General features: G+C 67.5%; 43 protein-coding genes and 6 tRNA genes (1 of these 49 running past the window's edge). 11 read left to right on the forward strand and 38 right to left on the reverse strand.

The window, feature by feature from the left end; genetic code table 11:
- Positions 1 to 824: 824 nt before the first annotated feature.
- From ACG04R_RS22235 to ACG04R_RS22350, 24 genes are all read right to left on the reverse strand, one after another.
- Positions 825 to 901: transfer RNA gene (locus tag ACG04R_RS22235), tRNA-Asp, on the reverse strand.
- A gap of 52 nt (positions 902 to 953) precedes the next feature.
- A tRNA-Glu gene (locus tag ACG04R_RS22240) sits at positions 954 to 1029 on the reverse strand.
- 46 nt (positions 1030 to 1075) lie between these two features.
- A tRNA-Ala gene (locus ACG04R_RS22245) sits at positions 1076 to 1151 on the reverse strand.
- Positions 1152 to 1223: 72 nt separating this feature from the next.
- Positions 1224 to 1300: transfer RNA gene (locus ACG04R_RS22250), tRNA-Asp, on the reverse strand.
- 100 nt (positions 1301 to 1400) lie between these two features.
- Positions 1401 to 1476: transfer RNA gene (locus tag ACG04R_RS22255), tRNA-Glu, on the reverse strand.
- 44 nt (positions 1477 to 1520) lie between these two features.
- Positions 1521 to 1596, reverse strand: a tRNA-Ala gene (locus ACG04R_RS22260).
- A gap of 85 nt (positions 1597 to 1681) precedes the next feature.
- Positions 1682 to 3085 (reverse strand): glutamate--tRNA ligase, encoded by a 1404-nt coding sequence (gltX, locus tag ACG04R_RS22265; RefSeq protein ID WP_394415819.1) that lies wholly within the window; start codon positions 3083 to 3085, stop codon positions 1682 to 1684.
- A complete protein-coding gene (locus tag ACG04R_RS22270; protein WP_394415820.1) occupies positions 3082 to 4320 on the reverse strand; it encodes an O-succinylhomoserine sulfhydrylase in 1239 nt (412 codons plus the stop codon). The genes gltX and ACG04R_RS22270 overlap by 4 nt, the downstream gene beginning before the upstream one ends.
- Before the next feature lie 5 nt (positions 4321 to 4325).
- Positions 4326 to 5837, reverse strand: coding sequence for an amidophosphoribosyltransferase (gene purF, locus ACG04R_RS22275; protein WP_394415821.1), 1512 nt, complete (start codon positions 5835 to 5837; stop codon positions 4326 to 4328).
- 11 nt (positions 5838 to 5848) lie between these two features.
- The gene (locus tag ACG04R_RS22280; RefSeq protein WP_394415822.1) at positions 5849 to 6382 is read right to left on the reverse strand and encodes a CvpA family protein; all 534 of its coding nucleotides are present in this window, start codon (positions 6380 to 6382) and stop codon (positions 5849 to 5851) included.
- 10 nt (positions 6383 to 6392) lie between these two features.
- Entirely contained in the window at positions 6393 to 7217 is an 825-nt protein-coding gene (locus tag ACG04R_RS22285) for an SPOR domain-containing protein (protein WP_394415823.1), read from the reverse strand.
- A 14-nt stretch (positions 7218 to 7231) separates the two neighbouring features.
- Positions 7232 to 8542: a bifunctional tetrahydrofolate synthase/dihydrofolate synthase gene (gene folC / locus ACG04R_RS22290; protein ID WP_394415824.1), complete on the reverse strand. Its 1311-nt coding sequence runs from the start codon at positions 8540 to 8542 to the stop codon at positions 7232 to 7234.
- A 92-nt stretch (positions 8543 to 8634) separates the two neighbouring features.
- Positions 8635 to 9507: an acetyl-CoA carboxylase, carboxyltransferase subunit beta gene (gene accD, locus ACG04R_RS22295; protein WP_394415825.1), complete on the reverse strand. Its 873-nt coding sequence runs from the start codon at positions 9505 to 9507 to the stop codon at positions 8635 to 8637.
- Between the two features lie 3 nt (positions 9508 to 9510).
- Positions 9511 to 10314: a tryptophan synthase subunit alpha gene (gene trpA / locus ACG04R_RS22300; protein ID WP_394415826.1), complete on the reverse strand. Its 804-nt coding sequence runs from the start codon at positions 10312 to 10314 to the stop codon at positions 9511 to 9513.
- Complete coding sequence (gene trpB, locus ACG04R_RS22305) at positions 10311 to 11564, reverse strand: tryptophan synthase subunit beta (RefSeq protein ID WP_394415827.1); 1254 nt, start codon at positions 11562 to 11564, stop codon at positions 10311 to 10313. Before trpB ends, trpA begins: the two co-directional genes overlap by 4 nt.
- Before the next feature lie 12 nt (positions 11565 to 11576).
- Complete coding sequence (locus ACG04R_RS22310) at positions 11577 to 12203, reverse strand: phosphoribosylanthranilate isomerase (RefSeq protein ID WP_394415828.1); 627 nt, start codon at positions 12201 to 12203, stop codon at positions 11577 to 11579.
- A complete protein-coding gene (gene truA, locus ACG04R_RS22315; RefSeq protein WP_394415829.1) occupies positions 12200 to 12982 on the reverse strand; it encodes a tRNA pseudouridine(38-40) synthase TruA in 783 nt (260 codons plus the stop codon). Before truA ends, ACG04R_RS22310 begins: the two co-directional genes overlap by 4 nt.
- A gap of 57 nt (positions 12983 to 13039) precedes the next feature.
- Positions 13040 to 15565 (reverse strand): motility hub landmark protein FimV, encoded by a 2526-nt coding sequence (locus tag ACG04R_RS22320; protein ID WP_394415830.1) that lies wholly within the window; start codon positions 15563 to 15565, stop codon positions 13040 to 13042.
- A gap of 276 nt (positions 15566 to 15841) precedes the next feature.
- Positions 15842 to 16954: an aspartate-semialdehyde dehydrogenase gene (asd, locus tag ACG04R_RS22325; protein ID WP_394415831.1), complete on the reverse strand. Its 1113-nt coding sequence runs from the start codon at positions 16952 to 16954 to the stop codon at positions 15842 to 15844.
- A 93-nt stretch (positions 16955 to 17047) separates the two neighbouring features.
- Positions 17048 to 18142 (reverse strand): 3-isopropylmalate dehydrogenase, encoded by a 1095-nt coding sequence (gene leuB, locus ACG04R_RS22330; RefSeq protein ID WP_394415832.1) that lies wholly within the window; start codon positions 18140 to 18142, stop codon positions 17048 to 17050.
- A 1-nt stretch (position 18143) separates the two neighbouring features.
- Positions 18144 to 18791 carry a 3-isopropylmalate dehydratase small subunit gene (gene leuD / locus ACG04R_RS22335; RefSeq protein WP_394415833.1) on the reverse strand — a complete coding sequence of 216 codons (648 nt, stop codon included), beginning with the start codon at positions 18789 to 18791 and terminating at the stop codon, positions 18144 to 18146.
- A 5-nt stretch (positions 18792 to 18796) separates the two neighbouring features.
- The gene (gene leuC, locus ACG04R_RS22340) at positions 18797 to 20209 is read right to left on the reverse strand and encodes a 3-isopropylmalate dehydratase large subunit (RefSeq protein ID WP_394415834.1); all 1413 of its coding nucleotides are present in this window, start codon (positions 20207 to 20209) and stop codon (positions 18797 to 18799) included.
- Complete coding sequence (locus tag ACG04R_RS22345; RefSeq protein WP_394415835.1) at positions 20206 to 21099, reverse strand: LysR family transcriptional regulator; 894 nt, start codon at positions 21097 to 21099, stop codon at positions 20206 to 20208. The genes leuC and ACG04R_RS22345 overlap by 4 nt, the downstream gene beginning before the upstream one ends.
- A gap of 81 nt (positions 21100 to 21180) precedes the next feature.
- Positions 21181 to 22518 carry a phospholipase C/P1 nuclease family protein gene (locus ACG04R_RS22350; RefSeq protein ID WP_394415836.1) on the reverse strand — a complete coding sequence of 446 codons (1338 nt, stop codon included), beginning with the start codon at positions 22516 to 22518 and terminating at the stop codon, positions 21181 to 21183.
- 287 nt (positions 22519 to 22805) lie between these two features.
- Here ACG04R_RS22350 and ACG04R_RS22355 point away from each other — a divergent pair, with 287 nt between their 5' ends.
- Complete coding sequence (locus ACG04R_RS22355; RefSeq protein WP_394415837.1) at positions 22806 to 23588, forward strand: substrate-binding periplasmic protein; 783 nt, start codon at positions 22806 to 22808, stop codon at positions 23586 to 23588.
- On the opposite strand, the gene ACG04R_RS22360 is transcribed toward ACG04R_RS22355, so the two are convergent.
- Genes ACG04R_RS22360 through scpA form a run of 9 tightly spaced genes read right to left on the reverse strand, consistent with a single transcriptional unit; the run spans position 23569 to position 33105 of the window.
- Positions 23569 to 24036 carry a VOC family protein gene (locus tag ACG04R_RS22360; RefSeq protein ID WP_394415838.1) on the reverse strand — a complete coding sequence of 156 codons (468 nt, stop codon included), beginning with the start codon at positions 24034 to 24036 and terminating at the stop codon, positions 23569 to 23571. The two genes, ACG04R_RS22355 and ACG04R_RS22360, sit on opposite strands and share 20 nt — an antisense overlap.
- A gap of 8 nt (positions 24037 to 24044) precedes the next feature.
- The gene (locus ACG04R_RS22365; RefSeq protein ID WP_394415839.1) at positions 24045 to 25283 is read right to left on the reverse strand and encodes an FAD-dependent oxidoreductase; all 1239 of its coding nucleotides are present in this window, start codon (positions 25281 to 25283) and stop codon (positions 24045 to 24047) included.
- A complete protein-coding gene (locus tag ACG04R_RS22370; RefSeq protein ID WP_394415840.1) occupies positions 25240 to 27285 on the reverse strand; it encodes an acetyl-CoA carboxylase biotin carboxylase subunit in 2046 nt (681 codons plus the stop codon). Before ACG04R_RS22370 ends, ACG04R_RS22365 begins: the two co-directional genes overlap by 44 nt.
- 11 nt (positions 27286 to 27296) lie before the next feature.
- On the reverse strand, positions 27297 to 27587 hold the full coding sequence (locus tag ACG04R_RS22375; protein ID WP_394415841.1) for a helix-hairpin-helix domain-containing protein: 291 nt from the start codon (positions 27585 to 27587) through the stop codon (positions 27297 to 27299).
- Between the two features lie 5 nt (positions 27588 to 27592).
- Positions 27593 to 29125: an acyl-CoA carboxylase subunit beta gene (locus tag ACG04R_RS22380; protein ID WP_394415842.1), complete on the reverse strand. Its 1533-nt coding sequence runs from the start codon at positions 29123 to 29125 to the stop codon at positions 27593 to 27595.
- An 11-nt stretch (positions 29126 to 29136) separates the two neighbouring features.
- Positions 29137 to 29526 (reverse strand): VOC family protein, encoded by a 390-nt coding sequence (locus ACG04R_RS22385; RefSeq protein ID WP_394415843.1) that lies wholly within the window; start codon positions 29524 to 29526, stop codon positions 29137 to 29139.
- A complete protein-coding gene (gene meaB, locus ACG04R_RS22390) occupies positions 29523 to 30497 on the reverse strand; it encodes a methylmalonyl Co-A mutase-associated GTPase MeaB (protein ID WP_394415844.1) in 975 nt (324 codons plus the stop codon). The genes ACG04R_RS22385 and meaB overlap by 4 nt, the downstream gene beginning before the upstream one ends.
- A complete protein-coding gene (locus tag ACG04R_RS22395; protein ID WP_394415845.1) occupies positions 30494 to 30925 on the reverse strand; it encodes a GNAT family N-acetyltransferase in 432 nt (143 codons plus the stop codon). Before ACG04R_RS22395 ends, meaB begins: the two co-directional genes overlap by 4 nt.
- Positions 30922 to 33105 carry a methylmalonyl-CoA mutase gene (gene scpA, locus ACG04R_RS22400; RefSeq protein WP_394415846.1) on the reverse strand — a complete coding sequence of 728 codons (2184 nt, stop codon included), beginning with the start codon at positions 33103 to 33105 and terminating at the stop codon, positions 30922 to 30924. Before scpA ends, ACG04R_RS22395 begins: the two co-directional genes overlap by 4 nt.
- An 84-nt stretch (positions 33106 to 33189) precedes the next feature.
- On the opposite strand from scpA, the gene ACG04R_RS22405 reads away from it, so the two are divergent.
- Both ACG04R_RS22405 and ACG04R_RS22410 read left to right on the forward strand, forming a co-directional pair.
- On the forward strand, positions 33190 to 33852 hold the full coding sequence (locus ACG04R_RS22405; RefSeq protein ID WP_394415847.1) for a GntR family transcriptional regulator: 663 nt from the start codon (positions 33190 to 33192) through the stop codon (positions 33850 to 33852).
- Positions 33853 to 34267: 415 nt separating this feature from the next.
- Positions 34268 to 45172, forward strand: a complete 10905-nt coding sequence (locus ACG04R_RS22410) for a hypothetical protein (protein WP_394415848.1) — start codon at positions 34268 to 34270, stop codon at positions 45170 to 45172.
- Positions 45173 to 45335: 163 nt separating this feature from the next.
- On the opposite strand, the gene ACG04R_RS22415 is transcribed toward ACG04R_RS22410, so the two are convergent.
- Both ACG04R_RS22415 and ACG04R_RS22420 read right to left on the reverse strand, forming a co-directional pair.
- Positions 45336 to 46382 carry a GSCFA domain-containing protein gene (locus ACG04R_RS22415; protein WP_394415849.1) on the reverse strand — a complete coding sequence of 349 codons (1047 nt, stop codon included), beginning with the start codon at positions 46380 to 46382 and terminating at the stop codon, positions 45336 to 45338.
- A complete protein-coding gene (locus ACG04R_RS22420; RefSeq protein ID WP_394415850.1) occupies positions 46366 to 47172 on the reverse strand; it encodes a hypothetical protein in 807 nt (268 codons plus the stop codon). The genes ACG04R_RS22415 and ACG04R_RS22420 overlap by 17 nt, the downstream gene beginning before the upstream one ends.
- A gap of 157 nt (positions 47173 to 47329) precedes the next feature.
- On the opposite strand from ACG04R_RS22420, the gene ACG04R_RS22425 reads away from it, so the two are divergent.
- Both ACG04R_RS22425 and ACG04R_RS22430 read left to right on the forward strand, forming a co-directional pair.
- A complete protein-coding gene (locus tag ACG04R_RS22425) occupies positions 47330 to 48229 on the forward strand; it encodes a glycosyltransferase family 2 protein (protein WP_394415851.1) in 900 nt (299 codons plus the stop codon).
- 10 nt (positions 48230 to 48239) lie between these two features.
- Positions 48240 to 49034: a glycosyltransferase family 2 protein gene (locus tag ACG04R_RS22430; protein ID WP_394415852.1), complete on the forward strand. Its 795-nt coding sequence runs from the start codon at positions 48240 to 48242 to the stop codon at positions 49032 to 49034.
- Positions 49035 to 49088: 54 nt separating this feature from the next.
- On the opposite strand, the gene ACG04R_RS22435 is transcribed toward ACG04R_RS22430, so the two are convergent.
- Complete coding sequence (locus ACG04R_RS22435; RefSeq protein ID WP_394415853.1) at positions 49089 to 50024, reverse strand: GNAT family N-acetyltransferase; 936 nt, start codon at positions 50022 to 50024, stop codon at positions 49089 to 49091.
- 107 nt (positions 50025 to 50131) lie between these two features.
- Here ACG04R_RS22435 and ACG04R_RS22440 point away from each other — a divergent pair, with 107 nt between their 5' ends.
- Both ACG04R_RS22440 and rffA read left to right on the forward strand, forming a co-directional pair.
- Positions 50132 to 51517 (forward strand): glycosyltransferase family protein, encoded by a 1386-nt coding sequence (locus ACG04R_RS22440; protein ID WP_394415854.1) that lies wholly within the window; start codon positions 50132 to 50134, stop codon positions 51515 to 51517.
- A gap of 50 nt (positions 51518 to 51567) precedes the next feature.
- Positions 51568 to 52719, forward strand: a complete 1152-nt coding sequence (gene rffA, locus ACG04R_RS22445; RefSeq protein ID WP_394415855.1) for a dTDP-4-amino-4,6-dideoxygalactose transaminase — start codon at positions 51568 to 51570, stop codon at positions 52717 to 52719.
- 90 nt (positions 52720 to 52809) lie between these two features.
- On the opposite strand, the gene ACG04R_RS22450 is transcribed toward rffA, so the two are convergent.
- A complete protein-coding gene (locus ACG04R_RS22450; protein WP_394415856.1) occupies positions 52810 to 53484 on the reverse strand; it encodes a glycosyltransferase in 675 nt (224 codons plus the stop codon).
- Complete coding sequence (locus ACG04R_RS22455; protein ID WP_394415857.1) at positions 53481 to 53630, reverse strand: hypothetical protein; 150 nt, start codon at positions 53628 to 53630, stop codon at positions 53481 to 53483. Before ACG04R_RS22455 ends, ACG04R_RS22450 begins: the two co-directional genes overlap by 4 nt.
- 187 nt (positions 53631 to 53817) lie before the next feature.
- Between ACG04R_RS22455 and ACG04R_RS22460 the strand changes: the two genes are divergently transcribed.
- From ACG04R_RS22460 to ACG04R_RS22475, 4 genes are all read left to right on the forward strand, one after another.
- The gene (locus tag ACG04R_RS22460; protein ID WP_394415858.1) at positions 53818 to 54051 is read left to right on the forward strand and encodes an acyl carrier protein; all 234 of its coding nucleotides are present in this window, start codon (positions 53818 to 53820) and stop codon (positions 54049 to 54051) included.
- A gap of 13 nt (positions 54052 to 54064) precedes the next feature.
- On the forward strand, positions 54065 to 55420 hold the full coding sequence (locus ACG04R_RS22465; RefSeq protein ID WP_394415859.1) for an AMP-binding protein: 1356 nt from the start codon (positions 54065 to 54067) through the stop codon (positions 55418 to 55420).
- Between the two features lie 12 nt (positions 55421 to 55432).
- Complete coding sequence (locus tag ACG04R_RS22470) at positions 55433 to 56518, forward strand: LuxE/PaaK family acyltransferase (protein ID WP_394415860.1); 1086 nt, start codon at positions 55433 to 55435, stop codon at positions 56516 to 56518.
- 70 nt (positions 56519 to 56588) lie between these two features.
- Positions 56589 to 57671, forward strand: the 5' portion of a protein-coding gene (locus tag ACG04R_RS22475; protein ID WP_394415861.1) for an acyl-CoA reductase. It continues 153 nt past the right edge of the window; only the first 1083 of its 1236 coding nucleotides appear in the window; its start codon is at positions 56589 to 56591; its stop codon lies beyond the right edge, outside the window.

Below are 57671 nucleotides of genomic sequence, written 5' to 3' on the forward strand. Positions count from 1 at the left end.
GCGACGAGGCGGGCTGACCGAGCTCAGCGCTACAGTTGTCCACAGCCGGCGTCAGCCGATGCCGGCCCCAAGCCCTGGGTCAAAGTTCAATCGGCAGGGTGGGTCAAATTTAGATCGGCGCCAACACCCGGCTGCTCAAGCGGTACTCAGACAAGCAGGCGTACGAGGCGCGGGCCGTACGCTGGCATCTGGCGCAGGCACTAGCGATGAGAAGTGTCTTGATTTTTTGTGGGTGGATTTGTGGGTAGAGGTGCCCTACCACCTTGGAAGGCACGAAATTCCTAGGCCTTCAGCGGACGCCCTCTCCGCCAAGCACATGTGATCGGGCCCCATCGGGGCCCGTTTTACTTTGAGCGTCAGTTTGAGGCCCGACTGCCGATGCCATCACCTGCAGTTCACGCCCCGGAAAGCGCAATTCGTCGCTCTGCGCTGGTTTGACAGGTGCGCTTGCGGAACACTGACGAACATGCCTTGCCAGTCGCAAGGCCGGAGCTGGAAATGCGATCAAGCAAGGGATGGATAAGTCTGAGCCTCGCCGTCGGCCTGCTGGCTGGTGGATTGCCTGCGCAAGCAAGCGAGGTGGTCAAGTTGGCGCGACTCGTCGTCAGCGGCAAGCGATCCACCAGCGAGGCACCGCGGACCACCACGCCGGCAGAACCGCGCACATCACCTGGCCCGCAAGCGCAGAGCAGTGGCGGCAGCAACGACGACGCAGGCAATGCCCCCGCCCCATCGCGCGGCGTCTCCTGACGCAATCCACGATATTCGATTCGCGCAAAACAAAATGCGCCCAATCCGCAAGGGACTGGGCGCATTATCAATTTTGGCGGAGTGGACGGGGCTCGAACCCGCGACCCCCGGCGTGACAGGCCGGTATTCTAACCAACTGAACTACCACTCCACGTGGGATGAGATTTCGAATATTTTTCAATACTCGCAAGCCGCATCAAACTTGGCGTCCCCTAGGGGATTCGAACCCCTGTAATCACCGTGAAAGGGTGGTGTCCTAGGCCTCTAGACGAAGGGGACTGTAATTTTCAATTCTAAATCACGCTGACAACAAACTAAAGCCTGTTGGTGGAGGTAAGCGGGATCGAACCGCTGACCTCTTGCATGCCATGCAAGCGCTCTCCCAGCTGAGCTATACCCCCAAGGAGCGTGACTCAAAAACAAACGGCCAATAAATTGGCCGTTCGCTAATCGGGCGGACCCGATGAAATCCTTGGCGGAGTGGACGGGGCTCGAACCCGCGACCCCCGGCGTGACAGGCCGGTATTCTAACCAACTGAACTACCACTCCGCGTGGGATAAATTCAATATCGTCTTTCCACGATATTCGAGCTTATCAAACTCGCCCCATCTTGCGACAGGATTTTCAAATCCAGTCTTTCGACTAAATTTGGCGTCCCCTAGGGGATTCGAACCCCTGTAATCACCGTGAAAGGGTGGTGTCCTAGGCCTCTAGACGAAGGGGACTAATCCTTCACACTTGAACCGCGCGCCACCGAATAGAAACTATCTGGTGGAGGTAAGCGGGATCGAACCGCTGACCTCTTGCATGCCATGCAAGCGCTCTCCCAGCTGAGCTATACCCCCGTTGTTTCCAACTCATCTCGACTTTCGTCTTTGACTTCGTCGTTAACAGCGCTGTTCAAGCGAGACCAAGAGTATATGACGAATTTCAGACCGACTGCAAGCGTTCGAGAACTTTTTTCTGATCGAAGTGTTCGAGGACCGCATCCAGCGACGGAGTTTGCGCACGACCGCACACGATGACGCGCACCGGCACGGCCAGTTGCGGCATCTTCAAGCCGACGGCGGCCAGTGTTTCCTTCAAGGCCTGCTGGATGGCGGCCTTGTTCCATTCGGTCAGCGCTGCCAGGCGATCGGCGAGCGCCGCCACGGCCGGGCGCACGGCGTCGGTGACGTGCGCGGCCAGATCCTCCGCCGATGGCGAGACCGGTGCGAAATACATCGCCAGCCAGTCGGCCAACGCAGCCACCGTCGCGCAGCGGTCCTTGAACAGGCCCACCTTGGGCAGGACTTGCTCGACGGTCACTGCGATGCCCTTGGCCGCAAGTTGCTCCACGACGAGGCCAGCCAGCCGCGCCTCGTCGATCTGCTTTACGTAGTGCCCGTTGACCCAGTCCAGCTTGGCCGGGTCCCACTGGGCCGGGCTCTTGGACAGGTGCGAGCCATCGAACCAGCCGACCATCTGCTCGGCCGAGAACAGTTCATCGTCGCCATGGCTCCAGCCAAGGCGGGCCAAGTAGTTCAGCATGCCTTCGGGCAGGTAACCGTTGGCGGCGTAGTCCATCACGCTGACGGCGCCACGGCGCTTGGACAGCTTCAGGCCATCGTCGCCCAGGATGATGGGCAGGTGGCCGAAAGACGGCAGCGGCGCACCGAGCGCGTTGAAGATGTTGATCTGCCAGGGCGTGTTGTTGACGTGCTCGTCGCCGCGGAAGACGTGGCTGATGCGCATGTCCCAGTCGTCGACGACGACGGCGAAGTTGTAGGTCGGCACGCCGTCCGTGCGGGCGATGATGAGGTCGTCAATCTCGCGGTTGTTGATCGTGATCGGGCCCTTGACGACGTCGTCCCAGGTCACATCGCCTTCGATCGGATTGGCGAACCGCACCACGGGCTTCACACCCTCCGGCGGCGTCGGCAGCGTCTTGCCGGGCTCGGGGCGCCAGCGGCGGTCGTACAGCGTCTTCTCGCCGCGGGCCTTCTGGGCCTCGCGCATCTCAGTCAGCTCTTCGGGCGTCGCGTAGCAGCGGTAGGCCTTGCCTTCGGCGATGAGCTGGTCGATGACCGCCTGGTAACGGTCCAGGCGCTGCATCTGGTAGATCGGGCCCTCGTCGTAGCTGAGGCCCAGCCAGTTCATCGCGGCGATGATCTGGTCGACCGAGTCCTGCGTGGAACGGGCCACGTCGGTGTCCTCGATGCGCAGCACGAACTCGCCGCCGTGGTGGCGGGCGTAGGCCCATGAGTACAGCGCAGTGCGGGCAGTGCCCAGATGCAGGAAGCCGGTCGGCGACGGCGCGATGCGCGTGCGGACCTTGTCGAAATTGGAAGTCATCGGGTTGTCAGAGTGGAAAGGCCACGGAGCAGGTCGTCGGTGATGTCGTCGACGTGCTCGAGGCCGACAGCCAGGCGGATCAGGCCCTGGCCGATGCCCGCGACCTGACGCTGCGCCTCGCTGAGGCGGCCGTGCGAGGTGGTCGCGGGATGGGTGATGATGGTCTTGGTGTCGCCCAGGTTGGTGGCGATGGAAATGACACGCGTGCTGTCGATGACGTGGAAGGCGGCGGCGCGCGCCTCCTCGGGTGTGTTTCCCTTGACGTCGAAAGACAGCACCGCCCCGCCCTGCCCACTTTGCTGGCGCATCGCGAGGTCATGCTGCGGGTGGGAAGCGAGACCGGGGTAGTAGACGTTGTCGATCTCCGGCTGGGCCTGCAGCCACAGCGCGACCGCCAGCGCCTGTTCGCTTTGCGCCTTCATGCGCAGCGACAGCGTCTCCAGGCCTTTGAGCACGACCCAGGCGTTGAACGGCGACAACGTCATGCCGACCGTACGCAGCACAGGGCCGAAGACGTCGTGGATGAGCGCGGCTCGGCCACACAGCGCGCCGGCCATGACGCGGCCTTGGCCGTCCATGTACTTGGTCGCCGAGTGCATGACGATGTCCGCACCCAGCGCCGCAGGGCGCTGCAGCGCGGGCGTCGAGTAGGTGTTGTCGACGGCCAGCAGCGCGCCCGCATCATGCGCAAGATCAGCCAGCGCACGGATGTCGCAGATATCCGTCAGCGGGTTTGTCGGCGTCTCGGCAAAGAAGAGCTTGGTCGTCGGCCGGATCGCGGCGCGCCACTCGGCCACATCGGTCTGCGAGACGAACGTCGTCTCGACGCCGAACTTGCCGAACTCCTTGGCGAACAGGTTGATCGTCGAGCCGAACACCGAGCGCGAGCAGACGACGTGGTCACCTGCCTTCAGCAGGCCCAGGCACAGCAGCAGGATGGCGCTCATGCCGGTGGACGTCGCGATGGCGGCCTCGGTGCCCTCCAGCGCCGCCAGACGGGCTTCCAGGCTGCGCACGGTGGGGTTGCTGGTGCGCGAGTAGGTGAAGTCCTCGGAAGCCGAGAACTTGCGCGCCGACGTCTCGGCGTCCGGCTGCACGTAGGCCGTCGTCAGGAACAGCGCCTCGGAGTTCTCGCCGTGCTGGCTGGGCGCCAGCGCCGTGCGCACGGCCAGCGTCTCGGGGCGCAGGCCCTCGGGAAGCGTGGCGCGCGCGAGGCGCCGGGCGTCGTCGCTCACGGAGGTCAGCCTTCGTTGCGGCCCTGCAGCGCCAGGCGGCTGCGCGCGCCTGCGTCTTCCTCGTCACCTTGCGACGTGCGCTGCTCGCGGATGGCGGCGAAATCGGCCAGGCTGACGTCTCCCGTCACGTAGTGACCGTCAAAGCAGCTGGCCTCGAAGCCGGCAAGGCCCGGGCGCAGCGCGGCGACGACGCGCTTCATCGCATCCACGTCCTGATAAATCAGCGCGTCGGCACCGATGTACTGGCGCACTTCCTCGATGCTGCGGCCGTGGGCGATCAACTCCTCCTGCGTCGGCATGTCGATGCCGTAGACGTTGGGGAAGCGCACCGGCGGTGCGGCGGAGGCCAGGTAGACCTTGCGGGCGCCGGCGTCGCGGGCCATCTGCACGATCTCCTTGGACGTCGTACCGCGCACGATGGAGTCGTCCACCAGCAGCACGTTGCGGTTCTTGAACTCCACGCCGATGGCGTTGAGCTTCTGGCGCACGCTCTTCTTGCGCGCGCCTTGCCCCGGCATGATGAAGGTGCGGCCAACGTAGCGGTTCTTCACGAAGCCCTCGCGATAGGGCTTGCCGATACGGTGCGCCAGCTGCATGGCCGACGGACGGCTGCTCTCGGGGATGGGGATGACGACGTCGATCTCATTGGGCGGCATCGTGGAGATGACGCGCTGCGCCAGCGTCTCGCCCATGTTGAGCCGCGCCTGGTAGACGGAGATGCCATCCATGACCGAGTCCGGCCGCGCGAGGTAGACGAACTCGAACATGCAGGGGTTCAGCGTCGGGTGGTCGTTGCACTGCTCGGTGTGCAGCTTGCCGGTCAGGTCGACGAACAGCGCTTCACCGGGCGCCAGGTCGCGCTCCAGCTGATGGGCCGTGCCCTCCAGAGCGACGCTTTCGCTGGCGACCATGAAGTCACCGTTGCCCGAGCGGCCGAAGCACAGCGGGCGGATGCCGAACGGGTCGCGGAAGGCCAGCAGGCCGTAGCCGGCGATCAGCGCGATGACGGCGTAGCTGCCCTTGATGCGCTTCTGCACGGCGCGCACGGCGGCGAACACTTCCTTGGGCGTCAGCGGCAGGTCACGCGCGGCCAGCTCCAGCTCGTGGGCCAGCACGTTGATCAGCACCTCGGTGTCGCTCTCGGTGTTAATGTGGCGGCGGTCGATGTCGAACAGCTCGTCCTTCAGCGCGTGGGCGTTGGTCAGGTTGCCGTTGTGCACGAGCACGATGCCGAATGGCGCGTTGACATAGAAGGGCTGGGCCTCTTCCTCGCTGTAGGCGTTGCCGGCGGTCGGGTAGCGCACCTGGCCCAGGCCGATGTTGCCGGGCAGCGCGCGCATGTTGCGGGTGCGGAACACGTCACGCACCATGCCGCGGGCCTTGTGCATGAAGCACTTGGGGCCCTGCATCGTGACGATGCCGGCAGCGTCCTGACCGCGGTGCTGCAGCAGCAGCAGCGCGTCATAGAGAAGCTGGTTGACGGGAGAGGCAGCGAGGGTGCCGACGATGCCGCACATGGCGAGGGTCCTTAATCAGTCGAATCCGCCACAGATGGGGTCATCGAGCGGGAAACAAAACGGGCAACGGGTTCGGGCAGCAGCGGCGCGGCGTCGCGCAGCACGCCGGCCAGCACGGGCGCGGCGCGCGAGGCCTGCCAAGTGGACGTTTCAGCCAGCGGCGAAGCGCCGATGACCAGCACCAGCAACAGCGCGATGAAGACGCCGCGCAGCGCACCGAAGCCGGCGCCGCCGAGGCGGTCCACGACCGACAGCGGCGTGGCGTGGATCAACGTCTTGACCAGGCGCGACGCCAGGCTCCAGACGATGAGGACGAAGAAGAAGGCGATGGCCAGCGAGACGACATGGACGACGGCTGGGCCGAACTTGCCTTCAGGCAGGAAACTCTCGACGACGGGCGCCAGCGGTGACGCGGCGAAATAGGCCACCACCCAGCCGGCCAGCGACATCACCTCGAAGACCAGGCCGCGCCACAGGCCGATGCCGACCGACAGCAGCAGCAGCGCCGCCAGTGCGAGATCAACCCAGCTCAGCTCGACGTCCATGGGCCTGCCGTCAGAGAGTCAGGATGGCGCCGGGCAGGCCGGCGCCTTTGAGCTTGGCGGAGGCCCGCTCGGCCTCGTCGCGGCTGGCGAACGGGCCCAGGCGCACGCGGATGCGCTTGCCATCGGCCGTGTCGACGGCCTGGGCATAGGTCTTGAGGCCCAGCTTCTCGACCTTGCCCCGCACTTCCTGCGCGGCCTTGTTCTCACCGTAGGCACCAACCTGCACGATGTAGCGGGTAGCGGCTGCGGGCGCCGGCTCCTTGCCGTCCAGCAGCGCCTGGGCACGGGCACCGTCGGCGGCGGTCTTGGGCTTGTCTACCGGTTTGTCTGCCGGCTTCTCGGCGAGCTTGACCGGCGGCTTCTCGACCGGCCTTTCAGCGGGTTTCGCGACCGGTTTCTCGACCGGCTTTTCCGCGATCTTCTCGACGGGCTTCTCGGCAGGCTGTTCGACCGGTTTTTCAGTCGGCTTCTCGGCCACCTTGGGGTCGACCGGCAGCTCTGCTGCCGGGGTGGTCGAAGCCGGCGCAGGCAGCGGCTCGGCCTGACTCAGCGGCTCACGCGTCGGCACGGTCAGCGGCGGCGCGGTCTCCTTGCGCGGAATCTCGATCGGCAGGTCCACCGGGATAGGTCGTGGCTGCGTCTCGAAAATCAGCGGGAAGCCGACGACACCGGCGGCCACCAGCACGGCAGCGCCGATGAGGCGGCGGCGGGCGCGCACGCGCAGCACCTGCACATCGTCGGCCGCACTGACCTTGGCGCCGGACTTTCCGGCCGACTTCTTGGGCGCCGCCGCAGTGGCGGCGTCATCGCGCTTGAGGAAGGAAAACAGGCCCATCGGCGGCGGCTAGCTCAGTGGAGGGTGGGAGGCTGCGGCACGGTCGCGCCGGCGGTCACGCGCGGGATGCCCTGCTGCAACACGCCCCCCACGGTGTAGAAGGAACCGAAGACCAGGATTCTATCGGCCGTGGTCGCCCCAGCCGCCGCCGCGTGCAGCGCGTCCAGCGGGTTGGCGTGCGTATGCGTCTCGACGCCCGGCGGCGTCTTCAGGCCGGCTGCCAGGAAGGCGGTCTGCAGCTGCTCGGCGCTTGCGGCACGCGGCAGCGGCAGATCGGTGAAATGCCACACGTCCACCAGCGGCGCGATGCGCGCCAGGATGCCGCCCAGATCCTTGTCCGCCATCGCGCCGAAGACGGCGTGCGTGCGCGGGAAGAAGCCCATCTGGTCGAGGTTCTGCGCCAGCGCAGCGACGGCATGCGGGTTGTGCGCCACGTCCAGCACGACGGCCGGCTGGCCGGCCAGCACCTGGAAGCGGCCGGGCAACTCGACCAGGGCCAGGCCGGTGCGCACAGCCTGGGCGCTGATCGGCAGACGGTCGGCCAGCGCCTCGAAGGCCGCCAGCACGCCAGAGGCGTTCAGCAACTGGTTCACGCCCCGCAGCGCCGGGTAGGACATGCCGGAGAAGCGCTTGCCGCGACCGGCCCATTGCCATTGCGTGCGGTCGCCGCTGAAGGTGAAGTCCTTGCCCAACTGGCGCAGGTCGGCACCAACCTCCAGCGCGCGCTCGGCCAGCGAGGCTGGCGGCACGGGGTCGCTGACGACGACGGGACGGCCTGTGCGCATGATGCCAGCCTTCTCGCGGCCGACGCTGTCGCGGTCGGTGCCGAGGAATTCGGTGTGATCCAGGTCGATGCTGGTGATGACGGCGCAGTCGGCGTCGATGACGTTGACCGCGTCCAGCCGGCCGCCCAGGCCGACTTCGAGGATGACGAGATCCAGCTGCTCGTGCTGCAGCCGCCGCATGATGGCCAGCGTCGTGAACTCGAAGTAGGTCAGCGTGATGTCGCCACGCGCGGCTTCGACGGCCTCGAAGTGCGGCTCCAGCGACTCGGCCGCGACCGGCGCGCCGCCGACGCGGCAGCGCTCCTGGAAATGCACGAGGTGGGGCTTGATGTAGAGGCCGACACGGTAGCCGGCATGCAACGCGATGGACTCCAGCATCGCGCAGGTCGAGCCCTTGCCGTTGGTGCCGGCGACGACGACGGTCGGACAGTCGAAGGCGATGCCGAGGCGCTCCTTCACGACCCTGACGCGATCCAGCGTCATGTCGATGGTCTTGGGGTGCAGGCGCTCGCAGTGGGCGAGCCAGTCATCAAGCGTCATGGCGGATCGGGCTGATTGCGCGGTTCACGCGTGAAAGCCATCAAAAAACAAAGCCAGGCACGCGGCCTGGCTTGGGGCTACAGGGACGACGTTCAGGCGACGGCGTCCGCGCTCTGGCGCTGGAGCATGGCGAGCTGGCGGGCGATGGTCTCGCGCAGCTGGCGGCGGTCCACGATCATGTCGACAGCGCCCTTCTCCATCAGGAACTCGGCGCGCTGGAAGCCCGGGGGCAGCTTCTCGCGTACGGTGTTCTCGATGACGCGCGGGCCGGCAAAGCCGATCAGCGCCTTGGGCTCGGCCAGCACGATGTCGCCCACGAAGGCGAACGAGGCCGACACGCCCCCCATCGTCGGGTCGGTCAGCACGCTGATGTAGGGCAGCTTGGCCTTGGCCAGACGGGTCAGCGACGCGTTGGTCTTGGCCATCTGCATCAGGCTCAGCAGGCCTTCCTGCATCCGCGCGCCGCCGGTGGCGGTGAAGCAGATGAAGGGCGTCTTCTGCTCGATAGCCGTCTCGACGCCGCGCACGAAACGCTCGCCGACAACGGAGCCCATGGAGCCGCCCATGAAGTCGAACTCGAAGCAGGCCGCGACGACGGGAACGCTCATCACGGCGCCGCCGATGACCACCAGCGCATCGGTCTCACCGGTGGATTCCAGCGCTTCCTTCAGGCGGTCGGGGTACTTCTTGCTGTCCTTGAACTTCAGCGCGTCGACTGGCAGGACTTCCTGGCCGATTTCGTAGCGGCCTTCAGCGTCCAGGAACGCATCCAGGCGCGGCCGCGCGCCGATGCGGTGGTGGTGCGAGCACTTGGGGCAGACGTTGATGTTCTGCTCCAGGTCGGTCTTGTAGAGCACCGTCTCGCAGCTCGGGCACTTGATCCACAGGCCCTCGGGGACCGTGCGGCGGTCGGCGGGATCGCCTTGCTGGATCTTGGGCGGGAGAAGTTTGTCGAGCCAACTCATGCGTCAGTCCTTCTTGTCGAGTGCGGCGCGGATTTCACGGATGAACGCGGCGCCGGTAGAGGCGACATTATCGGCCGGCTGGCGCTCCAGCAGTTCGACCAGCTTGGAGCCGATGACAACCGCGTCCGAAACGTCGGCCACGGCGCGCGCCGTCGCACCGTCACGGATACCGAAACCGACGCCCACCGGCGTGCTGACATGCTGGCGGATTCGGGGGACAGCTTCGGCGACAGCAGCGGTGTTGAGGTGGCCGGCGCCGGTCACACCCTTCAACGACACGTAGTAGACATAGCCGCTGGCCAACCTGCCGACCTGGGCCATGCGCGCCTCGGTGGACGTAGGCGCCAGCAGGAAGATCGCGTCCATGTTCGCGGCGCGCAGCTTGGCGGCGAAGTCTTCGCACTCCTCGGGCGGATAGTCGACGATCAGCACGCCATCGACACCTGCAGCGGCCGCGTCAGCCACGAAGGTGTCCAGGCCGTAGTGCTCGACCGGGTTGGCATAGCCCATCAGCACCAGCGGCGTCGTGTCGTTGCGGGCGCGGAACTCGCGCACATAGGCGAGCACCTTGCGCAGCCCGATGCCGTGCTTCAGCGCGCGCTCACCGGCCCGCTGGATGACGGGGCCGTCGGCCATCGGGTCGGAGAACGGCACGCCCAGCTCGATGACGTCGGCACCGGCCTCGGCCATGGCCAGCAGCAGATCGACGGTGACGCCCGGGTGCGGGTCACCGGCGGTGACGAAGGGGATCAGCGCCTTGCGGCCTTGCGCTTGAAGCGCGTCAAACGTGGTCTTGATGCGGCTCATTGCTTCACCTTCTCACCCGCCTGGGACGGACGATCGAAATACGCAGCGCCGGACAGGTCGGCCACGGTGCCGATGTCCTTGTCGCCACGGCCGGAGAGGTTCACGAGCAAGACCTTGTCCTGGGAAAGCGTCGGCGCGAGCTTGATGGCATGCGCGACGGCGTGGCTGGATTCGAGGGCGGGGATGATGCCCTCCGTGCGGCACAGGCGGTGGAACGCAGCGAGCGCCTCGGCATCAGTGACGCCGACGTACTCGGCACGGCCGATGTCCTTCAGATGCGCGTGCTCGGGGCCGACGCCGGGGTAGTCCAGGCCGGCGGAGATCGAGTGCGTCTCGATGATCTGGCCGTCCTCGTCCTGCAGCAGGTAGGTGCGGTTGCCATGCAGCACGCCGGGGCTGCCGGCGGTCAGCGTGGCCGCGTGCTTGCCGCTGGCAACGCCCTGCCCTTCGGCTTCGACACCGATCAGGCGCACGTTCTCGTGCGGGATGTAGGGGTGGAAGATGCCGATCGCGTTGGACCCACCGCCCACGCAGGCAATGACGGCGTCTGGCTGACGGCCGGTCATCTCGGGCATCTGCTCCAGGCACTCCAGGCCGATGATGCGCTGGAAGTCGCGCACCATCATCGGGTAGGGGTGCGGGCCGGCCACGGTGCCGATGATGTAGAAGGTGTTCTCGACGTTGGTGACCCAGTCACGCATCGCCTCGTTGAGCGCGTCCTTCAGCGTCTTGCTGCCGCTCTCCACGGGCACGACGGTCGCGCCGAGCAATTTCATGCGGTAGACGTTGGGCGACTGGCGCTTCACGTCCTCGCTGCCCATGTAGACCACGCATTCCAGGCCGTAGCGCGCGCAGATCGTCGCCGTGGCCACGCCGTGTTGGCCGGCCCCGGTCTCGGCGATGACCCGCGGCTTGCCCATGCGCTTGGCCAGCAGCGCCTGGCCGATGACGTTGTTGATCTTGTGCGCACCGGTGTGGTTCAGGTCTTCGCGCTTCAGGTAGACCTGCGCGCCGCCGAGCTCACGGCTCAGGCGGTCGGCGTGGTAGATCGGGCTGGGGCGGCCGACGAAGTGCTTCAGCTCCTTCTTGTACTCGGCCAGGAACTCCGGATCGTTCTGGTAGTGCGCGTAGGCGTCCTTCAACTGGTCCAGCGCGTGGACAAGGGTCTCGGAGACGAAGCTGCCGCCGTACGTCGGCGTGCCCGCATGGCGGAAATGCCCGGTGGCATCGGGCTGGTTGTACTCAAACATGGGTTTCCTCGGTCAGGTCAGTCCTGCATCGGCGCGCTTCACGGCACGGCAGAACTCATGGATCAGGTCGGCGCTCTTGATGCCCTTGGACACCTCGACGCCGGAACTCACATCAACGGCCCAGGGCCGCACCTGCGCGATGCCATCGACGACGTTTGCTGCATTCAACCCACCAGACAAAACGAGGCGAGAGCTGACGCTTGGAGGAATGAGTGACCAATCGAAGACCTTGCCGCCACCGCCATAGCCGTCGACATGGGCGTCGAGCAGCAAGGCCTGGGCGTTGGGAAATTGAGTGGCGAAGTCTAGCAAATCGACCCCCGGCGCCATGCGGGCGGCGCGCAGGTAGGGCCGGTTGACGCGGTCGCAGTCGGCCGGCGTTTCATCGCCGTGGAACTGCACGAGCATGTTGGGCAGCGCGTCGAAGCCGGCTTGCAGTTCGGCGTCCGTCGCATTGACGAACAAGCCGACCGGCGTGACGAACGGCGGCAGCAGCTTCGCTAGCGCCCTCGCCCGCTCAGGCGTCACGGCGCGCGGACTCTTGGCATAAAAGACGAAGCCGATGGCGTCGGCACCAGCCGAGACTGCGGCCTCGACGTCGGCCTCACGGGTCAGGCCACAGATCTTGATTCGTGTCATGGGAGCCAGGTCAGTGCCGCGACGTCGCGCGGGATGTCGAGTTCGGCATCGTAGATCGGGCCGAGGAAATAGAGCCCGTCGGGGGCAAAGGTCGGCGCAGCCACCTTGCGGTCGCGCGCGGCCAGCACGTCGCTGACCCAGTCCGCCGAACGCGTGCCGCTGCCCACAGCCAGGATGCAGCCCATCAGGTTGCGCACCATGTGGTGCAGGAAGGCGCTGGCCTCGAACTCGAAGCGCCAGTAGGCGCCGCGACGCTGCACGGTGATCTCGCGCAGCGTCTTCACCGGCGACGCGGCCTGGCATTCGGAGGAGCGGAAGGACGAGAAGTCGTGCTCGCCGATCAGCCGCTCAGCGGCGGCCTCCAGCGCGGCCTGATCCAGCGGGCGAAAGATCCAGCCGCACTGCCCCGACTCGATGGCCGGCCGCACGGCCGACTCCAGCAGCAAGTAGGCGTAGCGCCTGCCACGCGCCGAGTTGCGCGCATGGAAGGCATCGCCAGGAAATCGACACCACTGGATGGCGATATCTGGCGGCAGGTAACGGTTGCTGCCGCGTACCCACGAGAACGGCTCACGGTCGACATCGGTGTCGAAATGGATGACCTGGTTGATGCCGTGCACGCCGGTGTCGGTCCGGCCCGCGCAGATCGTGCGGATGGGCTGGGCGGCGAACGCGGACAGGCCTTTCTCCAACGCGTCCTGCACGGTGCGGCCGTTCGGCTGGCTCTGCCAGCCGTTGTAGCCGCCACCGCGGTAGCTCACGCCAAGTGCAACTCTCATCGGACCTCAAAAGAAAACGCCCGGCCAGGCCGGGCGTTGAAGTATCGCGGCAGTGCTTTACCGCAGTTCGTTCAGCATCGCCTGCGCGCGGTCACGCAGCGAGCCGCTGGCGCGCTGGATCAGTTCCTGCAGCACCTCGCGGGCACCTTCGGTGTCACCGATCTGGCGGAACTCGTCGGCCAGCTCCAACTGGCGAACCAGCGGATCGCCATCGTCGTCGCCCAGTGCATGCAAGGCGTCAGCCAGATGGTCGGGATTGGTCTCGCCGGGCTGCGTGGGCTCGCCGAGATCGAAGTCCAACTCGTTCGGTGCAGTCGCAGGCGTGGCCGTCGGGCTGGGCGTCAGGCCGCCCATGCCGCTGAGGTCGAAGCTCAGGTCCGGCGCGGGCGGCGCGGTGCGCGTACCGCGAGCGGAGATGTCGAAGTCCATCGTCATCGGCGCATGTTCGACCGAGGCAGGCATGGCCTGCGTCGCGGCCATGGCCGTCGGCGAGACAGGTTCGGGGGCATCGAGGTCCAGGTCCAGCGCCAGGTCGAAGCCGCTGACAGGTCCAGTGTCCGGGCCGCCACGGGTCATCGAATCGGTTCCCAGATGAGCCGCGGCAGCCTGCGCGCCGGTTGGCAGCGCCATCTGCGGCAGCGTGCTGGCGTTCATCGGCTCAGGGCGCAGCTCAGGGCCATCCTCACTCAGTGCAGGCGCACCGCCGGGCTGGTAGAGCGGATTGTCCGGATCGATGCCACGGCCCAGTTCCTGCGCCTTGGCCCAGTCCTCGCCGGAGCCCTTGGTCTCGGCGAACAGTTGCACGGCCAGTTGCTCGAAGCCCTTGGTGTCGCGGCGCTTGGCATAGACCTCCAGCAGCTTCAGGCGGATGGCCAGGCGTGTCGGGTTGGCCCGCAGAGCTTCCTTGAGGATTTCCTCGGCCTGCAGATCGCGGCCGTAGGCCAGGTAGACGTCGGCCTCGGCGACCGGGTCCACGTCGCCAATGGCATCGAGCTGGCTCAGCGAGTAGCTCATCGACGACTGGCCGCTGTTCTGCGCGTCGCGCGTATCGACGCGCTGGCCACCGGTGCCGCCGAAGAACGAGTCGGGCTGCAGGCGGCTTTCGTGGAAGCCGGTCTCCGCCGCGTTGGCCGGGCGGCGCGAACGCAGGCGATAGAGGCCGAGGCCACCCAGCACGGCGACGAGAACACCGGCCAGCGGCAGCACGATGGGGCTGTCGAGCAACTGCTCGATGAAGCCCGGCGGCTCGGCAGCCGGCGGCGGAGCCAGCGGTGCGCTGGCGCGCGGTTGCGGCTTGGATGCCGCGGCGCTGGCTGCAGCAACGGCCGAGGCCGGCTCGACGGCCGGGACGACCGGCGCAGTGGGCAGCGCCGCAGCGACTGGCGCCGGTGCGGGCTCAAGCGCTGCGGAGGCCACCGGCGCGGGAGGCTTGCCCGCGGCGTTGGAGAGCTTCTTCAGTTCCTCGACGTTGCGCGTGAGTTCGGCAACGCGGGCAGCCGCGTCCTTCTTCTCAGTCTCCTTGGACAGCTTGGCCTCGCTGGCGCTGGATGCGCTGCCAGCCTTGCTGAGCGTGAGCTTGTCAGGCGTCGGCGCGGCCGCAGGCTTGCGATCCTCGACGGCCGCCTGCACCTGCCCCTTGGACTGGCGCTCGCTCTCGGTGCTCTGCAGCGTCGGCGCAGCCGAAGCAAGACGCTGGCGATAGGCGGAGAAGTCTGCGCTCTGGGCCAGGATGATCTGGCGCGCCTCGCTCGTGGAGATAGCTGCCAGGGCTTCGCTGGCGGGCACCTGCAACGTCGAGCCGGCCTTGAGCCGGTTCATGTTGCCGTCGATGAAGGCGTCGGGGTTGTTGCGGAACAGGCCGACCAGCATCTGATCCAGCGAGATGCCACTGACTTGCGTACGGCCCGCAACCTTGGACAGCGAGTCACCAGGTTGTACTCGGTACTCGGACCCAGCCACCACGGGCGGGCGCACGGCCACCGGCGCCGGCGCAGCGGCAGGCGGGCGGGCCACCGCGATCGGTGCCGGCGCAATGCGCGGCAGGGCCGTCGTCGTGGACGGTGCCGGCGCGGGCACGGCCTCGCTGGAGGCCGCCGGTGCCGCGGCGATAGCTGGCGGCGCGGTGATGACGGGGGCGGGCTTGGGGAGGCTCGGCGGGTCGAACAGCAGCGTGTATTCGCGCACCAGGCGGCCGGTGGACCAGGTCAGCTCCAGGATGACATCGACGAAGGGCTCCTGCACCGCGCGATCGCTGCTGACTCGCAGCACCGTGCGGCTGCCCTGGCGCAGGACCTGGACCTGGGCCGAGCTCAGCACGGCGTTGTAGTCCACGCCGGTCGCACGGTAGGCATCGGGCGGCGCGACACGCACCTTGAGCGTCGCTGCTTCTTCCGGCGTCAGGCTGGTGACGTCGATCTCGGCCCTCATGGTCTCGCCGAGCGCCGACTGCACGTTCAGCTTGCCCAGCCCCAGCGCCTGCGCGCCACCGGCGGCCACGAGCAGCGCAGCGGCCAGCGCGAGGTGATGGCGGGCGAACCCTGCCGGGCGGACTCCCCCGAATGCGTCGCGGATGTGGTCTTTCAAGGCATTCCCCAAAGCAACAAGGCGGGGCAATGGGGCCCCGCCTGTCTCGATCTTCAGCACGCGCTGCACGAACCTGGTCTGAAAACTGGTTTGCACGTTATGGCCGGCGTCGAGTTTCGAATCAAAAACACAACAGCATCAAGCATATACGCGGAAATGCTCAAGGGGTACCTGATGTGTCGCTTGGTTTCAATATCGACGCCAGGGTGAACCCTAGGTCCAAGCGTAAAAGACCGTAAGCAAAACAGGCCCCGAAGGGCCTGTTCTCAGTTCAGATCAGCGGTCCAGCAGGATGCGCAGCATGCGGCGCAGCGGCTCGGCCGCGCCCCACAGCAGCTGGTCGCCGATGGTGAAGGCGCCAACGTACTCGGGGCCCATCGCCAGCTTGCGCACACGCCCCACGGGAATGGTCATCGTGCCGGTGACGGCCACGGGCGTCAGGTGCTTGAGCGTCTCTTCGCGCGTGTTGGGCACGTACTGCACCCACTCGTTGTCGGCGCGGATCATGGCTTCGATGTCGGCCAGCGGCACATCCTTCTTCAGCTTGAAGGTCAGGGCCTGGCTGTGGCAGCGCATCGCACCGACGCGCACGCAGAAGCCGTCAACGGGGATGCCGTCGGAGCCGAGGATCTTGTTGGTCTCGGCCATGCCCTTCCACTCTTCCTTGGATTGGCCGTTGCCGAGGTCCTTGTCGATCCACGGGATCAGCGAGCCGCCCAGCGGCACGCCGAAGTTGGCGGTCTCGTCGGCGGACAGCGAACGCTGCTTGGCGATGACCTGGCGGTCGATCTCGAGGATGGCACTCTTGGGGTCGTCCAGCAGCGGCTTGACGGCGGCGTTCAGCGTGCCGTACTGCGTCAGCAGTTCGCGCATGTGCTGGGCGCCACCGCCGGAAGCGGCCTGGTAGGTCTGCGTGGACATCCACTCGACGAGGCCGGCCTTGTACAGCGCGCCCACGCCCATCAGCATGCAGCTGACGGTGCAGTTGCCGCCGACCCAGTTCTTGCCACCGGCCGCCAGCGCGTTCTTGATGACGGGCATGTTGACCGGGTCGAGCACGATGACGGCGTCATCGTTCATGCGCAGCGAAGAAGCGGCATCGATCCAGTGCCCCGTCCAACCGACGGCACGCAGCTTGGGGAAGACTTCGTTGGTGTAGTCGCCGCCCTGGGCGGTGATGATGATGTCGCAGCGCTTGAGCTGGTCGATGTCGAACGCGTTCTGCAGCTTCGTCTCGTTCTTCGCCTGCGCAGGGGCATTGCCACCGGCGTTGGAGGTCGAGAAGAACAGCGGCTCGATCAGGTCGAAATCTGCTTCAGCGGTCATGCGGTCCATCAGGACCGAGCCCACCATGCCACGCCAGCCTACGAGGCCTACCAAGGTCGTCATCATCAAATCCTTTGTCTAACGGTCACCAAACCCCATCCACTTTGGGCCCCGGCTCGTTCGCCGGGTTTGGTTGGGGCGAGACGAGACGGAGCTTTAGCTCTTAATGGTTTTGGTGGTCGTAATGGCTTTGACGACAGCGTCGCCCATCTCACGGGTCGAAACCTTCGTGGTGCCATCACTCCAGATGTCGGCCGTGCGCAAGCCCTGGGCCAGCACCGACTCAACCGCGGCTTCGATACGAGCAGCGGCTTCGGGCTGGTTGAGGGAGAACTTGAGCATCATGGCGGCGGACAGGATTGTAGCCAGAGGATTCGCAATCCCCTTGCCCGCGATGTCCGGCGCACTGCCGTGACTGGGCTCGTAGAGGCCCTTGTTGTTGGCGTCCAACGAGGCGGACGGCAGCATGCCGATGGAGCCAGTCAACATCGCGGCTTCGTCGGACAGGATGTCGCCAAACATGTTGCCGGTCACGACGACGTCGAACTTCTTCGGCGCCTTGACGAGCTGCATCGCGGCGTTGTCAACGTACATGTGGTCCAGCTCCACGTCGGGGTACTGGGCGTGGACTTCGATGACGATGTCCTTCCAGAACTGCGACGTCTCCAGCACGTTGGCCTTCTCGACGCTGGTCAGGCGCTTGTTGCGCTTTTGCGCGGCCTGGAAGGCGACGTGCGCGATGCGCTCGATCTCGGGGCGCGAGTAGCGCATCGTGTCGAAGGCTTCTTCGGCGCCGGGGAAGTGGCCGTCCACGGCCGTGCGGCGGCCGCGCGGCTGGCCGAAGTAGATGTCGCCGGTCAGTTCGCGGATCAGCAGGATGTCGAGACCGGCGACCAGCTCGGGCTTCAGCGACGACGCGTGCGTCAGCTGCTCGTAGCAGATGGCCGGGCGGAAGTTGGCAAAGAGCCCAAGCGCCTTGCGCAGGCCGAGGATCGCCTGCTCAGGGCGCAGCGAACGCTCAAGCTTGTCGTACTTCCAGTCGCCCACAGCGCCGAACAGCACGGCGTCGGCCTCCTGCGCCAGCTTCAGCGTGGCGGGAGGCAGCGGGTGGCCGCTGGTCTCGTAGGCCTTGCCGCCGACGTCGGCCCAGTCGAGCTGCAACGGCAGGTCGAGTGCGTTGAGGACCTTGACGGCCTCGGCCACGATTTCGGGGCCGATGCCGTCACCCGGCAGTACTGCAATCTTCTTCATCTCAAATCACTCGGTTGTTGAGCCAGGGTTTGGCTGCAATGCGCTGCGCCTCGTAGGCGCGGATCTTGTCGGTGTGCTGCAGCGTCAGGCCGATCTCGTCGAGGCCGCCGATCAGGCATTCCTTGCGGAAGGGCTCGATGTCGAAGGCGATCTCGGCGCCGTCAGGCTTCACCACCACTTGGCGCGGCAGGTCGACGATGAGTTGGTAGCCCGGGAAGGCCTTCACCTCGTCGAACAACTGGCTGATGGCCGACTCCGGCACCACGATGGGCAGCAGGCCGTTCTTGAAGCAGTTGTTGAAGAAGATGTCGGCGAAGCTCGGCGCCAGGATGGCGCGGAAACCGTACTGCTGCAGCGCCCACGGCGCGTGTTCGCGGCTGGAGCCGCAACCGAAATTGCTGCGCGCGATCAGCACGCTGGCGCCCGCGTAGCGCGGCTGGTTCAGCACGAAGTCCGGGTTGGGCTTGCGGCTGGCCGGGTCCTGGCCGGGCTCGCCGTGGTCCAGATAGCGCCATTCGTCGAACAGATTGGGGCCGAAACCCGAGCGCTTGATCGACTTCAGGAACTGCTTGGGAATGATCGCGTCGGTGTCGACGTTCTCGCGGTCCATGGGCGCGACGAGGCCCTTGTGGAGGATGAACTTGTCCATGGCGATCAGGCGAGGTTGCGGACGTCGACGAAATGGCCGGTCATTGCGGCCGCGGCAGCCATCGCCGGACTGACGAGGTGGGTGCGGCCACCGGCGCCTTGACGGCCTTCGAAGTTGCGGTTGCTGGTGGACGCGCAGCGCTCGCCCGGCTCCAGCCGGTCGGCATTCATCGCCAGGCACATGGAGCAACCCGGTTCGCGCCATTCAAAGCCCGCGCCCTTGAAGACCTGGTCCAGCCCTTCGGCTTCGGCCTGCGCCTTGACGAGGCCCGAGCCCGGCACGACGAGGGCCAGCTTGATGTTCTTGGCCACGCGGCCACCGACGCGGCGCACGACGGCCGCGGCCTCGCGCATGTCCTCGATGCGGCTGTTCGTGCACGAACCGATGAAGACCTTGTCGACGTGGATGTCGCTGATGGCCTTGTTGGGCTCCAGCGCCATGTAGGTCAGCGCGCGCTCGATGGCACCGCGCTTGACGGCGTCCTTTTCCTTGTCGGGGTCGGGCACGCGGTCGTCCACGGCCAGCACCATCTCGGGCGACGTACCCCAGCTGACCTGCGGGCGGATCTGCGCGGCGTCCAGCTCGACGACCTTGTCGAAGTGCGCACCGGGGTCGGAATGCAACGTGCGCCAGTAGGCGACGGCCTGGTCCCACTCCACGCCCGTCGGCGAGAACGGACGGCCCTTGACGTAGTTGATCGTCGTGTCGTCCACGGCGATGAGGCCGGCGCGGGCGCCGGCTTCGATGGCCATGTTGCAGACCGTCATGCGGCCTTCCATGCTCAACGCACGGATCGCCGAACCGGCGAACTCGATGGTGTAGCCCGTGCCGCCGGCGGTGCCGATCTTGCCGATGATGGCCAGCACGATGTCCTTGGCGCCGACGCCCTTGGCACATTGGCCCTCGACCTTGACGAGCAGGTTCTTTGCCTTCTTGGCCGACAACGTCTGCGTGGCCAGCACATGCTCGACCTCGCTGGTGCCGATGCCATGCGCCAGCGCGCCGAAGGCGCCGTGCGTGGACGTGTGGCTGTCGCCGCAGACGACGGTCATGCCGGGCAGCGTGGCGCCCTGCTCCGGGCCGATGACGTGCACGATGCCCTGACGCTTGTCGCTCATCTTGAACTGCGTGATGCCGAAGCGGTCGCAGTTGGCGTCCAACGTGTCGACCTGCAGGCGCGACACGGGGTCGGCAATGCCGTGCGAGCGGTCGGTCGTCGGGACGTTGTGGTCGCTGACGGCCAGATTGGCGCTCAGGCGCCAGACCTTGCGGCCGGCCAGGTCCAGGCCTTCGAAGGCCTGCGGGCTGGTCACCTCGTGCACGAGGTGGCGGTCGATGTAGAGCAGTGCCGTGCCATCCGGTTCGGAGTGCACGACATGCTCGTCCCAGAGCTTGTCGTAAAGGGTACGGGAGGTCATTGCTTTTCTCGAGGAATAAGGGTGTCCACGAAGCGTTGCACCACGGTGGGCAAGCGCTGTTGGCGCAGCACACCCAGGTAATAGTCGCGCTCGGCCCAAGACTCTTCAAGTCGCAGGCAGCGCACGCCGAAGACGCGCGTGAAGCGCTCGGCGGGATGTTCGGGAAGGACGGCCACGCCCAGGCCGGACTCGACAAGCTGGGCGATGCCGTCGAAGCCGCGCACCTGCAGGCGCGCGTTCAGCGTCTGGCCGCGGGCAGCGGCCTGTTCGCGCATCAGCTCTTGCGCGCTGGCGCCTGCGTGCAGGCCGATGAGGTCATAGCCCAGCAGGTCGTCGAAGCTGACCGCCTCGCGGTGGGCCAGCGGATGCTTCAGCGGCACCAGCGCCGCGAGCCGGCCGCGGGCGAAGGTCCAGGTCTGCACACGGTTGTCCAGCACCGGCGCCGTGAAGATGCCGACGTCCGCACGGCCTTCGGCGACGGCGGCCTGCACTTCGGCGCTGGTCAGGTCTTCCAGGCTGATGCGGATCTGGCCATGCGCCTGGGAGAACTCGACGAGGTAAGGCGGCAGACACTCGGCGATCGCGCTGGTGTTGGACGCGATGCGCAGATGGCCCTTGATGCCGCGCGAGAACTCCATGACCTCGGTTTCAAGGGCGTAGAGCGACGCATGCAGCGAGCGGATGTGGCGCACCAGCGCCCGGCCGGCCTCGGTCGGTTCAACCCCACGCGCACGACGCTCGAACAGTTGCACGCCGAGGCGGCTTTCGAGGTCGGACAGGCGCTTGCTGGCCGCTGCCAGCGCCAGGTGTTCCTGGGCGGCACCGCGCGTGATCGAACGCGTCTGCTCGATCGCCAGCACGAGGTTGAGGGTGGTGAGGTCGTGACGCATGGTTGTTTGTCTCCAGCATAGCCTTCGCGAAGAACGCTATTCTGCGCCAAAAAACGATTCAGATTTCGCCAACGACGAAATTCAACGAGCCCGTAAGTTTGCTTCTTTCAACAACCCGCGCAAGGCGTTGCGGCTGTGGGCGCCGAAGTGGCCCAGCAGTTCGGCGATGCCTGCCTGCAGCGCGTCGCGCTGGCCCTGCATGCTGCGCGCCAGCTCAGGACCGAGCTGGGCCTCGTTCGCCGCGAAATCAAAATTGGGGTCAGTGACGAATTTCGCCGGCGCGCCAACGACGACGGCCGCATCCGTCGCCGGCCCCGCGGCGAAGGCCTCGGCGGCGACAACGTCACGGACATAAGCCAGGCTCCACGGCGGATAGCGCGCGTCGCGGGCGGCGTCGCGCAGCGCCAGCTCCAGCGGGCCATCGCGGCGCTGGCGAGCGTCGTCGATGATCCAGCGCGTCTGGAACTGCTCCAGCACGAAATGCCGGTTGCCCTGCAGCACGACCAGCCCCTGCCGGTCGGCAGGCCAGCCAAGCTGGGCCTTCAGGTTGACCCACATCATGTGGCCCAGCGTCGCGCCCGGCGCGGCGCTGGCGTGGTAGGGCTGGGTCAGGTCTTCGACATGGTGCAGCGCCAGGCCGGCGAAGCGCCAGCCCCAATAGGCGTGGCCGGTCTGCCAGGCCAGCACGGCCAGGCCGCCGTACTGCTGCACGCGCAGTTCGGTGAAGGTGCGGGCGAAGCTGGGCGCCAGCGTGTTGAAGATGGCGCCCTGGTGAAAGAAGCCCATATGGAACGGCGCCTGCGAGCCGATGGCGACGGCCGGGTTGCCGAAGGGCTGGTTGCCGAAGCCGTACGACGGGTTCGCCGGGCTGCCCGGGTTGTCGTCGAACAGGTTGAGGTCATGGCCATAGTCGGGTTCGTCGCAGGCCGTGGCCAGCACCGCCAGCGGGGCGACGGCCTCGCCGGGCTGCAGGGCGACAAAACGCTGTGTGGCGCCCTTGCCGGGTGTCACGGCGGTGACCTGGGCGGCGTCGATGGCCGGCCGCGTCGGCTCGGCCTCGCGCGGATCGACCTGCAGATACAGCGCCAGCCGACTCTGCGGCGACAGGCGGAGCGCGCGCAGGAAGGCGGCGCGGCGGTCGGCGGCGCTGCGTTTGGCGTCGGGCACGAAGCGCAGTGCGTCAGGCCGCGGTGCATGGCCCTTCAGATGCTCGCGGGCCCAGGCCTCCTGCGCGTCCAGCTCACGGGCGAGAGCCGGCTCCTGGTCACGCAGGAAATCGACGAGGGGCTCGGCCTTCACGGGGGCGGCGCCCGCAACCTCTGGCATGCGCTCGAAGGCGCGGTAGCACATGGGACTGTGGTTGCCCCAGGCCTGCGCCAGGGTGGGCAGCAAAGCCAGCAGGAAGACGAGGTGGCGCATGGGGCGGCGTTGAGGGCGAAGGCGCGATTCTGGCCCCGCGGCCGAGCAAAGCCTTGCGACCGAACCCACGAAGCCGCTTGTGGCCGCCCCGCCTTCCGGTGTGCCACGGGCCGGTCAGCCCAGCGCGGCACGCGCAAGTTTTGCTGCGGTGCAGCTTAGGGGGCGGCGCACGCCGCTGCGTCGGCAGTTCGGGAACGTGAGCTTCGCCATGAACGAACCGCCGCTCTGCGCGGTGCCATGGCCCAAGGCCTGTGAGACGATGATCGCCCCCGATGCCACGAGGCCCCATGCAAAGACTCCGCGTCCGGCTCTGCCTGCTTGTCGCCCTCCCGCTGATGGCCGCCAGCGTGGCCCGGGCTGAGCACTTCGTCATCGGCGTGGAAGACGTCGACTACGCGCCGATCATGAGCACCGTCGATGGCGAGTTCCGCGGCTATGCCCGCGACATGCTGGACCTGTTCGCGCGCAGCCATGGCCACAGCTTCGAGTACCGGCCGCTGCCCACGCGGCGGCTGACCGTCGAACACCTCGGCGCCCGGGTCGATGCCGTCTTCCCCGACAACCCGGCCTGGGAGGCCGACGCCAAGCGCGGCCAGCACCTGGCCTATTCAGCGCCGGCCGTACCCTTCCAGGACGCGGTGATGGTGCCGGCAGACAAACGCGACCAGCCGCTGCACGAACTGGGCATCGTGCGCGGGTTCACTCCCAAACGCTTCCTGCCGTTGATAGAGGCCGGCCAGCTGCACGTGACCGAGGCGGGCGACCCGGCGCGGCTGATCCGCATGGCGCTGGCCGGCCGCGTCGACGGCGTGCATGTCGCGCTGCCGGTGGCCCGCTACCAGCTGGCGCAGCTGGGCCAGCCCGCGGCGCTCGTGCCCTCGCCCGCCCTGCCCGCGGCCACCTACGAGCCCCACTACCGCCTCTCAAGCATCAGGCACGCCGAGCTGGTCACCCAGTTCGACCGTTTTCTGCGCGAGGAGCAACCGGCGCTCACCGAACTGCTGCACCACTACGGCCTGGACGAAAGGCTGGCGCCCGCGGTGAGCCCCGTCAGCCCAGCGCGGCGATGACGTCGGGCGGCGCCTGCACCAGCTCGATCAACACGCCCTCGCCGCCGAACGGGAACTGATCGCCGCCCTTGGGGTGGACGAAACAGATGTCATGGCCGGCCGCGCCGCGGCGGATGCCACCGGGCGCAAAGCGCAGTCCCTGCGACTCGAGCCACTGCACGGCCACGGGCAGGTCATCCACCCACAGGCCGATGTGGTTCAACGGCGTGGCGTGCACGGCAGGCTTCTTGTCAGCGTCCAGCGGCTGCATCAGGTCCACCTCCACCGCATGGGCGCCGCTTCCCAGCGTGCAGATGTCCTCGTCGACGTTCTCGCGCTCGCTGACGAAGTTGCCGGTGACGGGCACGCCCAGCAGGTCCACCCACAGGTGGCGCAGCCTGGCCTTGTCGAGACCGCCGATGGCGATCTGCTGCAGGCCCAGGACTTTGAAAGGTCGGGTGTTGCTCATGGTGGTCCTCACAGCTTGAGCCGCCCCCACAGCCAGCCTGTCTTGTAGCCGGCCAGCGTGGCGATCGATTGTTGGTGGATGTAGGGCAGCTTGCCGCCCCAGCCGAAGAAGCGGTCGCGCAGCCACGGGGCGACGACGGCGTGGGACTGGAACATCGGCGTCAGGCCCTTGCTGGCCTGGCCGTAGAAGCGCAGGTGGGCGCGGCGGCGGCGCGTGTAGCGCTCGAACACCTGCGGCCAGTCGCCGTCGCCCAGTTCGGCGGCAAGTTCGTGCGCGTCGATAAGTGCCATGTTGGCGCCCTGCCCCAGCTGCGGGCTCATGCCGTGGGCACAGTCGCCGATGGCCAGCACGCGGCCGTCGTGCCAGCGCTGCATCCAGACGTCGGCATAGCGGGCCTCGCGCAACTGCCCGGCGTCGTCCAGGCCGGCCAGCAGCGGCGCCACGTCGGGGAACAGCGCCGTCATGCGCGCCTTCAGCGGCGCCAGGCCGATGCGCTCGCGCCAGCCTTCGAGCTCCGCAACCGGCAGACTCCAGAACAGGTTGATGCCGCGCTGGTCATCGTCCGCGTGCGCCCGGCCAACAGGCATCAGCCCCAGCATCTGCGACGCCGACCGGAAACGCTGGCGCAGGTCGATCTGCGGGAAGCCCGGCGGCGCGGGCAGCACCGTCCAGACAGCGCCCCACGGAAATGGTCGAGCGCTCTGCCTGACCTTCATGCCCTCGCGCAGCCGCGAGAAGCTGCCGTTGGCGAGGATGAGCGCGGCATGACGGGTTGCCACGCCGCCGGCCCCGCGCAGCGTGACGCCTCGCTCGTCCTGCTCGAAGCCCTCCACCGCCACACCGCAATGCCAGCGGATGCCCAGCTCGCGCACGCGCCGCCACAGCAGGCCCATCAACGCACCGCGCTGCAAGCCCAGGCCGTAGGCGTCCGGGTGGAAGCGCCGGTAGCTCATGTCCAGCACGGTACGGCCGTCGGGCGTGTCACCGAACAGGCGATCCACGCGCGTGCCCAGCGACAAGGCCTCGTCGAGCAGGCCCATCGCTGCCAGCACGCGTTGCCCGGTGGGCTGCAACAGCAAGCCGGCACCAATGGGCCTGGGCTCGGGCACGGCCTCGTAGAGGTCGACGGCAACACCGCGCTCGGCCAGACGGATGGCCACCGCCGCGCCTGCAACGCCAGCGCCAACGATGGCGACTGACGACTCAGGCAAAGCGCAGGATGGGCTGGTCCACCGACAGGCTCTCACCCGGCTTGGCCAGCACCTCAGCCACCGTCACATCCTGCGACGCGCTGAGAATGTTCTCCATCTTCATCGCCTCGATGACCGCCAACCGCTCGCCGGCCTGCACGGTCTGGCCGACCTGCGCGGCCAGGTGCACCAGCAGGCCAGGCATCGGCGACAACAGCAGCTTGGAGGTATCGGGCGGCGCCTTGTAGGGCATCAGCGACTGCAGCTCGGCCGCCCGCGGGCTCAGCACGGTCAGCTCGATGGATCGGCCGCCATGGTGGATGCGATAGGCCAGCGGGTTCTTGGCCGTGCCACGCTCGGCCTGGGCCGTGAACGACAAGCCGTTGACGGTGCCGGCGATGCGCACGTCGTTGAGCCGCGAGCGGGAGACGATGCGGTAGTCCCTGCCGCCAACCTGCACGCGCGCTTCGCCGAGCGCGCCGGCGAACTCGCTGATGTGCAGCGCATGCTGCTCGCTGCGGCCACCGCCGAGGTTCACGACGGCGACGTAGTCATGCTCGATCTGCACTTCGTGGCCCGGCAGCTGGCCGCTGATGCCGGCCTCGCGCTCGCGCGCCTTGCGGCGGATGAAGCCGGCCAGCGCGACGAGGAACAGCGGGTCGTCATGGGGCACGTCCTCGGCCTTGAAGCCGGCGGCGTAGTGCTGGGCGATGAAGCCGGTGTTGAAGTTGCCGGTGCCGAAGTCCGGGTGCGCCAGCAACGCGGCCTGGAAGGGGATGTTGCTGGACACACCGCGGATGACGAAGCCGTTGAGCGCCTCGCGCATCTTGGCGATAGCCTCGGCGCGGTCCTTCCCGTGCACGATGAGCTTGGCGATCATCGAGTCGTAGAACATCGGGATCTCGCCGCCCTCGTAGACGCCGGTGTCCACGCGCACGCCGAAGCGGCTGGGCTCGGCCTGCTGCATCGTCGTCTCGGGCGACTGGTAGCGCACGAGCCGTCCGGTGGACGGCAGGAAGTTGCGGAACGGGTCCTCGGCGTTGATGCGGCACTCGATGGCCCAGCCGTCGCGCCTGATGTCGGCCTGCGTGAACGACAGCGGCTCGCCAGCGGCGACGCGGATCATCTGCTCCACCAGGTCCAGCCCCGTGATGCACTCGGTGACCGGGTGCTCCACCTGCAGCCGCGTGTTCATCTCCAGGAAGTAGAAGTCCTGGTCCTTGCCGACAACGAACTCCACCGTGCCGGCGCTCTGGTACTTGACGGCCTTGGCCAGCGCGACCGCCTGCTCACCCATGGCCTTGCGAGTGGCCTCGCTGATGAAGGGCGACGGCGCCTCCTCGATGACCTTCTGGTGGCGGCGCTGGATCGAGCACTCGCGCTCGTGCAGGTAGACGACGTTGCCCTGCGAGTCGCCCAGCACCTGGATCTCGATGTGCCTCGGCTGCTCGACGAACTTCTCCATGAAGACGCGGTCGTCGCCGAAGCTGTTGCGCGCCTCGTTGCGGCAGGACGTGAAGCCCTCGAAGCATTCCTTGTCGTTGAAGGCCACGCGCAGGCCCTTGCCGCCGCCGCCGGCGCTGGCCTTGATCATGACCGGGTAGCCGATGCGCTTGGCGATCGCTACGGCCTCTTCCGGCGTCAGGATGGGCTCGTTGTGGCCGGGGATGGTGCTGACCTTGGCCTCGTTGGCCAGCTTCTTGGACGCAATCTTGTCGCCCATGGCCGCGATGCTGTAGTGCTTGGGGCCGATGAAGGCGATGCCCTCCTCCTCCACGCGGCGGGCGAAGTCCTCGTTCTCGGACAGGAAGCCGTAGCCCGGATGAATGGCCTGCGCGCCGGTCTGCTTCGCGGCGGCAATGATCTTGTCGGCGACGAGATAGCTCTCGCGCGACGGCGCCGGGCCCAGCAGCACGGCCTCGTCGGCCAAGTCGACATGACGCGCGTCCTTGTCGGCCTCCGAGTAGACGGCGACGGTGGCGATGCCCATCTTGCGGGCCGTTGCAATCACCCGGCAAGCGATCTCGCCACGGTTCGCAATGAGGATCTTGGTGAACATGGAGTACCTCGTTATTTCGTCTTGCCCAGCAGCTTCTTGCGCTGCTCGGTGAAGTGCCACCACGGCTGGGCCGGCCCGCCGTTCATGAAGTCGTGCGCGGCCATGAAGGTGTCCAGCACACAAGGGTCGTGGCGCCGGCCCATGGGGTCGCGCAACGCGTCGTAGGTCTTGTACGGGTCCATGCGTTTCACGTCGGCCGGTGTCGCGATGCCGAGGCCGACAAGGTCGGCTGCCATCGCCTTGCCGATGTTGGGAATGTCGGTGAGCTGGCGCGCCTCGGCGGCGCAAGTGGCCTTGGGCATGGTGCTTACAGCGGAATGTTCCCGTGCTTGCGCCACGGGTTTTCCAGCTTCTTGTCCTTCAGCATCGCAAGCGACCGGCAGATGCGCTTGCGCGTCTCGTGCGGCTGGATGACGTCGTCGATGAAGCCGCGCGCGCCCGCCACGAACGGGTTGGCGAAGCGGGCCTTGTACTCGGCTTCACGCTCGGCCAGCTTGGCAGGGTCCTTCTTGTCCTCGCGGAAGATGATCTCCACCGCACCCTTGGCGCCCATCACCGCGATCTCGGCGTTGGGCCAGGCGAAGTTGACGTCGCCGCGCAGGTGCTTGGAGGCCATCACGTCGTAGGCGCCGCCATAGGCCTTGCGCGTGATGACGGTGATCTTGGGCACCGTGGCCTCGGCGTAGGCGTACAGCAGCTTGGCGCCGTGCTTGATGATGCCGCCGTATTCCTGAGACGTGCCGGGCATGAAGCCGGGCACGTCGACGAAGGTGATGACGGGGATGTGGAAGGCGTCGCAGAAGCGCACGAAGCGTGCGGCCTTGATGCTGCTCTTGATGTCCAGGCAGCCGGCCAGCACCAGCGGCTGGTTGGCGACGATGCCCACCGTCTGGCCCTCCATGCGCGCGAAGCCGGTGACGATGTTCTTCGCGTAGTCGGGCTGCAGCTCGAAGAAGTCGCCGTCGTCGACGACCTTGAGGATCAGCTCCTTGATGTCGTAGGGCTTGTTGGGGTTCTCCGGCACCAGCGTATCGAGCGAATGATCCAGGCGCGAGGCCGGGTCGCCGCTGGGGCGCACGGGCGCCTTCTCTCGGTTGGACAGCGGCAGGTAGTTGAAGAAGCGGCGCAGCATCAAGAGCGCCTCCACGTCGTTCTCGAAAGCCAGGTCGGCCACGCCGCTGCGGCTGCTGTGCGTCGTGGCGCCGCCAAGTTCTTCGGCCGTCACTTCCTCGTGCGTCACCGTCTTCACGACCTCGGGGCCGGTGACGAACATGTAGCTGCTGTCCTTCACCATGAAGATGAAGTCCGTCATCGCCGGCGAGTAGACGGCACCACCGGCGCAGGGGCCCATGATCATGCTGATCTGCGGGATGACGCCGGAGGCCAGCACGTTCTTCTGGAACACGTCGGCATAGCCGCCCAGTGACGCCACACCCTCCTGGATGCGCGCTCCGCCGGAGTCGTTCAGGCCGATGACCGGGGCGCCGACCTTCATCGCCTGGTCCATCACCTTGCAGATCTTCTCGGCGTGCGACTCGCTCAGCGCACCGCCGAAGACCGTGAAGTCCTGGCTGAAGGCGAAGGCCAGGCGGCCGTTGATCATGCCGTAGCCGGTGACGACGCCGTCGCCGGGAATCTTGTTGTCGGCCATGCCGAAGTCCACGCAGCGGTGCTCGACGAACATGTCCCATTCCTCGAAGCTGCCCTCGTCGAACAGCAGTTCCAGCCGCTCGCGGGCGGTGAGCTTGCCCTTGGCATGCTGGGCGGCGATTCGCTTCTCGCCTCCACCGAGCCGCGCGAGCGCGCGCTTGGCTTCGAGTGCTTGCAGGATGTCGTGCATGAGAACTGCCTTCAGTAGGGGAAGTTGATCTCCACGCCGTTGCCGGCGGGGTCTTGCAGGAAGAACTGGTGCTGGCGCGTGATGTCCGAGCGCACCTCGTGGAAGCTCACGCCCAGCGCAGCGAGATGGGCCGCGGTGGCCTTGTGATCCTCGCCGAAGAAAGCGGTGTGGTCGTAGGTCGTCGGCCGCGCCGGGTCGACTGGCCCCCGCACCGGCTCGTGAGCGCGCTGTGTGGACAGGTGGACGATGGGATGGCCGCCGGCATAGAGCCAGTAGCCGTCGCTGTCGAAAGCGGGCCGCGGGCCGACCTCCAGCCCCAGCACGTCGCGGTAGAAGTCGCGCAGCGTCGCCAGCAGCTCAGCCGGCGCACGAAGGTTGATGTGGTTCAGGCCGGTGATCATGCTTGTGCGCTCCTGGACTGGAAGGCGGCCAGCAACTGCCGGGCCGCAGTGGATGCGGGTGTGCGGCCGCCGCGCACGTCGGCGGTCGCCGCCTCGAGCCGCGCCGCCATGCCGGGCTGGGATACGAAGGCCTGGCGCAGGCCGGCCCGGATGCGCTCCCACATCCACGCCAGCGATTGATCACGGCGCTTGGCCTGCCACGCGCCGCTGGCCTTGCGGGCATCGCACTGGGCGGCAATGGCGTCCCACAGCGGCGCGATGCCGTCGGCCTTCAATGCGCTGACCTGCAGCACACGCGGCGCCGTGTGGGCGTGGGTCGGCAGCAGTCGCAGCGCGGAGGTGATCTGCGCCTGCGCGCGCATGGTGGCCGTCGGGTCGAGGTCGGCCTTGTTGATGACGACGAGGTCAGCCAGTTCCATGACGCCCTTCTTGATCGCCTGCAGGTCGTCGCCCGCGTTGGGCAGTTGCAGCAGCAGGTAAAGGTCGGTCATGCCGGCCACGGCCGTCTCGCTCTGGCCGACGCCGACGGTCTCGACGATGACGATGTCGAAGCCCGCCGCCTCGCACAGCAGCAGCGCCTCGCGCGTCTTCTCCGCCACGCCACCCAGCGTGCCGCTGCTGGGGCTGGGGCGGATGAAGGCGCGCGGGTCCATGGAGAGCTTTTCCATGCGTGTCTTGTCGCCCAGGATGGCGCCGCCGGAAACGCTGCTGGACGGGTCCACCGCCAGCACGGCGACGCGGTGGCCGCGCTCCAGCAGCAGCAGGCCCAACGCCTCGATGAAGGTGCTCTTGCCGACACCCGGCACGCCGGAGATGCCCAGCCGCAGCGCGCCGCCGGTGGCGGGCATCAGCGTGGTCAGCAGTGCGTCGGCCTGCTCGCGGTGGTCGGCCCGCGTGGACTCGACCAGCGTGATGGCCTTGGCCAGCGCGCGGCGCTCGCCGGTCTTCAGGCGCTCGGCAAGGTCGCTCACGCGAAGGCCTCCCAGCGGTATTCGATGTCGAAGTCCTGTTCCTCGACCACGCGGAAGCCGTGGCGCCGGTAGAAATCGTTGGCACGGCTGTCGCGCAGCGCGGCCAGCGTGATGGGACGCCCCTGGGCCTTGATCCGGTCCAGCACCCACGCGCCGACACCCTGCCCTTGCGCCGCGGGCTTCACATAAAGATGGTGCAGCCGCAATTCGCCTTCGCGGGGCTCGACGGTGAAGTAGCCGACGCGTTCGCCGTTCACGACGAGATGCTGCATCCACTCGGGGCGGAACTGGCTTTTCAGCCGCGCCCGCGCGACGTCGGGGTTGAAGCGGCCCAGCCGCTCCAGGCTCTCGCGCAACGCCTCGATGCGCAAGGCCAGCATGGCCTCGAAGTCCGCGTCGGCGACGGGCGCCAGCGTGGGCGTCGTCAAGCGGCGACTCCGGCCAGCTGCGCCTTGATGGCCTCCAGCACGCCCTTGGCGCTGGCCGGGATGGGCGTACCCGGGCCGTAGACGCCCTTGACGCCGGCCTCGAACAGGAAGTCGTAGTCCTGCGCCGGGATCACGCCGCCGACGAAGACGATGATGTCGTCCGCGCCCTGCTTCTTCAGCTCGGCAATGATGGCCGGCACCAGCGTCTTGTGGCCAGCCGCCAGCGTGGACACGCCCACGGCGTGCACGTCGTTCTCGATGGCCTGGCGGGCGCACTCCTCGGGCGTCTGGAACAGCGGGCCGATGTCGACGTCGAAGCCCAGGTCGGCGAAGGCGGTCGCGACGACCTTGGCGCCGCGGTCGTGGCCGTCCTGGCCCAGCTTGGCGATCATCACGCGCGGGCGGCGGCCGTGCTCGTCACCGAAGGCCGCAATCTCGCCCTGCAGCTTCGCCCAGCCCTCGGCAGAGTCGTAGGCGGCTGCGTAGACGCCGCTGACCTTGTGCGTGTCGGCGCGGTGGCGGCCGAACACGGCCTCCAGCGCGTCGCTCACCTCGCCCACCGTCGCGCGCAGCCGTACGGCCTGGATGCTCAGGTCCAGCAGGTTGCCTTCGCCGTTCTCGGCCGCCCGCGTCAACGCGCCCAAGGCCGCCTGGACCGCCGCCGTGTCGCGCGTGGCCTTGATCTTCTTCAGCCGCTCGATCTGCGCCTCGCGCACCTTGACGTTGTCCACGTCGAGGATGTCGATGGCGTCTTCCCTGTCCAGCTTGTACTTGTTGACGCCGACGATGACGTCCGCGCCGGAGTCGATGCGGGCCTGCTTCTCGGCCGCGCTGGCCTCGATCTTGAGCTTGGCCCAGCCGGAGTCGACGGCCTTCGTCATGCCGCCCATCGCGTCGACTTCCTCGATCAGCGCCCAGGCCTTGTCGGCCATATCCTGGGTCAGCTTCTCCATCATGTAGCTGCCGGCCCACGGATCGACGACGCTGGTGATGTGGGTCTCTTCCTGGATGATGAGCTGTGTGTTGCGCGCGATGCGGCTGCTGAACTCGGTGGGCAGCGCGATGGCCTCGTCCAGCGAGTTGGTGTGCAGGGACTGCGTGCCGCCGAACACGGCGGCCATGGCTTCAATGGTGGTGCGCACGACGTTGTTGTACGGGTCCTGCGCGGTCAGGCTCCATCCCGAGGTCTGGCAGTGCGTGCGCAGCATCAGGCTCTTGGGCGACGTTGCACCGAAGCCCTTCATGATGCGCGTCCACAGCAGCCGTGCTGCGCGCATCTTGGCGATCTCGAGATAGAAGTTCATCCCGATGGCCCAGAAGAACGACAGCCGCGGCGCGAAGTCATCCACCGCCAGGCCCTTGGCCATCGCCGTCTTCACGTACTCCTTGCCGTCGGCCAGCGTGAAGGCCAGCTCCAGTGCCTGGTTGGCGCCCGCCTCCTGCATGTGATAGCCAGAGATGCTGATCGAGTTGAACTTGGGGCACTTCTGCGCCGTGTACTCGATGATGTCGCCGACGATGCGCATCGACGGGCCCGGCGGGTAGATGTAGGTGTTGCGGACCATGAACTCCTTGAGGATGTCGTTCTGGATGGTCCCGGCCAGCTGGTGCTGCCCCACGCCCTGCTCCTCCGCCGCGACGACGTAGCCGGCCAGCACCGGCAACACCGCGCCGTTCATCGTCATCGAGACTGACACCTTGTCCAGCGGGATGCCGTCGAACAGGATCTTCATGTCCTCCACCGAGTCGATGGCCACGCCGGCCTTGCCGACATCGCCCATTACGCGCGGGTGGTCGCTGTCGTAGCCGCGGTGGGTGGCCAGGTCGAAGGCGACCGACACGCCCTGGCCGCCGGCGGCAAGCGCCTTGCGGTAGAACGCGTTGCTCTCCTCGGCGGTCGAAAAGCCGGCGTACTGGCGGATCGTCCACGGCCGAACGGCATACATCGTGGCCTGCGGGCCGCGCAGGAAAGGCTCGAAGCCGGGCAGCGTGTCCGCGTGCGGCAGGCCGGCGGTGTCGGCGGCCGTGTAGAGCGGCTTGACGGTCAGGCCCTCGGGCGTGATCCAGTTGAGCGCAGCCATGTCGCCACCCGGGGCGGCCTTGGCCGCAGCCGAAGCCCACTGCTCCAGCGTGGCGGTCTTGAACTCCGGGGCGCCTGGGGCGCGGCTCGCGTCCGACATCGAACTTCTCCTTGAACAGAAGCGGCATCATAGCTCGCCCGTTATTCATAATTATGAATTCAGAATCACCTACAATCCAGCCCCATGCCCGCTGGCTCGCCTGACTCTTCTGCTCCGTTCCCGTCCACCGCCTTGTATGAACAGGTGGCAGACCGGCTGCGCCAGCGCATCCTGGGTCGCGAACTGGAGCCAGGCTCCTGGATCGACGAGTTGAAGCTCTGCGGCGAACTGGGCATCAGCCGCACACCGCTGCGCGAAGCGCTGAAGGTGCTGGCCAGCGAAGGCCTGGTGACGATGAAACTGCGCCGCGGCGCCTACGTCACCGAGATGAGCGAGCGGGACGTGCGGGAAGCCTACCAACTGCTCTCGCTGCTAGAAAGTGACGCCGCGGCGGAAGTCGCCACCCGGGCGAGCGACGCCGATCTGGCCGAACTGGGCGAGCTGCACCGCGCGCTGGAGGAGGCCTTGCCCGAGCGAGACGCCTTCTTTGCCGCCAACGAACGCTTCCACCTGCGCCTGCTTGAGATCGACGGCAACCGCTGGCGGCTGCAGATCGTCGGCGACCTGCGCCGGCTGATGAAGCTGAACCGCCACCACTCGCTGTTCCGGGAGGGACGGCTGGCGGAGTCGCTGGAGGAGCACCGCGCCATCGTCAAGGCGCTGCTTTCGCGGGATGCGGAGGCCTGCCGGCGATTGGTTGCCGCGCATTTTTGTAACGGGTTGAGCGCGACGCAGACGGCTTCGTGAAGGAAATGGGGCGGTCGTGAACTGCCACCGTTTGCTGCTTCTTATCGAAGTGTGAAGCAGCGCGTCCGTCACTAGCATGGCAGTCAATGGGTAAACCTCCCCCGGCCTGGGTGTCAGACGGCCGGCCGGACACCCGATTTCCGCCAACAGGCGCACGATTCGAGAACTTGTTCCTCAAGTCCTGCCCTGGAGGCCCGATAACCGACTGAAGCTCCAGAAACCCGGAGTTACAGGTTTGCTGATTTCTGGCGACCCGTACTCCCACGGAAACAAAGCCCCTGTGGCCTGCCACCGATCCCGGTGGGCCTCGCAGGACTGAAGACAAAAGCCCGGGCGTTCGGGGGCCGTTTTATCCGACGCAGAGCCGCTGCCTGAAAAGTCAGCGGCCTTCAGCACAACAGCAGGTGAAGCAGCCATGGCAACCGTCATCCCGTTCATTCCCGTTTCGCGGATTCCCGGCCTGTCCACGACCACGATCCGGGACTTCACGACCGAAGACTGGGCTGCCTTCAGTACCGACCAGTTGATCGCGTTGACGACGACGCAGGCCGCGGTCATCACCTCCACCGGGCTGTCCGTCCTCAGCAGCGACCAGATCCGCGCGTTCCAGACCGAGGACCTGCGCGCCATCACCACCAGCTCGCTGCAGGGCTTCCACTCCGACCAGATCGCGTCGATCACGACCGACCAGTTGCAGGGGCTGAGCAGCAGCCAGATTGCTGCGCTCACGACCGTGCAGCTCAAGGGCCTGGACGCCGCCGACATGGTGGCCCTCACCTCGGCCCAGGTCGGCGCGCTGACGACGGCCCAGGTCTCCACCCTGTCAACCGACCAGCTCTCCTCGCTGGAGGCCGCGGACGTCAAGTACCTGACCACGAGCGCATTGCGCTCGCTGTCCAACGCCCAGATCGACGGGCTGACCAGCGACCAACTGCGTGGTCTCACCACCGGCCAGGTCACCTCGCTGACCACCGCTCAGGTGCATGGCCTGAGCACCGATGAACTCAACGAGCTGACGAGCGACCAGATCGGCAAGCTCACCACAGGCCAGGTCAGCGCGCTGTCTGGCAGCCAGCTCAGCCACCTCACCACGGACAGCCTCAATGCCCTGGGCACGGGTCAGTTCGCGGTGCTGAACTCGACCCAGTTCGGCGCGCTGACGACCGACCAACTCTCCAAGCTGGAGACGGCCGACCTGCGCTCCGTGACGACGGCCGCCATGAGCGGCCTTTCTTCCGATCAGGTCAACAGCCTCAGCAGTGACGAGGTCGCCAGCCTCGGCACCAACCAGGTCGCCTCACTGAATGCCAACCAGGTCAAGGGCCTGACCGCCAACGACATGACCGCCTTGGGCACCGCCCAGGTCGCCGTGCTGAGCTCGGCGCAGATCCAGGCGCTGAACACCGACCAGCTCTCGGCCATCGACGCCGGCGACATGAAGGCGCTGACGACCGGCGCGTTGCGCGCCCTGTCCAACGCCCAGATCGACGGCCTCACGTCCGACCAGCTGCGCGCGCTGACGACCGCCCAGGTCAACTCGCTGACCACGGCGCAGATCCACGGCCTGAGCACCGACGAGCTCAACGAGCTGACCAGCGACCAGTTCGCCAAACTCGCCACGGGCCAGGTGCAAGCCCTGAGCGCCAGCCAGCTCAGCCACCTGGCCACAGACAACCTGAACGCGATGGGCACCGGCCAGTTCGCCGTGCTGACGTCCACCCAATTCGGCGCCCTCACCACCGACCAGCTCTCCAAGCTCGGCACCGCCGACCTGCGTGCCGTCACCACGGGCGCCCTGTCGGCCCTGTCGTCCGACCAGATCAACAGCCTGTCCACCGACGAAGTCGCGAACCTGGGCACCAACCAGGTCGCCTCACTGAACGCCAACCAGGTCAAGGGCCTGAGTGCCGGCGACATGACGGCCCTGGGCACCGCCCAGGTCGGCGTGCTGAGCTCGGCGCAGATCCAGGCGCTCAACACCGACCAGCTGTCGGCCATCGATGCCGGCGACATGAAGGCGCTGTCCACGACGGCCCTGCGCGCCCTGTCGAACGCCCAGATCGACGGTCTCACCAGCGACCAACTGCGTGCGCTCACGACCGCCCAGGTCAACTCGCTGACCACGGCGCAGGTCCACGGCCTGAGCACCGACGAACTCAACGAGCTGACCACCGACCAGTTCGCCAAGCTGGCCACCGGCCAGGTGCAAGCCCTGAGCGCCAGCCAGCTCAGTCACCTCGCCACCGACAACCTCAACGCCCTGGGCACGGGCCAGTTCGCGGCCCTGACATCGACCCAGTTCGGCGCGCTCACCACCGACCAGCTATCCAAGCTGGAAACGGCCGACCTGAAGGCCGTCACCACCGGCGCCCTGTCGGCTCTGTCGTCCGACCAGATCAACAGCCTCAGCAGTGATGAGGTCGCCAACCTGGGTACCAACCAGGTCGCTGCACTGAGCGCCAACCAGGTCAAGGGCCTGACCGCCAACGACATGACCGCGCTGGGCACCGCCCAGGTCGGCGTGCTGAACTCGGCGCAGATCCAGGCACTCAACACCGATCAGCTGTCGGCTATCGATGCCGGCGACATGAAGGCGCTGTCCACGACGGCCCTGCGTGCGCTGTCCAACGCCCAGATCGACGGTCTGACGTCCGACCAACTGCGTGCGCTGACGACCGCCCAGGTCAACTCGCTGACCACGGCCCAGGTCCATGGCCTGAGCACGGACGAACTCAACGAGCTGACCACCGACCAGTTCGCCAAGCTGGCCACCGGCCAGGTGCAAGCGCTGAGCGGCAGCCAGCTCAGCCACCTGACGACGGACAACCTCAACGCCCTGGGCACCGGCCAGTTCGCGGCCCTGACATCGACCCAGTTTGGCGCGCTCACCACCGACCAGCTCTCCAAGCTGGAGACAGCCGACCTGAAGGCCGTCTCCACGGGCGCCCTGTCGGCCCTGTCCTCCGACCAGATCAACAGCCTCAGCAGCGACGAGGTCGCCAACCTGGGCACCAACCAGGTCGCCTCACTCAGCGCCAACCAGGTCAAGGGCCTGACCGCCAACGACATGACGGCCCTGGGCACCGCCCAGGTCGCCGTGCTGAGCTCGGCGCAGATCCAGGCGCTGAACACTGACCAGCTGTCGGCCATCGACGCTGGCGACATGAAGGCGCTGACGACTGGCGCGCTGCGTGCGCTGTCCAACGCCCAGATCGACGGTCTGACGTCCGACCAACTGCGCGCACTGACGACCGCCCAGGTCAATGCGCTGACGACGGCGCAGGTTCACGGTCTGAGTACCGACGAGCTCAATGAACTGACGACCGACCAGTTCGCCAAGCTGGCCACCGGCCAGGTGCAAGCCCTGAGCGCCAGCCAGCTCAGCCACCTCGCCACGGACAACCTCAACGCGATGGGCACGGGCCAGTTCGCCGTGCTGACGTCCACCCAGTTCGGCGCGCTGACCACGGACCAGCTGTCCAAGATGGAGACGGCCGACCTGCGCGCCGTCACCACCGGGGCGCTCGCGGGCCTGAGTTCCGACCAGATCAACAGCCTGTCCACCGATGAAGTCGCCAACCTGGGCACCAACCAGATCGCGTCGCTGACGGCCAACCAGATCAAGGGCCTGAGCGCCGGCGACATGACGGCCCTGGGCACCGCCCAGGTGGCGGCGCTGAACAGCGTCCAGGCCCAGGCGCTGAGCACCGACCAGCTCTCGGCCATCGACGCCGGTGACATGAAGGCGCTGACGACCGGCACGCTGCGCGCCCTGTCCAACGCCCAGATCGACGGCCTCACGTCCGACCAACTGCGTGCGCTGACAACCGCCCAGGTCAACTCGCTGACCACGGCCCAGGTCCATGGCCTGAGCACCGACGAGCTCAACGAGCTGACCACCGACCAGTTCGCCAAGCTCGCGACAGGTCAGGTCCAGGCCCTGAGCGCCAGCCAGCTCAGCCACCTGGCCACGGACAACCTGAACGCGATGGGCACGGCCCAGTTCGCGACGTTGAACTCGACCCAGTTCGGCGCGCTGACCACCGACCAGCTGTCCAAGATGGAGACGGCCGACCTGCGCGCCGTCACCACCGGGGCGCTTTCGGCCCTGTCGTCCGACCAGATCAACAGCCTGTCCACCGACGAGATCGCCAACCTGGGTACCAACCAGGTCGCGGCCCTGAGCACGGCCCAGATCAAGGGCCTGTCGGCCGCGGACATGGTGGCCCTGACGTCGGCCCAGGTCGGCGTGCTGACCTCGGCCCAGGTGCAGTCCTTGTCGACGGATCAGCTCTCGTCGATCGAACCCGGCGATATCAAGGCGCTGTCGACGGCAGCAATCCGCTCGTTGTCGGTGGCCCAGCTGGATTCGCTGACCAGCGACCAACTCCGCGCGCTCACGTCGGCGCAGTTGAGCGCACTGACCACCAACCCGCAGGTGATCGGCATCACGACCGATGACCTCAATGTGCTGACGACGGACCAGATCGCCAAGCTGACGACCGGCCAGGTCTCGGCGCTGACGACCGACCAGCTCCACAACCTCGGCACCGACAACCTCAACGCCCTCGGCACCGCGCAGTTTGCCGTGCTGAACTCCGGCCAGTTCGGTGCACTGACGACCGACCAGCTCTCCAAGATGGAGACGGCCGACCTGCGCGCGGTGACCACGGCTGCCCTGCGCGGCCTGAGCAGCGACCAGATCAACGGCCTGACGACCGATGAAGTCGCCAATCTCGGCACCAACCAGGTCGCCACGCTGACGGCCAACCAGGTCAAGGGCCTCTCGGCCGGTGACATGACCGCCCTGGGCACGGCCCAGGTCGCCGTGCTGACGTCGGCCCAGATCCAGGCGCTGAACACCGACCAGCTCTCGGCCATCGACGCCGGCGACATGAAGGCGCTGACAACCGGTGCGCTGCGTGCCCTGTCCAACGCCCAGATCGACGGGCTCACCAGCGACCAGTTGCGCGCGCTGACGACTGCCCAGATCAACTCGCTGACCACCGCCCAGGTCCACGGCCTGAGCACGGATGAACTCAACGAGCTGACCACCGACCAGTTCGCCAAGCTCGCCACCGGCCAGGTGCAAGCCCTGAGCGCCAGCCAGCTCAGCCACCTGGCCACCGACAACCTGAACGCCATGGGCACGGCCCAGTTCGCGACGTTGAACTCGACCCAGTTCGGTGCGCTGACCACGGACCAGCTCTCCAAGATGGAGACGGCCGACCTGCGTGCCGTCACCACCGGCGCGCTCGCCGGCCTGAGTTCCGATCAGGTCAACAGCCTGTCCTCGGACGAAGTCGCGAGCCTCGGAACCAACCAGGTTGCCTCGCTGTCGATCGCCCAGGTCAAGGGCCTGACCGCCAACGACATGACCGCGCTGGGCACCGCCCAGGTCGCCGTGCTGAACTCGGCACAGATCCAGGCGCTGAACACCGACCAGCTCTCGGCCATCGACGCCGGCGACATGAAGGCGCTGACGACCGGCGCGCTGCGCGCCCTGTCCAACGCCCAGATCGACGGCCTCACGTCCGACCAACTGCGTGCGCTGACAACCGCCCAGGTCAACTCGCTGACCACGGCCCAGGTCCATGGCCTGAGCACCGACGAGCTCAACGAGCTGACCACCGACCAGTTCGCCAAGCTCGCCACCGGTCAGGTCCAGGCCTTGAGCGCCAGCCAGCTCAGCCACCTCAGCACCGACAACCTGAACGCCATGGGCACGGGCCAGTTTGCCGTGCTGACGTCCACCCAGTTCGGCGCGCTGACCACGGACCAGTTGTCCAAGATGGAGACGGCCGACCTGCGCGCCGTCACCACCGGCGCCCTGTCGGCCCTGTCGTCCGACCAGATCAACAGCCTGTCCACGGATGAGATCGCCAACCTCGGCACCAACCAGGTCGCCTCATTGAGCGCCAACCAGGTCAAGGGCCTGAGCGCCGGTGACATGACAGCCCTGGGCACGGCCCAAGTCGGCGTGCTGAACTCGGCGCAGATCCAGGCGCTGAATACCGACCAGCTCTCGGCCATCGACGCCGGCGACATGAAGGCGCTGACGACCGGTGCGCTGCGTGCCCTGTCCAACGCGCAGATCGACGGCCTGACGTCCGACCAGCTGCGCGCGCTGACGACCGCCCAGGTGAACTCGCTGACCACCGCACAGATCCACGGCCTGAGCACGGATGAACTCAACGAGCTGACCACCGACCAGTTCGCCAAGCTGGCCACCGGCCAGGTGCAAGCGCTGAGCGGCAACCAGCTCAGCCACCTGGCCACGGACAACCTGAACGCGATGGGCACAGCCCAGTTCGCGACGTTGAACTCGACCCAGTTCGGCGCGCTGACCACGGACCAGCTGTCCAAGATGGAGACGGCCGACCTGCGCGCCGTCACGACTGCGGCGCTCTCGGCCCTGTCGTCCGACCAGATCAACAGTCTCAGCAGCGACGAGGTCGCCAACCTCGGGACCAACCAGGTCGCTTCGCTGTCGACCGCCCAGGTCAAGGGCCTGACCGCCAACGACATGACGGCCCTGGGCACCGCCCAGGTCGGCGTGCTGAACTCGGCGCAGATCCAGGCGCTGAATACCGACCAGCTGTCGGCCATCGACGCCGGCGACATGAAGGCGCTGACGACCGGTGCGCTGCGCGCCCTGTCCAATGCCCAGATCGACGGCCTCACCAGTGACCAACTGCGTGCGCTGACGACCGCCCAGGTCAACTCGCTGACCACGGCGCAAATCCACGGCCTGAGCACGGACGAACTCAACGAGCTGACCACCGACCAGTTCGCCAAGCTGGCCACCGGCCAGGTCCAGGCCCTGAGCGCCAGCCAGCTCAGCCACCTGGCCACCGACAACCTCAATGCGATGGGCACCGGCCAGTTCGCCGTGCTGAACTCCACCCAGTTCGGCGGACTTACGACCGACCAGCTGTCCAAGATGGAAACGGCCGACCTGCGCGCCGTCACGACTGCCGCGATGTCCGCCCTGTCGTCCGACCAGATCAACAGCCTGTCCACGGATGAGATCGCCAACCTGGGCACCAACCAGGTCGCCTCACTCAGCGCCAACCAGGTCAAGGGCCTGAGCGCCGGCGACATGACGGCCCTGGGCACCGCACAAGTGGCCGTGCTGAACTCGGCCCAGGTCCAGGCGCTGAACACCGACCAGCTGTCGGCCATCGACGCCGGCGACATGAAGGCGCTGACGACTGGTGCGCTGCGTGCCCTGTCCAACCCGCAGATCGACGGCCTGACCAGCGACCAGCTGCGCGCGCTGACGACCGCCCAGGTCAATGCGCTGACCACCGACCAGATCCGCGGCCTGAACACCGATGACCTGAACGTGCTGACCAGCGACCAGTTCGCCAAGCTCGCCACCGGCCAGGTCGCCGCCCTGAGCGCCAACCAGCTCAGCCACCTGACGACGGACAACCTGAACGCCCTGGGCACCGGCCAGTTCGCCGTGCTGACATCCGCCCAGTTCGGCGGGCTCACCACCGACCAGCTCTCCAAGCTGGAAACCGCCGACCTGCGTGCCGTCACCACCGGAGCGCTCTCGGCCCTGTCGTCCGACCAGATCAACAGCCTCAGCAGTGACGAGGTCGCCAGCCTCGGCACCAACCAGGTCGCCTCACTGAATGCCAACCAGGTCAAGGGCCTGACCGCCAACGACATGACCGCCTTGGGCACCGCCCAGGTCGCCGTGCTGAGCTCGGCGCAGATCCAGGCGCTGAACACCGACCAGCTCTCGGCCATCGACGCCGGCGACATGAAGGCGCTGACGACCGGCGCGCTGCGTGCCCTGTCCAACGCGCAGATCGACGGCCTGACCAGCGACCAGCTGCGCGCGCTGACGACCGCCCAGGTCAACGCGCTGACCACCGACCAGATCCGCGGCCTGAACACCGATGACCTGAACGTGCTGACCAGCGACCAGTTCGCCAAGCTCGCCACAGGCCAGGTCGCCGCCCTGAGCGCCAACCAGCTCAGCCACCTGACGACGGACAACCTGAACGCCCTGGGCACCGGCCAGTTCGCCGTGCTCACGTCCACCCAGTTCGGCGGGCTCACCACCGACCAGCTCTCCAAGCTGGAGACGGCCGACCTGCGTGCCGTCACCACGGGCGCCCTGTCGGCCCTGTCGTCAGACCAGATCAACAGCCTCAGCAGCGACGAGGTCGCCAACCTGGGCACCAACCAGGTCGCCGCACTCAGCGCCAACCAGGTCAAGGGCCTGACCGCCAACGACATGACCGCGCTGGGCACCGCCCAGGTCGCCGTGCTGAACTCGGCCCAGGTCCAGGCGCTGAACACCGACCAGCTGTCGGCCATTGATGCCGGCGACATGAAGGCGCTGTCCACGACGGCGCTGCGTGCCCTGTCCAACGCCCAGATCGACGGCCTGACGTCCGACCAGCTGCGTGCGCTGACAACCGCCCAGGTCAACTCGCTGACCACGGCACAGGTTCACGGCCTGAGCACCGACGAGCTCAATGAACTGACCACCGACCAGTTCGCCAAGCTCGCCACCGGTCAGGTGCAAGCCCTGAGTGCCAGCCAGCTGAGCAACCTCGCCACGGACAACCTCAACGCGATGGGCACGGGCCAGTTCGCCGTGTTGACGTCCACCCAGTTCGGCGCGCTGACCACGGACCAGCTCTCCAAGATGGAGACAGCCGACCTGCGCGCCGTCACGACTGCGGCGATGTCCGCCCTGTCGTCCGACCAGATCAACAGCCTGTCCACGGATGAGATCGCCAACCTGGGCACCAACCAGGTCGCCTCGCTGTCGACCGCCCAGGTCAAGGGCCTGAGTGCCGGCGACATGACAGCCCTGGGCACGGCCCAGGTCGGCGTGCTGAACTCGGCGCAGATCCAGGCGCTGAACACCGACCAGCTCTCGGCCATCGACGCCGGCGACATGAAGGCGCTGACGACCGGTGCGCTGCGTGCCCTGTCCAACGCCCAGATCGACGGCCTGACGTCCGACCAGCTGCGTGCGCTGACGACCGCCCAGGTCAATGCGCTGACCACCGCCCAGATCAATGGCCTGAGCACGGACGAACTCAACGAACTGACCACCGACCAGTTCGCCAAGCTCGCCACCGGCCAGGTCCAGGCCCTGAGCGCCAGCCAGCTCAGCCACCTGGCCACGGACAACCTCAACGCCATGAGCTCGGCCCAGTTCGGGGTGCTGACCTCCACGCAGTTCGGCGGCCTCACGACCGACCAGCTGTCCAAGATGGAGACGGCCGACCTGCGCTCGGTCACGACTGCCGCCTTGGCCGGCCTGTCCAGCGACCAGATCAACAGCCTCAGCACGGATGAGGTGGCCAACCTGACAACCGCGCAGGTCGCCTCGCTCAGCGCCGGCCAGGTCCACGGCCTGTCCGCCGGTGACATGACGGCACTCGGCTCTGCCCAGGTGGCGGCGTTGAACAGCGCGCAGGTCCAGGCGCTGTCGACTGACCAGCTCTCGGCCATCGACGCGAGCGACATGAAGGCGTTGAACACGGCCTCGCTGCGCGCCCTGTCCAACGCCCAGATCGACGGCCTCACCAGCGACCAGCTGCAGGCCCTGACGACGACCCAGGTCAACGCGCTCACGACGGCCCAGCTGTCGAACATGAACACCGACGACCTGAACGAGTTCACGACCGACCAGTTCGCGAAGATGTCCACCGGGCAGGTCGCGGCGCTGACGGCCACGCAGTTCGGCCACCTGCAGACCGACGATCTCAACGCGATGGGCACGGCGCAGTTCGCCGTCATCAGCTCGACCCAGCTCGGCGCGCTGACGACCGACCAGTTGCAGGGTCTGGAGACGGCGGACCTGCACGCCGTGCAAGCCAGCTCGCTGGGCCTGCTCAGCTCCGACCAGATCGGCGCGCTGGAAACCGACCACATCGTCGCGCTGACCACGGCGCAGTTTGTCGCGCTGAACGCCACCCAGCTCCACGGCCTCAACGTCGCGGACATGGGAGCCCTGACATCCAGCCAGGTTGCCGTGCTGACCTCGACTCAGGTCCAGGCCCTGTCCACCGACCAGATCTCGGCGATCAATTCGGATGAAGTGCGGCTGATGAGCACGGGCACGATCCAGGCAATCTCCGATGCGCAACTCGGCGCGATGACCACCGACCAGCTCACCGGCCTCGGCGGACGCGTGTCGGTGCTGACGACCAGCCAGATCGCCCACCTGTCGACGGACGACCTGAACACCTTCAGCGCGGCGCAGTTCTCCGTGATGTCGTCCAACCAGGTTCATGCGTTCACGAACACCCAGGTCGCAGCGCTGGAGACCGACGACCTGCGCGCCCTGAGCACCGCCAGCATCGTGGCGATGACCAACGCACAGATCCAGGCCATCACGACGGACAGCTTCGCGACGCTGCGCGGCACGCAGATCGCTGCGCTGACCGGCACACAGGCCGCGGCGCTGACGACGGATCAGGTCCACGCCTTCACGACCGACCAGATCGGCTCGCTGTCGACCCACGACATCGCGTCGATGAGCATGAGCCAGCTTGACGCCCTGTCAGGCTCGGCGGTCGGCGAGATGAGCTCGGGCCAGCTGAACGCCTACTTCGGCGTCACCCCCATCGTGATGGACCTCAGCGGCACGGGCATCCACACGCTGTCCGCCTCGCAGGGCGTCAACTTCGACCTGCTGGGCACCGGCCAGAGCCACCAGGTCGGCTGGGTGGGTAGCGGCAACGGCCTGCTCGTGATGGACCTCAACCACGACGGCATCGTCAACAACGGCAGCGAGCTCTTCGGCATGGGCACCATCCTGCCCAACGGCCAGCACGCCAAGGATGGCTACGCCGCCCTGGCCGCCCAGGACACCAACCACGACGGCAGGATCGACGCCCACGACGCGAACTGGAAGGAGCTCAAGGTCTGGGTGGACGCCAACCACGACGGCAAGACCGATGCGGGCGAGCTCAAGTCGCTGGATGAGCTCGGCGTCGTCTCTCTGGACCTGAATGCCGCCAAGAGCAACACGGTGGACAACGGCAACCTGGTGGGCCTGATCTCGAGCTACACCACGAGCGACGGGGTCAAGCACGAGATGGCCGACGTGTGGTTCACCAAGGACGTGCAGCCGCAGAAGCCCGAGCACAGTTCGGACTTGTCGACCGTCAGCGTGCACGACGTGCTGACGGCGCCGACCACGCCGCTGCTCGGCAGCGAGCACGTCGACCTGGCCAAGACGGCAGCCCTGCCGACGACCGATGCCCACCTCGCAGCCATCGACCGCAAGCTGGCCGAGGACGACGAGCACCGCCGCAACGGGGCCAACCTGGTCTGAGGCCGGACGGCGGGCAGCGACCGATCTCCTGACGGCACGGCGACGCCGTGCCCCCAATCAGGCCCCGCGGAGCAATCGGCGGGGCCTGATCTTTTGGAGATGCCGCAAAGAAAGCAAACGGCCCCGCGAGCGGGGCCGTGCGACGGGACGTCCGGCGGCGCCCTCAGGGCCTGTCGTTGAGCAGTTCCTCGCACTCCAGTTGCGCGGCGGCGGCGGCCTGGGCAGCGATGCTGGCCGGCGCGACGGCCACGCGCTCGCCAGCCTCGACGAAGGCGGCCGAGAACTGGCGCATCACATGGTCCACGCCGCGCGGCGAGACCTCTCGCAGGTCGCCTTCGAGATACTGGCCAAAGCTCTGGGCGGACGAGATGATCTCGAAGGATGGGAAGTACTCCACGCCGTCGTGGGCATCCGCGAAGCGCCCGGCCACGGCCCGCAGCACGGCCTTGGAGTAGCTCGACGCGACGACCACCGGATGCGCGGTGGCCGTGGCCACCAGAGGGACCGGTGACACCGTGACGATCCAGCGCATACCCGGGTTCACGTCGGCCACGAATCCGCGCACCCACTCCAGATCGGCCAGGATCTCCGGGTAGTCGAAGTTCACGAAGCCGTGGCGCGCCGCGTCGAACTCGCCCGCCGCCGTGCCCGGGCAGACCGGGAAGACGATGCCGCTGCCCTGCTCCACCCAGGCCTCGGTCAGGCCCAGCGTGAAGACGAAGACATCGCACTCGCTGAACAGCCGCCGCACCTGGCGCAGGTGCCAGGCCCGGTCGGCCCGCAGGTCGGCCAGCGACGCATAGCCGCCGGGCTGGATGCGGGGGCGCAGGCCGTCGAAGAAGGCGCCGTCACCCGTCAGCACGGGCGGGTCACCCTCGCGCAACCCGAAGGCGAACTCCACGAGCTGGCGCAGCTGACGCACCGTGTAGACATTGGCATACCGTGCCGAGAACACGCCGTACTGCAGCTCGCGCGCCCGCTCGGGCGACACGCCCGTCGGCGCCTGTTCCACCACCCAGTGGCTGAGGCCGAAGCTCTCCAGCCGCCGGGCCATGTGTTGGGCGAAGCAGGAGCCGGCCGTCGCGATCTTGAGCGCCGGCTTCAGCTTGAACTTGGTGGCGGGCTTGAAGTCCAGTTGGCCCCAGGCCTGGGCGCTGACCGTCTTGCGCCAGAAGGCCTGGGACGGCATCTGTTCATACGGATGCGACATGCGCGAGCACCTCCCGGATCTGCGTGGCCAGCCCTTCGGCGTAGGCCTGGTTGCCATGCAGGCAGCCGCGGGCGTGCTCGGCCTTCAGGCCGCCGGCCGGCGTCAGCGAACCCGGCGGCGGCGGCAGGCTGTCCACGCCATAGGCGCGCAGACGCTCGGCCATGTCCGACAACATCAGCCTGTACAGCCGCGCGCGCGCCGCGAACGGCTTGATGCCATGCTGGGCGAACAGTGGCCCGAAGGCCTCGGGGTGGGCCAGGATGTGTTCCTCGGACTCGATGGGCGGCGGCGGCGGCAGGTGGACGACACGGGCCCTAGGGAACTGGCGACGCAGGGCCAGCAGCGTGGCGAACAGCGGCGCCGAGAACTCGCGCACCCAGGCTGTCGCGTCGGCCAGCGACATCCATGGCCGCCCCGGCAGGCAGTGGCTGACGGCATCGTTGAAGTCACCGTGTGCCGGGTCGTCGACGAGGGAGACGATGGCGTATTCGTGGCCGCGCATCAGCGAGAAGACAACCTCGGTGTCGGCGCTGACATGGCTCAACACGCGCCCCAACTCGTCGGGCAGGTACAGCACCTTACCGTCGAACTCGGGCGGCGGCCCGGCTGCAGGCGTGTTGAAGAGCACGTACTCGCCCTGCCAGCCCGACGGGCCGCCCAGGTCCAGCGGCCCGGTCACCGGCACGCCCGTCGCCCAGGCACGGTGGACAGCGTTGGCCGGCAGTTCGCGCACGAAGCGATCCGTGATGCCGAATAGATGCGAGCTGCCGATGAGCGAGTAGCGAGACATGGCCTGGACGGAAAGTGCCGACGATGCTAACAAGCGCCACCGGACGCCCAAGAGCACAGAAGGCAGCCAAACGGCCGCCAGATCAAGCCCAGTTCCAGCCATCGCGGCCGGCTGAGCGCTGTCACACTCGCGCCTGTCCTGGCCGATCATTTGCCCCATGAGCGACATCAGCATCGCATTGCCGGTCCACAACGCCCACCACACCCTTGCCGCCACGCTGGACAGCCTGGTTGCGCAAAGCCTGCGGGATTTCGAGGTCGTGCTGCTGGACGACGCCTCGTCGGACGACTCGCTGGAGATCGCTCGGCGCTACCAGGACCGTCTAGCGCTGCGGATCATCCGCGCAGAGCAGAACCTGGGCATCTCCGGCGCGCGCAACCGCCTGCTGGCCGAGATCGACACACCCTTCATCGCCATCCTCGACCACGACGACCTCTGCCATCCCGAGCGCCTGGCACGCCAGCGCGACTTCCTCGAGCAGCATCCCGAGGTCGACATCGTCGGTTCGGCCGTGGCTTATTTCTCCAGCCCGGCCGACCTTCCCGCAGGCCGGCAGGTACTGCGCCATCCGGCCGGCGATGCGGCCATCAAGACCCAGCTGCTGCACACGACCTCCATGGTCCACCCCAGCGCGATGGCCAGGCGCAGCTTCTTCAGCGATTGCGGCGGCTACCAGGCCGAGTTCTCCCCGGCCGAGGACTATGCGCTGTGGTGCCGCGCCGCCCTGCTCGGCAAGCGCTTCGCGAACCTCGATGAGCCACTGCTTTACTACCGCATCCACGCCAGCCAGACCAGCAAGGTGCAGGGCGAGCGCATGGTGCGCATGGACATCGAGATCAAGCGCCTCTACGTGCGCGCCCTGCTGGCCGGCAGCGCCGACACCGCGCTGCCCGAACTTTTCTGCCCCTACCTGCGCCACGAACCCCGCGTGCTGGCGGCCATCCTGCCGCAACTGATGCCGGCGCTGCTCAAGCTCGGCCAGCGCGTGGCCTGCCCCGACACCTACGCCCAGATCGTCGCCCAGGTGCTGGGGCGCTCCCTGCTGCCCGCCGCCTGAAGCCGCCGCCATGCCCAAGCCCTTCTTCTCCATCGTGATGGCCACCCACCTGCGCGCCGCGCCGCTGGCGCGCGCCATCGCCTCGCTGCGCGCGCAGACCTGCGCCGATTTCGAGATCCTGCTGGTGGCCGACGCGCTGGATGCCGACAGCGCCGCCGTCGTCGCCCACGACCTCGGCGCCGAGGACAGCTTTCTGCGCCGCAACGGCTGCCCCGGCCCGGCGGAGAGCCGCAATCGCGGCCTGGCCATGGCACGGGGCGAATGGGTCGTCTTCCTGGACGACGACGACACGCTGCAGCCCCATCACCTCTCGACGCTGCTACCGCACTGCCAGCGACCCGACGCCCAGGTGCTGTACACCGACGTGACCATCGTCACCGAGGACCGCCAGCAGCCCGGCATGCCCGAACTCGGCCGACAGGCCATGGCCCTGGGAACCCAGGACCCGGCCACGCTGTGGGTCAAGAACTTCATCCCGCTGCACTGCCTGGCCTACCGCCGCAGCCTGCTGCAGGGCCTCGCCTTCGACGCCCACCTCGCCTCGCAGGAAGACTGGGACTTCCTGCTCGGCGTCTGCGCCCGCGAGACGCCCCGGTTCGTCGCCGGTGGCGGCGCCGTGATGCACAAGGACTACGTCAACCCTGGCCAGCGCCGCGGCCAGCAGGAGGCCTCCAACAACACGACGGTGGTGCTGGATTTCCTGCACGTATACCGACGCTGGCCCGCGCCTACACCCGAACTCAAGGCGGCACGCGCAGGGCTGCTCCGCGGTGTCGGCCTTGATCTTCCCGTCGACTGGTTTTGAGCCTGACCTGCGCCGGTGCCACGCAGCTGCGGACCGGCGCCTATCGTCTCGGCATCATTCGTAGCGCTTGTGAAAGCCGACAAGCAGCGCGTCGAACTGGAAATCCAGGCGGCGATAGAGGTTCAGGATCGGGATATTGGCGGCTGAGATGAGCGTGTGGGCCTCGCGCACCCCGCGCAGCCGATTCAGGCGCAGCACCTCGGCCCACAACGAAGCCCCCAGCAGGGCATGGCTGCGTTTGACGCCGGTCAGCACCAGGTCCACGCGCCCCTCATCGGCACGCTGAACATGCAGGCCGATGACTTCGCCCTTCAAACGGTAGCAGAGCAGCTCGTGGCCCTGTTCGATCAGGTCGTGCAGCCAGTTGCGGTAGCGCAGCGCGGCTTGCTCGCGCGTGACCCATGGGTCCTCATGGATGCGGCCATGCTCGAAGTCATCCGCCAGGATCTGCTGCAAGGCGGCGTGGTCGGCAACGACGGCTGGCTCCAGCACCGGGCCGCGCCGGATCAGTCGGTCGAAGACTGCGCTGCCTTGAATGTGGCGATGCCCGACCCGGTAGCTGGCTTCGGCGAAATAGAAACCGGCGCGGTGGAAGGCCCGCTTGGCAGCGGCCTCGGGCGCCACCCGGGCATAGGCAAAACGCACGCCGTTCTCGCGGGCCCAGGTGTCGAACTGCTGCAGCAGGGCGAGGATCTGCGTCTCGTCATCATGTCCATCCAGGCCCGTGATCTCAGCGCAGGGCACGCCGAATACACGCTCGTCCCAGGGTGTCAGACGGCAGTCCAGCGAGGCATTGGAAGCGGCATGGAGACGGGGCATGGCGGCGCAAGGCTGGTTGCAGTGAAGCCGGCCACGGGCCGGCGGGAAGAGCAACTCGCGGTCGAGGTTCGCGACGAGGCCCGGCGGATCGGCCGGCCGCGCGAGCCGCGTCGCGAGAAGCGGATCATCGCCGCAGCGCCCGGCCATGGCGGCCTCGTCGTGCAGGTGCAAAACCCGCGGTGCGCACCGGGCCTGGCTGCGCCCCGTGTCCGCCCGGTTGGTGGACGACATAAGGCACGCGCCGCCCGTTCATTTCCATCCTTCCCGATTTCTCGGGCATGTTCAAGTACAACTCGGGTCTGCATCAAGCCAGCACGACACCGCGAACCCGCAAGACAAGAGTCGAAATGAACGAGGTCATAGCCCCTCTGCAGCACGTCCTTGCCCAAAGGCAGTTCGAGAACTTCCTGAACGCGATGGCGGTCTATGCGATCCAGCGCGCCTACGACAAGGAGGCGCAAGGCCTGCTCACGGGCTCGTCGACTCTTGACGCGCTGTGCTGCCAAGCCGCGGAAGCGATCGAGCGCGACGATCCCATGCCTGCCGCGACGGCCGGCACCGATGACTTCACGCTGTATATCGCCACCGAGCTCTACTGGGGCAAGGGTGGGCACACGCCGCTGTTGATGGACCTGATCAAGGTGGACCGCTCAGCGCGCCGGGAACTTGTTCTGACCAACATCAACGGGGGCCCGAAGACCTCTGAATTCAAGCAGCAACTCAGCCAGGCCCTGGGACCGTCCGTCAAGGCCCACTACCTGGAAGCCGAGTCGCTGCTCGAAAAGATCCTGATCTTGCGGGCCTACATCAGGGCCCAGCGGCCACGCCGCATCATCCTGATGACGCACCAGCACGACGTGGTGAGCTACTGCGGCCTTACCGGCGGTTCCGCCCGGCAAATCATCAAGGTCCTGCATGCCGACACCTTCTCGCTGGGCCTCAACATCCCCTGGTACATGCTGGTAACGCTGAACGCGATCAGCGCCCAGGACATTGCCAACGACACCGGGCGCGGCGTCCACCTGTGGCCGATCGCAGCCGAAGATCAAGGCATGCGGCCCTGGCGGGAATGGGAGGCCGGCGGCCCGCTCAAGACCTGCAGCCACGGCACCCAGCGCAAGTTCGACGGGCAAGCGGGCTTGACCTATGCCGACGTCGTCGCCCAGCGTCTGCAATTGCTGCCCGGCGAGCACGTCCACATCGGCGATCTGAACGAGGAGATGCTGCATCAGATCCGGGCAACCATCGCTCGTGCTGGGCTGGCCGCTGAACGATTCAGCCACGTCGGCAGCGTGCCCAGTCTTTGGCGCTACCTCAAGGCGAGCGACATCCAGCTCTGCATCTCGTCGTTCCCGGTCTGCGGCCCCCGTGGCCTGGTGGAGACCAAGGGCTGCGGGCTGCCGGTGCTGATGTACGAGAACCGGGAGCATCCGGTGCGCAGCTCGCTGATCCACGCGTATCCCGGCTGCCTGCATTGGAGCACCGAGCAGGAGCTGGTCGCAGCCTACCGGGCCCTGACGCCGGCCGTGCTGCGCGAGCAGGCGTTGCTGGCCCGGGCCGACTACGAGCGCAACCATTCGATGGAAGCGCTCGGCACAAAGGCCCGGATTCCCGACAACTACGTCGCGCCCAAGGTCTGCCGCCCCGCCGGCACGCTCACATGACCCTCGCTCCAACGCCCATGTCAAAGCCAGCACTCGGCGCACAAGCTCCCATGCCGGCGGTCGATGCACCCATCCCTTTCAATCGCCCCTACATGACGGGCAAGGAGCTGTACTACATCGCCCAGGCCCACTTCAATGGCAGCCTGGCCGGCGACGGCGCCTTCACCAAGCGATGCCACGAGTGGCTGCAGGAGCAGGCGGGCTGCGCGCGCGCCCTGCTGACGCATTCCTGCACCGCCGCACTGGAAATGACCGCCCTGCTGCTGGACATCCAGCCCGGCGACGAGGTCATCATGCCCTCGTTCACCTTCGTTTCCACGGCCAATGCCTTCGTGCTGCGCGGCGCAGTCCCGGTCTTCGTGGACATCCGGGCCGACACGCTCAATCTCGACGAAACCCTGATCGAGGCGGCCATCACCCCGCGTACCAAGGCAATCGTGGTCGTGCACTATGCGGGCGTGGCCTGCGAGATGGACGCCATCCTGCGCATCGCCCGCAAGCACGGCCTCCATGTGATCGAGGACGCGGCCCAGGGCGTCATGTCCCGCTACAAGGGGCGTTCGCTGGGCACCATCGGCGATCTCGGCGCCTACAGCTTCCACGAGACCAAGAACGTCATCTCCGGCGAGGGCGGCGCCCTGCTCGTCAACAACCCGCAGATGACGCAGCAGGCCGAGATCATCCGCGAGAAGGGCACCGATCGCAGCCGCTTCTTTCGCAACGAGGTTGACAAGTACACCTGGCAGACAGTTGGCTCCTCCTTCCTGCCGGGCGAGCTGATCGCGGCCTTCCTGTGGGCGCAGCTGGAAGAGGCCGAGCGCATCACTCAGGTCAGGCTGACGAACTGGCAGCGCTATCACGAGTTGCTGCAGCCGCTAGAGGCGCAAGGCCTGCTGCGGCGCCCCGTCATCCCCGCCGACTGCCAGCACAACGCCCACATGTACTACGTGCTGCTGGCACCCGGAATCGACCGCCAGAGGGTACTGGACGAGCTCAAGCGCCAAAATATCTTCAGCGTCTTCCACTACGTGCCCTTGCACTCTTCGCCGGCGGGTGAGCACTACGGCCGCGCGCACGGTGAACTGGCCATCACGGACCAGCAATCGGCACGGCTGATCCGGCTGCCCCTGTGGGTCGGGCTGAGCGAATCGCAGCAGGGCCGCGTCGTGGACGAGCTCGCGCGCCTCTGCACGGAGAAATGAAGGCGTCGGACCGCTGAAACGGCGACTGCAGCGATCAGTGCTGCCCGCAGCCGGGTGTCCGGCGCGTGAACGACAGACAGGGGCTGGCGCTCAGTCGCCCCACTTGTCGATGTACTGCCTGTAGCTTTGCAGCCAGCCGTTCGAGCCGAAGCCGCCCTCGCTCTGGTGCGTGATCGCGATCGGCCAGGTGGCCAGGCGCAGACCGGCGGCGCGCGCGCTGCGGCAGAAATCCATGTCGTAGAAGTGGAAGTCAAAGCGCTCGTCGAAGCCGACCTGGCGCTCGCGCAGCAGGTCGCGCCGGGCCGCGAGCAGCACGCCGTCGAGCAGCTCGCAGGCCGCGGGCACCGGCCCGAAGGCGCTGATCTGGCCGAAAGGCGAGGGCCCGTGCGAGACCACGCCCGACAGATGGACGCGCTCGTCCCACTCGAACTTCGTGCTCGGGAAAGCCCAGGAGGGCTGGCCCGGCACACGCCGCCGATTGCCGGCAACGCCGATCACGTCGAAGGCATGCACGCCCGCCATCACATGCTCGAAGAAGAAGAAGTCATCGAGCCAGACATCGTCGTGGATGAAGGCCAGCACCGGCGAGGCGTCGGCCGCGGCGATGCGCTCGTTGTAGAGCGCCGGCAGGCCGCGTCGGTTCTCGAAGTAGACCCGCGCCTTCAGGCGGTCGTCGTGGGCCATGCGGCGCAACGACAGGCCAAGGGCCGAGCGCCCCCAGAACTCGTCCGAGGACAGGCGGGTGGCGCAGACCAGGTCAATCACGGGTGCCGCCCTTTCGACGGCTCGACGAAGGCCCCCTCCAGGCTGTCGTCCGAGGCGATCACGCGAGCCGGCTTCAACGCCTGCAGGGCTGCGAGCAGGTCGGGCAGGTCAGGTGGCTCGAAGGCCGGTATCAGCATCGTGGACATGCGGCGAGTCTAGGGGCGGCGGGCCGGCGCACAAGCCGCGAGCAGGCAGTCAAACACGGGCCAGACGCGGAAGCCATCGACGGCCCAAGGCACGAAAACAGGGGCGGCGCACACCGTCCACAAGGGATGCCCCGCAGGCGGTTCGGATAATCTCCCTGCACATTGCCTGCCCACGCCATCGACAGCCATGGATAACCTTGACGACAAGCTCCGCCTCACCTTCGCCGATGCCCTGGGCTTGAGCCCTGACCAGGTGGTCGATTCGCTCGCCTACGCGGACTCCCCGGCTTGGGACTCGGTGGCGCACATGGCCCTGGTGGCGGCCATCGAGGAGGCCTTCGACATCATGATCGACGCCGAGGACGTGATCGACCTGAGCAGCTTCGCCAAGGCCAAGCAGATCGTTCGTAAATACCTCTGACCCTTGGCCCGCCATGGCGACGCCTCAGCCACTCTGGGCGGCACAGCCCCAGCTCAGCGAATCGCTGGCCCTGATCGACGAGCAGGGCCGCAGCATCAGCCGCGGCGAGCTCGACGCCCTGGTCGACGCGCGCGCTGCGACGCTGCGGGACCGAGGCGAACGCCTGCTGGGTCTGCTGTTCTTCCGCAACCGGCTGGACGACCTCGTCCAGCACCTGGCCTGCCTGAGCTGTGGCCACGTCGCGCTGCTGCTGCCGGCCGACATGCCGGCCCCGGCGGCGCAGGCCCTGGTCGACCTCTACCGCCCAGCCTGGCTGCACGGTGCGCCGGCCGACGTCCGGCCCGCCACCGGGATGCCGCCTGCACTGCACCCCGACCTCGGTCTGCTGCTGAGCACGTCAGGCTCCACCGGCAGCCCCAAGCTCGTCCGCCTGTCACGCACCGCCGTGCAGGCCAATGCCGCGTCCATCGCGGCCTATCTGCAGATCGCACCGACCGACCGCGCGCTGACGACGCTGCCGCCGTCCTACTCCTACGGGATCTCCGTCATCCACAGCCACCTGCTGGCGGGTGCCTGCGTCGCGCTGTCGGACGCCAGCGTGCTCAGCCCCGAGTTCCTGCCGCGGCTTCGCGAGCTGGCCGTCACCAGCATCGCCGGCGTGCCGTCGAGCTGGCAGATGCTGCTGCGCACCGGCTTCGACAAGGCCGGGCTGCCGGCACTGAAGACCATCACCCAGGCGGGCGGCCGGCTGGACGAACCCTTCGTCCGCCGCCTGCATGCCTGGGCGCAGCAGCAGGGTGCGCGCTTCTTCGTCATGTACGGGCAGACGGAGGCGACCGCCCGCATCAGCTACGTGCCGCCCGAGCGGCTGGCCGACAAGTTCGGCGCCATCGGCATTGCCATTCCGGGCGGCCAGCTCAGCGTGGACGACACCAGCAGCGAGCTGCTCTACCGCGGCTCCAACGTCATGATGGGCTATGCCACAGCGGCCGACGATCTGACGCGCGGCGACGAGCTGGGCGGAGTGCTGCGCACGGGCGACCTGGGACACATGGACGAAGACGGCTTCTTCTACGTGACCGGCCGGCTCAAGCGCTTCGTCAAGCTCAGCGGCAGCCGCATCGGGTTGGACGAGGTCGAGTCGCTGCTGTCCACCGTCCTCAAACTGCCCGTGGCGGCCGGCGGGCGCGACGAGCGCCTCGTCGTCGCCGTCGAGAGCGCCGACGAAGCCGTCGCGGCCCAGGCCCGCGAGCTGCTGGTACAGCGACTCCAGTTGCCCTTGAGCCTGCTCCGCATCCGGCTGCTGCCGGCGCTGCCGCTGCTGCCCACCGGCAAGCGCGACTATGCGGCTCTGAACGAACTGGCCTGACAGCCCCCAACGATGCAGGCCCCCGACCTCCCCTTCGACCTCGCCCAGCCCTACGGCCTGACGGCCGGGCGCAAGCGCCCTCTGCTGCTGGCCACGCTGAACGCGCTCAGCGACTGGCATGCCCAGGGCTGCGCCGCCTACGCCGGCATGCGCGAGCGCCTGTTCGGCACGACCCCGGCTGCCACGCTCGACGCCCTGCCCTGGCTGCCCGTGCGCCTGTTCAAGACGCTGGACCTGGCCAGCGTGCCGCCCGAGCAGATCATCAAGACGCTGACCTCCAGCGGCACCAGCGGCCAGGCCGTCTCGCGCATCCGGCTGGACCGCGAGACCTCGGTGCGCCAGACACGCGTGCTCGCGGCCATCATGGCCGCCTTCCTCGGCAAGCAGCGCCTGCCCATGATCGTCGTCGACAGCGCCGACCTGCTGAAGGACCGCACCCAGTTCAACGCCCGCGCCGCCGGCATCCTCGGCTTCTCGGTCTTCGGCCGCGACCACCACTACGCGCTGGACGCCGACCTCCGACTGAAGGCAGACGAGCTGCAGGCCTGGCTGCAGGCCCACCAGGGCCAGCCGGTGCTGCTGTTCGGCTTCACCTACGTCGTCTGGCTGGGCCTGTGCCAGGAGGCCGAGAGACTGGGCGTCAGGCTGGACTTCGGCCCCGGGAGCACGTTGATCCACGGCGGCGGATGGAAGCGGCTGGCCGACCAGCAGATCGGCAACGACGACTTCAAGGCCCGGCTGCGCGAGCAGCTCGGCATCCGCCGCGTCTTCAACTATTACGGCATGGTGGAGCAGGTCGGCTCCATCTTCATGGAATGCGAGCACGGCCACCTGCATGCGCCGGTGTTCGCCGACATCATCGTGCGCCATCCGCAGACGCTGCAGCCCCAGCCCGTGGGCGAACCCGGCGTCGTCCAGGTGCTGAGCGCCCTGCCCCTGAGCTACCCGGGCCACTCGCTGCTGACCGAGGACGTCGGCACGCTGCATGGCGAGGACGACTGCCCGTGCGGCCGGCCGGGACGCCACTTCACGATCAGCGGGCGCCTGCCCCAGGTCGAGATGCGCGGCTGCAGCGATACGCGGGCGGTGCCGGCATGAGCCCCGCACGGCCGCCCGAAGGGGCTCATTCCCGCCCGGCGGGCCAGCGCACAGCGCGAAGGGTGCGCCCATGAGCATCAGGTATCTGCTCGGCACCGATGACGGCACGCCCTTCGAGGGCCTGCTCGACCGCTGTGCAGCCGCCCCCGCCTGGGCGCCCTTCGACGCCCGCGCCACCGCCTTCGTGGCCCGCTTCTCGCAGCGTCTGCTGACCCACCCGCAGGCCCGCCAGTTCCCCGAGATGGCAGCGCTGGGACACTGGTTCCGCGGCGCCTCGCTGCGCGACCTTGCGGCGCAGTACCCGGCCCGCGCCGGCTTCCTGCGCCTGGGCCGCGGCCTGGCCTTCCACGTGGCGCCGGCCAATGTCGACTCGGTGTTCATGTACTCCTGGCTGCTGTCGCTGCTGGCTGGCAATGCCAACCTCGTGCGCGTGTCGCAGAAGGGCAGCCCGCAACAGGACTTCGTCATCGAGGCCCTGCGCGCGACACTGGCCGAGCCGGTGGGCGAGCCGGTTGCCGGCCGCTTCGTGCTGCTGACCTACCCGCACGACGACGCCATCACCGGCGCGATCTCTGCCCGCAGCCAGCTGCGCGTCGTCTGGGGCGGCGACGCCACCGTCGCCACCTTGCGCGCCATCCCGCTGCGCCCCACCGCGACCGAGCTGTGCTTCCCGGACCGCTTCTCCGCCGCCGCGCTGTCTGCTGCCGCCGTACTGGCGCTGGACGATGCCGGCCTGGCCCGGCTCGCCCAGGGCTTCTACAACGACGCCTTCTGGTTCGCCCAGCAGGCCTGCTCCAGTCCGCGCATGCTGGCCTGGGTGGGCGGCGGCGCTGATGTCGACGCCGCAGCGTTGCGCTTCTGGGCCGCCGTGGCGGCCGAGCTGACGCGCCGCGACGCCGACAACAGCGGCGCGATGACGATGGCCCGCGTGGCTGCCAGCTTCGAGTACGCGGCGGCTGGCCTCGCCCATCTGGGCCCGAACATGCTGGGCAGCTATCCGCTGCGCCTGGTGCTGGACCACGGACTGACCGCTGCGGTCAAGGAGGTCCACTGCGGCAACGGCCTGTTCCTGGAACAGCGAACCGACAGCCTCGCGGCGCTGGCCGAGCAGTTCAGCGACCGTGAGCAGACGCTGTCCGTCTTCGGCTTCGGC

Source organism: Pelomonas candidula (genome assembly GCF_043555985.1).
Classification (GTDB): domain Bacteria; phylum Pseudomonadota; class Gammaproteobacteria; order Burkholderiales; family Burkholderiaceae_C; genus Pelomonas; species Pelomonas candidula.

What these genes read in the sequence shown, in the direction of transcription:
- ACG04R_RS22385 (WP_394415843.1), bottom strand. Translation starts at nt 29,526, where the DNA reads ATGATCACCGGCCTGAACCACATCAACCTTCGTGCGCCGGCTGAGCTG.
- ACG04R_RS22285 (WP_394415823.1), bottom strand. Translation starts at nt 7,217, where the DNA reads ATGGGCCTGTTTTCCTTCCTCAAGCGCGATGACGCCGCCACTGCGGCG.
- purF (WP_394415821.1), bottom strand. Translation starts at nt 5,837, where the DNA reads ATGTGCGGCATCGTCGGCACCCTCGCTGCCTCTCCCGTCAACCAGCTT.
- ACG04R_RS22415 (WP_394415849.1), bottom strand. Translation starts at nt 46,382, where the DNA reads ATGTCGCATCCGTATGAACAGATGCCGTCCCAGGCCTTCTGGCGCAAG.
- leuD (WP_394415833.1), bottom strand. Translation starts at nt 18,791, where the DNA reads ATGGACAAGTTCATCCTCCACAAGGGCCTCGTCGCGCCCATGGACCGC.
- asd (WP_394415831.1), bottom strand. Translation starts at nt 16,954, where the DNA reads ATGACGACCTTGGTAGGCCTCGTAGGCTGGCGTGGCATGGTGGGCTCG.
- ACG04R_RS22405 (WP_394415847.1), top strand. Translation starts at nt 33,190, where the DNA reads ATGCCCGCTGGCTCGCCTGACTCTTCTGCTCCGTTCCCGTCCACCGCC.
- trpA (WP_394415826.1), bottom strand. Translation starts at nt 10,314, where the DNA reads ATGAGCCGCATCAAGACCACGTTTGACGCGCTTCAAGCGCAAGGCCGC.
- ACG04R_RS22420 (WP_394415850.1), bottom strand. Translation starts at nt 47,172, where the DNA reads ATGTCTCGCTACTCGCTCATCGGCAGCTCGCATCTATTCGGCATCACG.
- rffA (WP_394415855.1), top strand. Translation starts at nt 51,568, where the DNA reads ATGCCGGCGGTCGATGCACCCATCCCTTTCAATCGCCCCTACATGACG.
- leuB (WP_394415832.1), bottom strand. Translation starts at nt 18,142, where the DNA reads ATGAAGAAGATTGCAGTACTGCCGGGTGACGGCATCGGCCCCGAAATC.
- ACG04R_RS22430 (WP_394415852.1), top strand. Translation starts at nt 48,240, where the DNA reads ATGCCCAAGCCCTTCTTCTCCATCGTGATGGCCACCCACCTGCGCGCC.
- ACG04R_RS22350 (WP_394415836.1), bottom strand. Translation starts at nt 22,518, where the DNA reads ATGCGCCACCTCGTCTTCCTGCTGGCTTTGCTGCCCACCCTGGCGCAG.
- truA (WP_394415829.1), bottom strand. Translation starts at nt 12,982, where the DNA reads ATGAGAGTTGCACTTGGCGTGAGCTACCGCGGTGGCGGCTACAACGGC.
- gltX (WP_394415819.1), bottom strand. Translation starts at nt 3,085, where the DNA reads ATGACTTCCAATTTCGACAAGGTCCGCACGCGCATCGCGCCGTCGCCG.
- ACG04R_RS22370 (WP_394415840.1), bottom strand. Translation starts at nt 27,285, where the DNA reads ATGTTCACCAAGATCCTCATTGCGAACCGTGGCGAGATCGCTTGCCGG.
- ACG04R_RS22410 (WP_394415848.1), top strand. Translation starts at nt 34,268, where the DNA reads ATGGCAACCGTCATCCCGTTCATTCCCGTTTCGCGGATTCCCGGCCTG.
- ACG04R_RS22345 (WP_394415835.1), bottom strand. Translation starts at nt 21,099, where the DNA reads ATGCGTCACGACCTCACCACCCTCAACCTCGTGCTGGCGATCGAGCAG.
- ACG04R_RS22465 (WP_394415859.1), top strand. Translation starts at nt 54,065, where the DNA reads ATGGCGACGCCTCAGCCACTCTGGGCGGCACAGCCCCAGCTCAGCGAA.
- ACG04R_RS22310 (WP_394415828.1), bottom strand. Translation starts at nt 12,203, where the DNA reads ATGACACGAATCAAGATCTGTGGCCTGACCCGTGAGGCCGACGTCGAG.
- ACG04R_RS22455 (WP_394415857.1), bottom strand. Translation starts at nt 53,630, where the DNA reads ATGTCCACGATGCTGATACCGGCCTTCGAGCCACCTGACCTGCCCGAC.
- ACG04R_RS22375 (WP_394415841.1), bottom strand. Translation starts at nt 27,587, where the DNA reads ATGCCCAAGGCCACTTGCGCCGCCGAGGCGCGCCAGCTCACCGACATT.
- leuC (WP_394415834.1), bottom strand. Translation starts at nt 20,209, where the DNA reads ATGACCTCCCGTACCCTTTACGACAAGCTCTGGGACGAGCATGTCGTG.
- accD (WP_394415825.1), bottom strand. Translation starts at nt 9,507, where the DNA reads ATGAGTTGGCTCGACAAACTTCTCCCGCCCAAGATCCAGCAAGGCGAT.
- ACG04R_RS22380 (WP_394415842.1), bottom strand. Translation starts at nt 29,125, where the DNA reads ATGCACGACATCCTGCAAGCACTCGAAGCCAAGCGCGCGCTCGCGCGG.
- scpA (WP_394415846.1), bottom strand. Translation starts at nt 33,105, where the DNA reads ATGTCGGACGCGAGCCGCGCCCCAGGCGCCCCGGAGTTCAAGACCGCC.
- ACG04R_RS22355 (WP_394415837.1), top strand. Translation starts at nt 22,806, where the DNA reads ATGCAAAGACTCCGCGTCCGGCTCTGCCTGCTTGTCGCCCTCCCGCTG.
- ACG04R_RS22440 (WP_394415854.1), top strand. Translation starts at nt 50,132, where the DNA reads ATGTTCAAGTACAACTCGGGTCTGCATCAAGCCAGCACGACACCGCGA.
- ACG04R_RS22460 (WP_394415858.1), top strand. Translation starts at nt 53,818, where the DNA reads ATGGATAACCTTGACGACAAGCTCCGCCTCACCTTCGCCGATGCCCTG.
- folC (WP_394415824.1), bottom strand. Translation starts at nt 8,542, where the DNA reads ATGACGCTTGATGACTGGCTCGCCCACTGCGAGCGCCTGCACCCCAAG.
- ACG04R_RS22280 (WP_394415822.1), bottom strand. Translation starts at nt 6,382, where the DNA reads ATGGACGTCGAGCTGAGCTGGGTTGATCTCGCACTGGCGGCGCTGCTG.
- ACG04R_RS22360 (WP_394415838.1), bottom strand. Translation starts at nt 24,036, where the DNA reads ATGAGCAACACCCGACCTTTCAAAGTCCTGGGCCTGCAGCAGATCGCC.
- ACG04R_RS22425 (WP_394415851.1), top strand. Translation starts at nt 47,330, where the DNA reads ATGAGCGACATCAGCATCGCATTGCCGGTCCACAACGCCCACCACACC.
- trpB (WP_394415827.1), bottom strand. Translation starts at nt 11,564, where the DNA reads ATGTTTGAGTACAACCAGCCCGATGCCACCGGGCATTTCCGCCATGCG.
- ACG04R_RS22470 (WP_394415860.1), top strand. Translation starts at nt 55,433, where the DNA reads ATGCAGGCCCCCGACCTCCCCTTCGACCTCGCCCAGCCCTACGGCCTG.